52 protein-coding genes and 2 riboswitches (2 of these 54 only partly in view) are annotated in these 57,671 nt (G+C 51.0%); of the genes, 28 read left to right on the forward strand and 24 right to left on the reverse strand.

The genetic code is table 11. The features are described 5' to 3' along the window. Positions 1–634 carry the 3' portion of a GntR family transcriptional regulator gene (locus MHH48_RS02165; RefSeq protein WP_083659638.1) on the forward strand. The gene continues 527 nt to the left of window position 1, outside the view, so only the last 634 of its 1,161 coding nucleotides appear in the window; its start codon lies beyond the left edge, outside the window; the stop codon is at positions 632–634. A 526-nt stretch (positions 635–1,160) separates the two neighbouring features. On the opposite strand, the gene MHH48_RS02170 is transcribed toward MHH48_RS02165, so the two are convergent. Further along, complete coding sequence (locus MHH48_RS02170) at positions 1,161–2,408, reverse strand: glycosyltransferase family 2 protein (RefSeq protein ID WP_076322486.1); 1,248 nt, start codon at positions 2,406–2,408, stop codon at positions 1,161–1,163. Positions 2,409–2,528: 120 nt separating this feature from the next. Then, positions 2,529–3,884 (reverse strand): sodium-dependent transporter, encoded by a 1,356-nt coding sequence (locus MHH48_RS02175; RefSeq protein WP_076322485.1) that lies wholly within the window; start codon positions 3,882–3,884, stop codon positions 2,529–2,531. Positions 3,885–4,209: 325 nt separating this feature from the next. Between MHH48_RS02175 and MHH48_RS02180 the strand changes: the two genes are divergently transcribed. Continuing rightward, positions 4,210–4,437 (forward strand): DUF896 domain-containing protein, encoded by a 228-nt coding sequence (locus MHH48_RS02180; RefSeq protein ID WP_076322484.1) that lies wholly within the window; start codon positions 4,210–4,212, stop codon positions 4,435–4,437. A gap of 117 nt (positions 4,438–4,554) precedes the next feature. On the opposite strand, the gene MHH48_RS02185 is transcribed toward MHH48_RS02180, so the two are convergent. Genes MHH48_RS02185 through MHH48_RS02195 form a run of 3 tightly spaced genes read right to left on the reverse strand, consistent with a single transcriptional unit; the run spans position 4,555 to position 6,906 of the window. Continuing rightward, a complete protein-coding gene (locus MHH48_RS02185) occupies positions 4,555–5,850 on the reverse strand; it encodes a glycosyltransferase (protein ID WP_076322483.1) in 1,296 nt (431 codons plus the stop codon). After that, the gene (locus tag MHH48_RS02190; RefSeq protein WP_179090625.1) at positions 5,843–5,986 is read right to left on the reverse strand and encodes a hypothetical protein; all 144 of its coding nucleotides are present in this window, start codon (positions 5,984–5,986) and stop codon (positions 5,843–5,845) included. The genes MHH48_RS02185 and MHH48_RS02190 overlap by 8 nt, the downstream gene beginning before the upstream one ends. Positions 5,987–6,030: 44 nt before the next feature. After that, complete coding sequence (locus tag MHH48_RS02195) at positions 6,031–6,906, reverse strand: GGDEF domain-containing protein (protein ID WP_076322482.1); 876 nt, start codon at positions 6,904–6,906, stop codon at positions 6,031–6,033. A gap of 305 nt (positions 6,907–7,211) precedes the next feature. Here MHH48_RS02195 and MHH48_RS02200 point away from each other — a divergent pair, with 305 nt between their 5' ends. Next, positions 7,212–8,111 carry a sigma-70 family RNA polymerase sigma factor gene (locus tag MHH48_RS02200; RefSeq protein ID WP_076322481.1) on the forward strand — a complete coding sequence of 300 codons (900 nt, stop codon included), beginning with the start codon at positions 7,212–7,214 and terminating at the stop codon, positions 8,109–8,111. Here the strand turns inward: MHH48_RS02200 and MHH48_RS02205 are convergent. The 4 genes from MHH48_RS02205 to MHH48_RS02220 form a co-directional block, all read right to left on the reverse strand. Continuing rightward, on the reverse strand, positions 8,080–8,526 hold the full coding sequence (locus tag MHH48_RS02205; protein WP_076322687.1) for a carboxymuconolactone decarboxylase family protein: 447 nt from the start codon (positions 8,524–8,526) through the stop codon (positions 8,080–8,082). The genes MHH48_RS02200 and MHH48_RS02205 overlap by 32 nt on opposite strands. 214 nt (positions 8,527–8,740) lie before the next feature. Further along, the gene (locus MHH48_RS02210; protein ID WP_076322480.1) at positions 8,741–10,387 is read right to left on the reverse strand and encodes a DUF4179 domain-containing protein; all 1,647 of its coding nucleotides are present in this window, start codon (positions 10,385–10,387) and stop codon (positions 8,741–8,743) included. Then, a complete protein-coding gene (locus MHH48_RS02215; RefSeq protein WP_076322479.1) occupies positions 10,374–10,907 on the reverse strand; it encodes an RNA polymerase sigma factor in 534 nt (177 codons plus the stop codon). The genes MHH48_RS02210 and MHH48_RS02215 overlap by 14 nt, the downstream gene beginning before the upstream one ends. Positions 10,908–11,181: 274 nt before the next feature. Then, positions 11,182–13,986 (reverse strand): glycoside hydrolase family 3 protein, encoded by a 2,805-nt coding sequence (locus tag MHH48_RS02220; RefSeq protein WP_076322478.1) that lies wholly within the window; start codon positions 13,984–13,986, stop codon positions 11,182–11,184. A gap of 345 nt (positions 13,987–14,331) precedes the next feature. On the opposite strand from MHH48_RS02220, the gene MHH48_RS02225 reads away from it, so the two are divergent. Beyond that, complete coding sequence (locus tag MHH48_RS02225; protein WP_076322477.1) at positions 14,332–14,847, forward strand: hypothetical protein; 516 nt, start codon at positions 14,332–14,334, stop codon at positions 14,845–14,847. Between the two features lie 114 nt (positions 14,848–14,961). Here MHH48_RS02225 and MHH48_RS02230 read toward each other — a convergent pair whose 3' ends face one another. After that, a complete protein-coding gene (locus tag MHH48_RS02230; RefSeq protein ID WP_076322476.1) occupies positions 14,962–15,711 on the reverse strand; it encodes a Crp/Fnr family transcriptional regulator in 750 nt (249 codons plus the stop codon). 22 nt (positions 15,712–15,733) lie between these two features. Next, complete coding sequence (locus MHH48_RS02235; protein ID WP_076322475.1) at positions 15,734–16,798, reverse strand: FAD:protein FMN transferase; 1,065 nt, start codon at positions 16,796–16,798, stop codon at positions 15,734–15,736. A 159-nt stretch (positions 16,799–16,957) separates the two neighbouring features. Here MHH48_RS02235 and MHH48_RS02240 point away from each other — a divergent pair, with 159 nt between their 5' ends. From MHH48_RS02240 to MHH48_RS02260, 5 genes are read left to right on the forward strand one after another with little or no spacing between them, the layout of a single operon-like run. Then, the gene (locus tag MHH48_RS02240; protein ID WP_076322474.1) at positions 16,958–17,338 is read left to right on the forward strand and encodes a NusG domain II-containing protein; all 381 of its coding nucleotides are present in this window, start codon (positions 16,958–16,960) and stop codon (positions 17,336–17,338) included. Next, a complete protein-coding gene (locus MHH48_RS02245) occupies positions 17,322–17,867 on the forward strand; it encodes a Gx transporter family protein (protein WP_076322473.1) in 546 nt (181 codons plus the stop codon). The genes MHH48_RS02240 and MHH48_RS02245 overlap by 17 nt, the downstream gene beginning before the upstream one ends. Positions 17,868–17,883: 16 nt before the next feature. Then, the gene (locus tag MHH48_RS02250) at positions 17,884–18,759 is read left to right on the forward strand and encodes an energy-coupling factor transporter ATPase (RefSeq protein ID WP_076322472.1); all 876 of its coding nucleotides are present in this window, start codon (positions 17,884–17,886) and stop codon (positions 18,757–18,759) included. Next, entirely contained in the window at positions 18,708–19,565 is an 858-nt protein-coding gene (locus tag MHH48_RS02255; protein WP_076322471.1) for an ATP-binding cassette domain-containing protein, read from the forward strand. Before MHH48_RS02250 ends, MHH48_RS02255 begins: the two co-directional genes overlap by 52 nt. A gap of 36 nt (positions 19,566–19,601) precedes the next feature. Then, a complete protein-coding gene (locus MHH48_RS02260; RefSeq protein WP_076322470.1) occupies positions 19,602–20,393 on the forward strand; it encodes an energy-coupling factor transporter transmembrane protein EcfT in 792 nt (263 codons plus the stop codon). Positions 20,394–21,003: 610 nt separating this feature from the next. Here the strand turns inward: MHH48_RS02260 and MHH48_RS02265 are convergent. The 6 genes from MHH48_RS02265 to MHH48_RS02290 form a co-directional block, all read right to left on the reverse strand. After that, positions 21,004–22,008, reverse strand: a complete 1,005-nt coding sequence (locus MHH48_RS02265; protein WP_076322469.1) for a polyprenyl synthetase family protein — start codon at positions 22,006–22,008, stop codon at positions 21,004–21,006. A gap of 31 nt (positions 22,009–22,039) precedes the next feature. After that, positions 22,040–22,477 carry a hypothetical protein gene (locus tag MHH48_RS02270; protein WP_076322468.1) on the reverse strand — a complete coding sequence of 146 codons (438 nt, stop codon included), beginning with the start codon at positions 22,475–22,477 and terminating at the stop codon, positions 22,040–22,042. A 119-nt stretch (positions 22,478–22,596) separates the two neighbouring features. After that, positions 22,597–24,480, reverse strand: a complete 1,884-nt coding sequence (locus tag MHH48_RS02275; protein ID WP_076322467.1) for an FAD-dependent oxidoreductase — start codon at positions 24,478–24,480, stop codon at positions 22,597–22,599. Between the two features lie 49 nt (positions 24,481–24,529). Then, entirely contained in the window at positions 24,530–25,438 is a 909-nt protein-coding gene (locus MHH48_RS02280) for an FMN-binding protein (RefSeq protein WP_076322466.1), read from the reverse strand. 155 nt (positions 25,439–25,593) lie between these two features. Further along, entirely contained in the window at positions 25,594–26,526 is a 933-nt protein-coding gene (locus tag MHH48_RS02285; RefSeq protein WP_076322465.1) for a dihydroorotate dehydrogenase, read from the reverse strand. Further along, positions 26,507–27,208, reverse strand: a complete 702-nt coding sequence (locus tag MHH48_RS02290) for a dihydroorotate dehydrogenase electron transfer subunit (protein WP_076322464.1) — start codon at positions 27,206–27,208, stop codon at positions 26,507–26,509. The genes MHH48_RS02285 and MHH48_RS02290 overlap by 20 nt, the downstream gene beginning before the upstream one ends. A 163-nt stretch (positions 27,209–27,371) precedes the next feature. Here MHH48_RS02290 and MHH48_RS02295 point away from each other — a divergent pair, with 163 nt between their 5' ends. The 4 genes from MHH48_RS02295 (at position 27,372) to MHH48_RS02310 (ending at position 31,647) form a co-directional block, all read left to right on the forward strand. Beyond that, positions 27,372–27,908, forward strand: a complete 537-nt coding sequence (locus MHH48_RS02295; protein ID WP_076322463.1) for an NAD(P)H-dependent oxidoreductase — start codon at positions 27,372–27,374, stop codon at positions 27,906–27,908. Positions 27,909–28,356: 448 nt separating this feature from the next. Beyond that, complete coding sequence (locus MHH48_RS02300; protein WP_076322462.1) at positions 28,357–28,686, forward strand: helix-turn-helix transcriptional regulator; 330 nt, start codon at positions 28,357–28,359, stop codon at positions 28,684–28,686. Position 28,687: 1 nt separating this feature from the next. Then, positions 28,688–30,010, forward strand: coding sequence for an FtsW/RodA/SpoVE family cell cycle protein (locus MHH48_RS02305; RefSeq protein ID WP_076322461.1), 1,323 nt, complete (start codon positions 28,688–28,690; stop codon positions 30,008–30,010). Between the two features lie 317 nt (positions 30,011–30,327). Further along, complete coding sequence (locus MHH48_RS02310; protein WP_076322460.1) at positions 30,328–31,647, forward strand: FtsW/RodA/SpoVE family cell cycle protein; 1,320 nt, start codon at positions 30,328–30,330, stop codon at positions 31,645–31,647. 130 nt (positions 31,648–31,777) lie between these two features. Here MHH48_RS02310 and MHH48_RS02315 read toward each other — a convergent pair whose 3' ends face one another. The 4 genes from MHH48_RS02315 to nikC form a co-directional block, all read right to left on the reverse strand. After that, positions 31,778–32,782, reverse strand: a complete 1,005-nt coding sequence (locus tag MHH48_RS02315; protein ID WP_076322459.1) for a dipeptide ABC transporter ATP-binding protein — start codon at positions 32,780–32,782, stop codon at positions 31,778–31,780. Beyond that, the gene (locus tag MHH48_RS02320; RefSeq protein WP_076322686.1) at positions 32,779–33,792 is read right to left on the reverse strand and encodes an ABC transporter ATP-binding protein; all 1,014 of its coding nucleotides are present in this window, start codon (positions 33,790–33,792) and stop codon (positions 32,779–32,781) included. The genes MHH48_RS02315 and MHH48_RS02320 overlap by 4 nt, the downstream gene beginning before the upstream one ends. Positions 33,793–34,538: 746 nt before the next feature. Continuing rightward, a complete protein-coding gene (locus MHH48_RS02325) occupies positions 34,539–35,462 on the reverse strand; it encodes an ABC transporter permease (protein WP_076322458.1) in 924 nt (307 codons plus the stop codon). A gap of 19 nt (positions 35,463–35,481) precedes the next feature. Next, complete coding sequence (gene nikC, locus MHH48_RS02330; RefSeq protein WP_076322457.1) at positions 35,482–36,378, reverse strand: nickel transporter permease; 897 nt, start codon at positions 36,376–36,378, stop codon at positions 35,482–35,484. 160 nt (positions 36,379–36,538) lie between these two features. Here nikC and MHH48_RS02335 point away from each other — a divergent pair, with 160 nt between their 5' ends. The 4 genes from MHH48_RS02335 to MHH48_RS02350 all read left to right on the forward strand — a co-directional run bounded on the left by MHH48_RS02335 (position 36,539) and on the right by MHH48_RS02350 (position 40,228). After that, entirely contained in the window at positions 36,539–38,188 is a 1,650-nt protein-coding gene (locus MHH48_RS02335) for a glutathione ABC transporter substrate-binding protein (protein ID WP_076322456.1), read from the forward strand. 282 nt (positions 38,189–38,470) lie between these two features. Next, entirely contained in the window at positions 38,471–38,803 is a 333-nt protein-coding gene (locus MHH48_RS02340) for a metalloregulator ArsR/SmtB family transcription factor (RefSeq protein WP_076322685.1), read from the forward strand. Between the two features lie 76 nt (positions 38,804–38,879). Then, a complete protein-coding gene (locus MHH48_RS02345) occupies positions 38,880–39,386 on the forward strand; it encodes an SRPBCC domain-containing protein (RefSeq protein ID WP_076322455.1) in 507 nt (168 codons plus the stop codon). A gap of 17 nt (positions 39,387–39,403) precedes the next feature. After that, positions 39,404–40,228 carry an alpha/beta hydrolase gene (locus MHH48_RS02350; protein ID WP_076322454.1) on the forward strand — a complete coding sequence of 275 codons (825 nt, stop codon included), beginning with the start codon at positions 39,404–39,406 and terminating at the stop codon, positions 40,226–40,228. A gap of 72 nt (positions 40,229–40,300) precedes the next feature. Here MHH48_RS02350 and MHH48_RS02355 read toward each other — a convergent pair whose 3' ends face one another. After that, complete coding sequence (locus MHH48_RS02355; RefSeq protein ID WP_076322453.1) at positions 40,301–41,158, reverse strand: LysR family transcriptional regulator; 858 nt, start codon at positions 41,156–41,158, stop codon at positions 40,301–40,303. 124 nt (positions 41,159–41,282) lie between these two features. On the opposite strand from MHH48_RS02355, the gene MHH48_RS02360 reads away from it, so the two are divergent. The 7 genes from MHH48_RS02360 to MHH48_RS02390 all read left to right on the forward strand — a co-directional run bounded on the left by MHH48_RS02360 (position 41,283) and on the right by MHH48_RS02390 (position 48,923). Beyond that, positions 41,283–42,194, forward strand: coding sequence for an EamA family transporter (locus MHH48_RS02360; RefSeq protein ID WP_076322452.1), 912 nt, complete (start codon positions 41,283–41,285; stop codon positions 42,192–42,194). Between the two features lie 232 nt (positions 42,195–42,426). Beyond that, positions 42,427–43,386, forward strand: a complete 960-nt coding sequence (locus tag MHH48_RS02365) for a LacI family DNA-binding transcriptional regulator (protein ID WP_071219137.1) — start codon at positions 42,427–42,429, stop codon at positions 43,384–43,386. A 164-nt stretch (positions 43,387–43,550) separates the two neighbouring features. Continuing rightward, positions 43,551–44,804, forward strand: a complete 1,254-nt coding sequence (locus MHH48_RS02370; RefSeq protein WP_076322451.1) for an ABC transporter substrate-binding protein — start codon at positions 43,551–43,553, stop codon at positions 44,802–44,804. Between the two features lie 162 nt (positions 44,805–44,966). After that, positions 44,967–45,842 carry a sugar ABC transporter permease gene (locus tag MHH48_RS02375; RefSeq protein WP_076322449.1) on the forward strand — a complete coding sequence of 292 codons (876 nt, stop codon included), beginning with the start codon at positions 44,967–44,969 and terminating at the stop codon, positions 45,840–45,842. Continuing rightward, a complete protein-coding gene (locus MHH48_RS02380) occupies positions 45,842–46,678 on the forward strand; it encodes a carbohydrate ABC transporter permease (protein WP_076322448.1) in 837 nt (278 codons plus the stop codon). The genes MHH48_RS02375 and MHH48_RS02380 overlap by 1 nt, the downstream gene beginning before the upstream one ends. Beyond that, positions 46,675–47,436, forward strand: a complete 762-nt coding sequence (locus tag MHH48_RS02385) for a ChbG/HpnK family deacetylase (RefSeq protein WP_076322447.1) — start codon at positions 46,675–46,677, stop codon at positions 47,434–47,436. Before MHH48_RS02380 ends, MHH48_RS02385 begins: the two co-directional genes overlap by 4 nt. 59 nt (positions 47,437–47,495) lie before the next feature. Next, positions 47,496–48,923, forward strand: coding sequence for a serine hydrolase (locus tag MHH48_RS02390; RefSeq protein WP_256720512.1), 1,428 nt, complete (start codon positions 47,496–47,498; stop codon positions 48,921–48,923). Positions 48,924–48,995: 72 nt separating this feature from the next. Here MHH48_RS02390 and pruA read toward each other — a convergent pair whose 3' ends face one another. Beyond that, a complete protein-coding gene (pruA, locus tag MHH48_RS02395) occupies positions 48,996–50,543 on the reverse strand; it encodes an L-glutamate gamma-semialdehyde dehydrogenase (RefSeq protein WP_076322445.1) in 1,548 nt (515 codons plus the stop codon). 203 nt (positions 50,544–50,746) lie between these two features. Here pruA and MHH48_RS02400 point away from each other — a divergent pair, with 203 nt between their 5' ends. Continuing rightward, positions 50,747–51,667, forward strand: coding sequence for a proline dehydrogenase family protein (locus tag MHH48_RS02400; RefSeq protein ID WP_076322444.1), 921 nt, complete (start codon positions 50,747–50,749; stop codon positions 51,665–51,667). 58 nt (positions 51,668–51,725) lie between these two features. Here the strand turns inward: MHH48_RS02400 and MHH48_RS02405 are convergent, their stop codons facing one another. Beyond that, positions 51,726–52,190 (reverse strand): hypothetical protein, encoded by a 465-nt coding sequence (locus MHH48_RS02405; RefSeq protein WP_076322443.1) that lies wholly within the window; start codon positions 52,188–52,190, stop codon positions 51,726–51,728. A gap of 133 nt (positions 52,191–52,323) precedes the next feature. Further along, a riboswitch (cyclic di-AMP (ydaO/yuaA leader) is annotated at positions 52,324–52,499 on the reverse strand. A 542-nt stretch (positions 52,500–53,041) separates the two neighbouring features. Continuing rightward, a riboswitch (cyclic di-AMP (ydaO/yuaA leader) is annotated at positions 53,042–53,209 on the forward strand. 130 nt (positions 53,210–53,339) lie between these two features. Here MHH48_RS02405 and MHH48_RS02410 point away from each other — a divergent pair. From MHH48_RS02410 to kdpB, 3 genes are all read left to right on the forward strand, one after another. Next, positions 53,340–53,750, forward strand: a complete 411-nt coding sequence (locus tag MHH48_RS02410) for a hypothetical protein (protein ID WP_076322442.1) — start codon at positions 53,340–53,342, stop codon at positions 53,748–53,750. Between the two features lie 258 nt (positions 53,751–54,008). Continuing rightward, positions 54,009–55,688: a potassium-transporting ATPase subunit KdpA gene (gene kdpA, locus MHH48_RS02415; protein WP_076322441.1), complete on the forward strand. Its 1,680-nt coding sequence runs from the start codon at positions 54,009–54,011 to the stop codon at positions 55,686–55,688. A gap of 21 nt (positions 55,689–55,709) precedes the next feature. Beyond that, on the forward strand, positions 55,710–57,671 hold the 5' portion of the coding sequence (kdpB, locus tag MHH48_RS02420) for a potassium-transporting ATPase subunit KdpB (protein ID WP_076322440.1). The gene runs 72 nt beyond the window's last position; only the first 1,962 of its 2,034 coding nucleotides appear in the window; its start codon is at positions 55,710–55,712; its stop codon lies off the right edge, out of view.

Here is a 57,671-nt window from a genome sequence, read left to right on the forward strand (position 1 = left end):
GGTTATTGCCCGTTTCCCGCTTGTTCTGATTGATCGCAAGCTGAAGGGAGTCGCAGCGGCTTCCATCAGTACAGATAATCTTGGGGCAGCCGTGCAGGCGGTGGAGCATTTATTCGATTTGGGTCACCGTCATATTTCTCTGCTGTCTCCTCCACCGAGAGATACGACAGCGGTTGAAGAACGGATTGAAGGGTTCGTGCAGGCTCATGCCGCCCGGGGCATCGCGTTTGATAAGGAAATCTGGATTAGCGACGTGACGGCCACTTTGCCCAATGCCTTCCACGAGAGCAATATTGAACGCGAAATCCAGCGGATCGTGCAGCATTTGCAGGATCACCCGTCGATTACTGCCTTTTTTGCGATCGAATATAACATTGCTTTGCTAGCCAAGGTTGCGGCAGAGCGCCTCGGTCTGCGGGTGCCGGAGGACGTATCCATCATATGCTTCGACAGTCCGCAGCTAAATATCGGCGAGGGTTATTTGTTTACCCATATGCGGCAGAACGAGGAAGAGATGGGCAGGCTGGCGATCGAGACGGTATTGGGCATCATGAATCACGATGATGTAGCAGTTGAGAAGCAATTGCCGGCGGAATTGGTGGCTGGAGCATCTACCGGGCCTGTAAAGAAATAACCAGCAAACTTTGTCTAAACTTCTGTGCGGTGACGCGCAGCCACATATGCATGTATAGCACGATATAACGTAATTCACCTGATACCGCTATATCGCGGAATTGAATTTTGGTTTCGAAGACGGTGCGTAGCCGAACACGGAATCGAACCGGATATAGTAATAAAAGTATTCTTATGCTTATTCCACTATAGAAGAACAAATACAAACCATGCGCTCATGAATAGGTGAGTGCATGGTTTGTTTGAACTTCTGAATGAATGGATTAGACATGATGTGGAGACTGCAGGAATCCGATATAACATTTATAATTATTTTATATATTGACATATTAACTAGAGGGTTGGAAGGAATTAAACGACTGTAGGTTATACTATCCACTTAATTGCGCGTAAACAATTTTGTTTTGCAGAACTATCCATATAAATCTCAAGCTTTCGTCTAAATCATATGTCATTATTTCTCGGGAAATAGCAGCTGTTAGCGAAATAACCGAAATAAATCGTAGTCACATCTAAATAATTCCACTCTAATCTTCTACTTCAATATCGCTCAAATGTATAGCTCGTGTATGCTTTGTAGGATTCCAATTTACGTTCTTCATTGTAATGAGTGACCAAAGGAACAGTGGTACGTAAGTTAGATTGAAGAAGTACAGGTACACATAGTTCCGGAAGATGCTTACTTTATTTTTCGAATCAAGAAACTGTGCGTACCCTACGTAAATGAATTGGAATAACAAACATATCATCCAAACTTGCCAAGGAATCAAATGATGAGCCTCTAATAAGTCGGTAGCAATGGACATGAAAATAAGGAGACCTGTTGCAGCACTTAAAACAATCTTGCCAGGATTAATAAGGTACATAAAACCATCAAAAGCTTTGAAGTCTAGCTTGCTAATGAATCTCCAAATTAATCTGTGAGCGTATTTAAAGCAAACATCCCAATGCCCTCTTGCCCATCGGAGACGTTGAATGCAGGAAGACTTGAAACTTTCCGGCTTCTCATCGTACACGCGCGCAAAATGACACCATTTAGCTGGTACCCCTTCAAGCAAACACTGCATCGTAAACTCAAGGTCTTCTGTTAAGGAACGAGCGGTCCAACCGATGGTTTTGAACAGAGTCGTGTCTACGCAGAAACCAGTTCCACCGATCGCGTTACCTAAGCCTAATCTGGACTTAGCAAGCTGCCAAGAGCGGTTCATGAAAATGTAGCTTACGGAGTAACCTATTGTCACCCAGTTGTCATTGGGGTTCTTAGAATCCAGGTAACATTGTATTAATTGATCCCCGTTCAACAAGTGGTTATTCATTTCCCTTAAATAGTTCAATGAGACCAGGTTGTCGGCATCGAAGAAGGCGATACCGTCAAAATCATCGATTAACCTATCTCCATACTGCTCAATGGCGTATTTAATTCCATAAGGCTTTCCCTTTTGTTCTCCTGGCAGGTAGGTATGTTCAATAACGATAGCACCAAGTTTTCTAGCGATTTCACTAGTTTTATCTTTACATCCATCAGCAATAACGCACACTTCATAGAGCTCCCTCGGGTAGTCCATTTTATGAAGGTTCTCGACAAGGTGTCCGATAACCGCTTCTTCGTTGTGCGCAGGAATCATGAGAAGAAATCTTTTCAAAGGTTTATATTCCTTGAGTCTCTTTGGTTTTCCAAAGCCAAAGAGACTGATGAGCATCCAATATGCCCAGAAAAACAGTAGGAGGCATTGAATGAAGGTTAATCCAACACCAAATACATACTCAAAACTCATTACTTGCTCAACCCTTTTTACTGAAATTTTTCTAGATGGTGATGCGGGAGCGCAATTAAATCCGGATAAAAAAGGCAACCCCATTCGCCCTGTGTGACGATGAGATTGCCTCGGCTACAATTAATCGAACTTGATCACACCCGTGGTATGAAGCAGCACCAAAAATACGAGTACTGGCGCGATATAACGGAGCATGAATAGCCATACCCGGAACCAGCCGGCTTTCAGGCCAGCGGCATCTGCCGCCTTCTTCCAGAAGTATCCTGCAAAGAGAGTGGTGATCAGACCCCCGACCGGAAGCAGAATATTGGATGTGATGAAATCCAGCCAATCGAAGAAGTTTTTGCCACCGATATCGGAAAGCCCAGGTACGATGCCGAATGACAACGCGGAGGGTAGACCGATCAGCATAACCAGTACGCTAATGGCGATTACGGCTTTAGTCCGTCCCCAATGCCAGCGGTCCATGACATACGAGGTTGGGACCTCCAGCAATGAGACGGAAGATGTTAATGCGGCGATGGCTAGAAGAATAAAGAACAATCCCCCGAAAAAAGAACCCAGCGGCATGGCCGAGAAGGCAGCTGGCAAGGCAATGAAGACAAGAGAAGGTCCGGCATTCGGTTCAATCCCGAAAGAAGCGGTTGTCGGGAATATAATGAGCCCGGCAATAAACGCATAAATCAGGTCACCCGCGCCGATGGCAAGGGTTGCTGGACCTAGCGATTGTCGCTTATCCACATAAGCGCCGTAGGTCAACAGAATCCCCATCCCCAGCGAGAGGGAGAAGAAGGCATGACCCAGCGCGACCAGCGCTGCTTCCGGGCTCAGCTTCGAGAAGTCAGGATTCAAGAAGAAGGAAACGCCCGCGCCAGCTCCTGGCAAGGTTACCGCACGGATCATTAGTACGATCAACAGAATGATTAGGCCCGGAATCAGAACCTTGTTGAATTTCTCGATCCCTCCGGAAATTCCTTTAGCTACAACCCATCCGGTAATAATAATAGCGGCGAATTGCCATATAATCGGCATGTAGCCTTCCGTAAACGTAGTAAATTGACCACCGAAATCGGTATTGTTGTACAGATTGCCGCTAAACGACATGACCGCATAATGTAGCGTCCAGCCTGCCACAATAACATAGAAGGTCAGAATGAGAAACGGTGCAATGACCTGGAGCAATCCAAGATGACCGAAGACTTTCGGTCCGCCCGCTTTAACGAAGGAAGTTGCAGCACTCCCGCGGCCAGCTCGTCCGATGGCAAGCTCGGCCAACAGGACGGGCAGACCGATCACGATGAGACAGATAATAAAGAGCAGGAAGAAAGCTGCGCCGCCGTGTTCTCCCGTAATGTAAGGAAACTTCCACATGTTTCCGAGGCCGACAGAGCTCCCGATCGCGGCCAGAATAAATCCAGCAGAGGAAAAACGATCATTTTTCCCCGTTGAAGCTGGGTTGTTGAGCTGAGATTTCATAGATGTTCCCCCAGTTGATTAAAGTTAAGTTCCTCTATTATATTTCAAGTTCTGGCAGAAAGGCATAAGTAATTTTTCCTAAGGGATGAGGACCTGCTTTTTTTATTATGCTGCGAACACAAAGGTTTCAATACTAACAATAACCACGATTTGTAAATAAATAAACCTTAAACACCAAGTTTAAGGAAATGAAGAGGCTTTGGGTAGGGAAAAAATCACAAATTAAACCCTTCCGGAAGCGAAAGTTGGCGGGGTTGACAAACATCTTATATTGTTATATCTTTATATTAAGATAAATGAAAATCAAATGGAAAAGAGGGATATCATGATCAAAAGCTTAACCCGGATTAATGAATTGGCTAAAAAACAGCGGGAGGGGGTACTTACTGCCGCGGAAAAAGCCGAACAGCAAGTTTTGCGCACGGACTATCTGCGTGAAATTCGCGGACAGGTGCTAAGCACCTTTTCGGGATTAAGCATCGTGGATCCCGACGGAAATGACGTGACACCTGAAAAACTTCGTCATGAGCAGAAGAAGCTGAGAGAATATTAAATTGCCGTGACTGTGTAACGACTTTACACAGTATGGTGAGCATAATAATACAAAGAAGGGATCGTCATGTCATGGTGATCCCTTCTTTGTATTAAACACAGTTGCGTGAGGGGGCCTTTATCCAAACCGCTCCGTCTTGTACCACTTGGATTCCCTGCCCGTGATTTTATCCACGATCAAGGAGTAGAAGGCCTTAATAGATATGACGAGGAACAGCTGAGAGTAGGTGAAGTAGGACACGCAGGAGAGAATGAAGTTGCGCGTGTTGCTCTGGCCAATGTCCGTTGCGAGCGCCAGGTTAATCTGCAGGACGTAAATGTAATACATTAAGGCCCAAGCAATGATGAGATACATATATACATCGCCCTCAAACCGGAAAGGTGAGACGACGGCAGGATTAAACAGCGCGATGATCTGATACACGATGTTGGCGACAAAAATGATATCCGAGATGATGATGGCAATCATAAACCAGAAGTAACTGGCCGCGTAATACAGCACATGCAGCTTAATCCGCCAGCTGGTCCGGTCAAACAGATGATGAATATTGTCCGTGACAACGCTGTAGTTGCCTTTGGCCCAGCGTTCGCGCTGCTTCATGTACACCTTCAGATCCTCGGGCTCCTGCTGATAAGCTTCGGCTTGGGGAGCCAGCGCAATCAACTGCCCTTTCGTCAGGATCTCGAATGAAATTGCGGTATCTTCGGTGATGGCATGCTCATCCCATCCGCCGATGTCCTGAATGAGCGCGGTTTTCACGATAAAGTTCGTGCCCGGAATGGTCCCCAGTTTAAACAGCTGCCATAACCCGGTATGATGCACGCGCTGAATGGTCACCAGCTCCAGATTGATGCAGCGGGACAGGAAATTCTGTCCGCGGTTTCGGGCCTTGTTGCGTCCGAAGACGGCCCCGTAGCGTTCGGGCTGCTCCATCGCCTTCTGCGTCAGGAACAACAGGGCATTTTTCTCGGGTGCGGCATCCGCGTCGTAGACACAGATCCATTCTCCCGTTGCCTGCTTGAGCGCGTCGTTTAGGGCACCTGATTTGCCGCCGGTTCCGGTTCTCTCCAGAATAAGAAAGTCGCGGTCCCGGTAACGCTCATTCGCTTTGAGCGCTTTTAACCGCTCGGCCGTATGATCCTTGCAATTGTCGGCGATGACAATCAGTTGCATTTTGTGGTGAGGGTAATTCATCTGCAGAATGTGCTCGACCGTTGCCTGGATGACCAGTTCCTCGTTATGCGCGGGCACCATGACCGTCACGGTGGGGAAATCCTCCAGATTGCTCGGATTCACCAGCTTCTTCCGGTTTTGTTTATGAATGAACACGATGGCCCCCGCCATGATAATGATCGATTCCAGCACGGCAATCCATATACTGATAATGGAGATGACCAGGAAAAAGTCAGTCACTGAACCTCCCCCGATCATATTTTCGTTTGACTTTCGAACGGAAGCTTAAGGTGGCAATCGTCAGAATAACGATGGCGATGGAGAACACGATGCTGACCCCGATGCACAGAGGGATAAACCAGCTGGTATACGACATCGGCTGCAAGCCTCCTTTTGATTGATGATGGTAACTTAACTTCATTAAATATATTCCCCGATGAGGTCGGTTTCGGTATTCCGTTCTAATGCAGAGATGACGTCATCGATATTTTCGTATCGGCTAAATTGCTCCTTCTGAAATACGAGGCCGCCGGCGCGGACCACAAGCTTGAGGGACATGCCTTTCTTGTCACGGAAGGGGACGTTCATCATGGCGACTTTGATGCGCTCCATAAGGCTTTTGAGATATTCCGGCTTGGTGAGCGGGCACAGAATGATAAAGCGTCCTTCTCCAATGGAGAATTTATAGTCCTCATAACGAATCTGCTGCTGAATCGTGCTTGACAGTTCCATAATCAGCTTGGCAAAGCGGTGGGCTCCGACGTTTTCCCTGGTCAGGGGGAGGAAATCGAGCTTAAACATCATGATGCAGAAGCTGTACTGATCCGAATATCGATTGGCCAGATTGGCTTGTTTCACCAGCGTATCTTCGAAAGCATCCTTGCTGCCAAGAGAGGTGTCGATGTCGATATCCGGGTTGGTTTTCCTCAATTGCTCGAGACGCCTTATGAACCTTCGGCTTCGTACCAGAGCCAGCTTGATGAAGACAGCAATCGTGGTATTGGCGGGCAGCAGCAGAATCCAGGAGAGTGTGAGTGCATTGACCGGGGCCAGAGTGGACAACCATACGAAATAAGTGACCAAATACACAAACACCGTAACCGTCGAAACGCCTACCGGAAGAAAGAAGCCGATCAATAAGGCGCCCAGTGTACCGACGCTGAACAGGAATTCCGTGAAAGTAAAACTTTGGTTTACATAGATGTTCCAGAATATGAACAACTGCTGGACCATGGCGAGAGCAATCAGCAGAAAATAACCGAGTTCGACGCGACGTAAAGGGGTGGACTTTTTCATGTTTTACCTACTTTCTAATCTCTTAAACCTTTTATCGCAGTAGTTAGGCCATTCCATATGTTATTTAAAAATTACCCAAATGTCGATAGATATATCGAACGTTGACATAATCTACACATTGGATAACGAATTTAATGTCCACTGACCCTGGGATTCTTCTTTCAACTGACCCTTACGGAAATCTTGGCATATGGGGTAGAGTAGAGAATAACGTCTTCATGATGTCACAGGTGGTATATCCCGTTTGTCTTATAAGTGGTGTAGCTTTCATGCTAGAGAATATACAGAATAAGAAGGTGTGCCTGATGTTATTGGATCAAATCTATACCGAATACAAGCCGATGATGTTCAGCCTGGCCTATCGGATGCTGGGGAGTGTGGCGGATGCAGAGGACATTGTGCAGGATGTTTTCTCCCAATTCGTGCAGATGGATCGGGGAGAAGTACTGAACGAGAAGGCATATTTGGCCAAAATGACAACGAACCGCTGCATCAATCTGTTGAAATCGTCCAGACGCCAGCGCGAAACGTATACCGGTCCCTGGCTGCCGGAGCCGATGCCGGACTATGACATGCTGACGCGGTCCGATCCTGCGGAACGCCGCGAAACGATTGGTTATGCCTACCTGGTGCTGCTTCAACGGTTAACGCCGCTGGAACGTGCCATTTATATCGCCAAGGATACGCTGGGGCTTGAATATCCGATCATAGCGGAGATGCTTGGAAAGACGGAGATCAGCTGCCGCAAGACCTTCAGCCGTGCCAAGCAGAAAATGGGGCAGGCCACGGAGAGGCCAAAGGGAGTAAATGTCCGGACGGAAACGCAGGAACGCTTCGTTGAAGCATTCCTGCGGGCGTCCGATATGGGCAATTTTAAGCCACTGTTGTCTTTCCTGAAGGAGGAGGTTACGCTGCTATCGGATGGCGGCGGCAAAGCAAAGGCAGCCATCAATCCGATACTGGGCGTGGAACGGGTACGTGCTTTCTTCGAGGGGTTATCTGCCAAAGGCTCGTTTCGAGAAGGATTTGAACCCGTCACCGTAAACGGGGAGCCCGGTTTATTGCTGAAGCGGGACGGCAGGGTCTCCATGGTGCTGACGGTAGAATGGGAACCCGACTTATCCCGCATCAGTCGGATTTTTCTTGTGGTGAATCCGGATAAATTACAGCTGTTTAATCAAAACAGCCCGGGAACAGACCTGTAGCGACACCGATCCGGTTCCAGGCATTGATCGTTGTGATAGCCATGATCAGATCGACGAATTGCTTCTCGTCAAAATGCTTGCGCACGCGTTCGTATACCTCTGTAGGAACACCGGCCTCGGATAGCTTAGTCACGCACTCCGTCAATTCGATGACGGCCCGTTCCTCGTCGGAATATATCGGGACTTCCCGCCACATCGGCAGAAGGAGGAGGCGATCCACGCTTTCGCCCATGGATAGCAGATCCTTGGAATGCATATCCACGCAGTAGGAGCAGCCGTTGATCTGGGATGCCCGGAGCTTAATGATCTCGTACAGTTTGTGATCGAGTCCGCTTTGTTGGGCCGCTTGCTCCAGGGCAAGCAGGGTTTTGAAGGCTTCGGGATTGGCCGATCGGTAATTCATTCGCAGTTCCATATTCAGTTCCCCTTTTTGGTATGATTTTTGATGTTCACCCATATGACAGTTGGCCGTGCAGAATTGTGACATGTCCAACGGAAAAAGAAAGAAACCCTTCAAAGGTGGAGAACGAAAGACCGAAAAAGATGGGCGCTTCTTGGCAGAAGCGCCGTTCCGGGCAGCGTTCATGTTCATCCAGAGGGTTTCTTTGTCGTTTATAACGTTGTATATGTTATTTTCCGGCCTTAAGCTGGACGCGCAGGACATCGTCTCGCTTATGAGTGGCATACTTCGAAATATACACCTCAAGCTCGGTCTTGTCGAAATTCTCATACACGTCCATATGTTTATTGTTGTCATCGCCGAACAGGCTAGTCATGGCTGGCATTCCATAGTTCCGGTCGTTGCCGTCAAGATAATAGGTTTGGTTAACGCCTCCGAACGCCGGATCTGCGCTGGAGGATTCCACATAGAGGTTATTCTCCTTCATGTAATAGATCCATGTGATCTGATAACCCGCAATGCTGGTCGTTATGGTCTGATGCTTAGCCGAAATATCGGTCAAGCGGATCGGACTCTTGTCTCCATCATATGCATCGACGCGGTGCTTGGCGATCAGGGACACAGGCTGGTTCGCCAGGGAGGCCGCATTCAGTCCGGTCATTTCAAATCGCAGCTCCGTTTTATTGTGTTGTCCCTGAACAGACCATATATTTCCGTTCAATAGCGTTCCGCCTATATCCAGTTGGTATTCCATGTAAGGAACCTGCGTGTATTTTTCTTCATGGGTCAGGATCAACCGGACTTGGGTTGGCGTAACGATCATTTCATGGATCTTCGTTCCGCCAGGGACCTGATCTACAGGGATATTCAGCGTTTCCTTAAACGTTCCATTATCCATTTGTTTCTTGGACAGGGCCATATTTAAGCTCCAAGTACCCTCTGCGGACTCAAGTGTGCGATCATAAGCAAGCTGGAAAGCAGTACCTTCTGCAAGCAACTGGTCGGACTCGAATATTTGCTGATTTACAAATTCTCCAGCTGCACCCGGGGTTCCATTAAAGGAAGGCTCGGTTTCCTTGATAATCTCACTCTTGTCATTGATGGCCTCTACTCGCACCCAGCCTCTACTGCTCATCTCGGGATCCGTATACGTAATGGCCGTTCGAAGCAGGACATTTCCATCGGATTGATCGAATGACTGCAGGCTCACGCTGTCAATGCCATCTTTCTGGATAGGGAATACCTGTGTATTGGAGTTACTAGGGTCGTAGTTGATGGACTGTTTTCCATCGCCGGTAAAATGGATATTCTCCATGGCAAACTCAATATCCGCCATCTGGCCGTCAGCGACCCAATCGGTCTCAAAATAACCTTGGAATACGCCTAGCTCCTCATTCCATTGATGGGAGTAACGGCCCTCGATGGATTGGCCCTCCTTATCTTTAAGCCCAATATGATCAAAGGCTGATTGCTCACCAGCCCGTGAGCCGGGATTCAAACTATAGAGCAGGAATGTCCGGTTCTCATCGATAAACGCCGTGTGCACCGTTAAGGTGATGCCATCCTTTGTAACCGATTGCTCAATCGTCTGGCCAAGCTCCTGCTCTAGTGCGGTCTGGATACCGGCCCTGTAAGATAGAAGATTGGACCAATCATAGTTCAGGGCTGCATAGACTGGTGTAGCCATCAAGGCGACGGATAGCCCCGTGATGATTGCAATACGTTTTCGTTTTCGCGGACGAAGTGGAACCGATTCACCCCCGGCCACCTTCAATTCGTTCTGCTGGACGCTGCTCCACATCCGATCAAAATCCGGATAAGACACGTTATTCGCCTCTTTCATTTGGTTTTTCAGATTGTTCTCAAAACGATCCAAATTGGTTCTCTCCCTTCAGCCAAAAGCCGTTATGGTGTTCAAGCTTTTTGCGCATGATTTTCAATGCTTTGTGAAGCCTTGATTTAACCGTCCCGACTGGAATCTTCAACGTTTCAGCGATTTCTGCCATCGACAGCTCACCGATATAGCGGAGCGTGACAACGGCCATTAGCTTATCCGGAAGCTGCCGCAGCAATTTCTCCCATTCCGCCGCCGCTGCTTTTTCCAATATGATGGTGTCTACGGATTTAACCGATGCCGTGGTCTGCTCGTGGAGCCACTCGACCTGGCTTTGCTTGTCCCGCTGGGTCTGATTCCTTCTAAGCAGGTTCAAGCAATGGTTCATCGCGATGCGCATAATCCAGGCGCGTGTATGCTCAACACTTCTCCAATCCTGACGAAATACGGTGACAAAAACGTCGTGGCAGAGATCTTCCGCATCTTGCGCGTTACGCAGCATGTAGTAACAGGTGCGGTATACATCCTTGTTATAAGAATCGAACAACTCGCGTTCCGTCAATCCAAGGCACTCCTTTCTTCGCGTTATGTCTAATAAACAAATGACCCCTAGAAAGGGTTCATCTTTTTTTTGGCTGCCGTAATGCAGCGAAGGTTTGAGTCCGTCTCCGTAACTGTTAATTGATTTCATTCTAACAAAAAAGAACATCTGCCCCACGATATAAAAAGAAGGACAGATGTTCTATGGATATCTGTAAGTTTAGAAGCCGCTGACAGGCTCGTTAGAACCATCGATTAAGCATATTACAGAGGGTTATCACTGGATCGCTGGCGGTTTAAGCTATGCGGAACCAGCTGATTTGCACTTCGCCTTTAATGATAAGGAAGACGTCGGCTCGTCCAGTTAATCCTGTCAGTTGAGCTTGAACCGTAGTCCAGGCTTGGCGTCCGCCGGTCGGCAGAATCTTGCAGCTTCCAGCTGCAGGACCATCCGGGCTGCCGGTCGTAATGACGATTTCGCCGCCCTTGATATGCCCGCTCACCCTGGCCTCGAACATTGCCGGGGAATCACCGAGATCCGTTTCATGGAAAGCGATCCATCCCGTCTCGTCGGTTAAACGAATGCTTTCGCCGCCTTCACGGCATTCATCCAGGAAGACACCCTGGTAGTCGTCATAATTCACCGCTCGAACAGGCTCTCGCAGAGTGCGTGGAGGGATCGTCTCACCTTCGACTTGAAGGACTGCGGTTTCCGGCAATTGGCTGGAGGACGGTCCAGCCATGAGCGTGTAAGTCCCCTTTTCAACGCAGTAGCGATCCCGGGTGACATCCCAGAACGCCAGATCCTCCGCTTTGAGCTCAAAGCTTACCGTTTTCGAAGCTCCCGGGGCCAGATGGATGCGACGGAAGCCTTTCAACGTTTTGGAAGGGCGAATGATGCGGGAGGAATCAGCATTCACATACAGCTGAACCACCTCATCTCCGGCCAACGTGCCCTCATTCCTGACGGTAACGTTGACAGTTACGCTACCATCGGCGGTAATTTCCGACTGGCTTAGCGACAGACCACGGTAATGGAAGCGGGAATAGCTGAGACCATGACCGAACGGATACAGCACATCCCCGTCGAAATATTGATAGGTCCGTTTCCCTTTGATAATGTCGTAATCCATGAGGTCTGGAAGCTGTTCGATTGACTTATACCACGTCATATTTAAGCGACCGCCCGGATTGAAATCTCCGTACAGAACGTCGGCAACCGCATGACCCAGCTCCTGTCCGGCATGAGACGTAAAGAGGATGGATGGCACATGCTCCTGTTCCCAGTTCACGGCGAACGGATATCCGCCTACGATGACAACCACCGTATTGGGATTGGCTTCATAGACCGCCTGAATTAAGGCTTGCTGAGTAGGCGGGAGGGTGATGTCGGGACGGTCGATCGTTTCCTTGCCGTTAATGAACGGACTGTTTCCCACGAAGACTATGGCGGTTTCAGCCGATGCTGCTGCCGCGACGGCTTCAGCGATGCCGTCCTGAACCGTCTCGATGGCCATTGGCGTTCCCGCATCTTCGCTGCTGCCTACCACAAGCCGTCCGTGCTTATCCAGTAGGATCGGTTTGCCCTCCCAATTGTTCATTACAAAGCTTCCATCCGGTAACACCTCGAAGCTGAAAGCCTCTTTAACGAACCAGCCGCGAGCCTCGTCGGCCGTTGCTTGCAGTCCCGTCTCGGTTTCAGTTACGAATTTGCTGCTACTGGCGAGCCGAAGCGTCACGGAGCCCCACCCCCAGTCGTTCCGCTCGAACACCGCCGCTCCGGAGGGCTCAGCCGTGCTTGCAAACAGCCCGCCATTCTCTTCTGAAGATAAGGCGATATATTTGCCGCTAACAGCAGAAAGAAGACGTACCTGGTCCAATCCCGTATGAAAATGGACGCTGCGTTCCCCCATTTTCTCCTGCACGCCCTGAAGCGGCGTTATCCGGTATGGAGGCGTACCGCTGTACCAATCCGTAAATGCTTCGTTAGCCAGGGGACCGATGACAGCAGCGGACTTCAACTGATCACGCTTAAAGGGCAGTAATCCATCGTTTTTCAGGAGGACGATCGATTCCCGGGCGGCTCGAAGAGATAATTCGGCATGCTCGGGCGCGCAGAGCTTCGACTCCGGCACATGGCTGTAAGGATTCGGTTCTTCCGGATCGAATTCCCCTAGACGGAAGCGGACGCGGAAAGTATTGCGCAGGGCATGATCCAGATCCTGCTCCTCAAGCAATCCTTGCTCTAATGCGTCGCGAAGAGCACGGAAGGAGATGTCCTGATCATCGGTAATGCTGTCGATACCGGCTTTAACGGAGCCGGCAACGGCCTCTGCATAGGAGGATACATATTGATGGTCCATGACAGTGCCCAGAACGTCACCCGCGTCCCCTACCACGAATCCGTCCATGCCCCATTCCTGTTTGACGATGTCGTTCACTTCATGGTTCAGGTTGCACGGCGTGCCGTTGATGCCGTTATACGCGGTCATCATGGAACCGGCTTTCCCTTCCCGGAACGGTGCCTCGAAAGCCTTCAGATAATACTCGCGTTTGTTCCTCGGATCGATGCTTACCGAGGCGCTGCCGCGGTCAACTTCGTTGTTATTGCCGTAGAAGTGCTTCAGGGTAGCTACTGTTTTGTAGTAGAAGGGATGGTCTCCCTGCATGCCCTTCACAAGCCCGGTGGAGAGTTCCCCGGTCAGGTGCGGGTCTTCCCCGTAGGCTTCTTCCGTGCGTCCCCATCGTGGGTCGCGTTCCAGATCCACCGTGGGTGCCCAGATGGTCAGTCCGTTGATGGCCCGGTCGCGCTGGTAATAGACGCGGGCTTCGTCCGCGATGACCGATCCGATCTCCCGCATCAGCTCGGGATTCCAGGTACACGCAAGCCCGGTATTTTGCGGAAATACCGTCGCTTCGCCAAGCCATGCCACGCCGTGAGCACCTTCGGTGCCATGCTTATATTTTTGCACGCCGAGGCGGGGGATTTCCGCCTGGTATTGGCACATTAATTCAATTTTTTCGTCCAAGGTAAATCGGGATACAAGATCATTAACCCGTTCTTCCAGCGGAAGATCCGGATTCTGGAATGGATATTTCATGGAGCAAAACCTCATTTCTATGCAGTTGGAATGGAAACGCTCTCAGTTATACATGTGATAAGTTCATGCTTCTCTTAAGCCAATTAGACCAATTCCATCATAGCGTGCAAAGCGGAGCCGTAATACACCGAGAATTAGTGCAGTTTTCATGTGGGAATTTCGATTCCTTCAGGACAGCTGATTTGACGATCTCATCGCCTCCGCGCCTCATCTTGTAAACTGGTGGTGTTTGATGTTTTGTAAGGGCTCCAGGAAACTGGGGGAGGAATGGGCTGCCGGGGATCGTCCTGTCCTTTTGTAACCCAGTCATTAGATCAAGCGTTAGATTAATAATGAATGAAATAAATGGAGGAGACGAGAGAAAGGAGTGATTTTATTCCAAGAGCAAAGAAAATCATAATTGCAGTATTAGTGGTGCTCTTAGCAGCTACTATGGCGATTATTTATTATTCTGTTCGATTGCCTTCTACAAGCGTCATTGCCCATTCTACTAAAATAGAAAAGATCTCTTTTCTATACCTGAAAGGAACTAACGTGATACCTTACCTCATCGAATTCGAAGACCAAAATGAAGAGCTTAATCAATTGATGAGCATTTTAGACTCCGTTTCGTATACGAGATCGTCGAGATCGTTTTTTAGCAGAAACATAAGAAATGATGGGGGGCCAACGTTTGCATTCATTATTTTTTACCGTGATCGTGACGGAGAAATAGATGATTATTTTTTGGATATCAATCAAAAAGGTTATGTTCTAAGGGGAGGGAAGAAAATATATAAAATGGTTGATCGGGAAGAGGAGGTCTTTGATCAGCTTTCCAGATGGCTGTTTGAAAGAGCTGTTAGAATGCCAGTAACTTAAAAGCTGAAAGAAATGAACACGGAATAGAACGAAGGATTTATGAAACCTCTCCGATGAAAGGGATGCTTAAGCGCCTCCGTTTCTTCTTGAGAGGTTTCTGTTTTCTTTCGTCCGTTACATTCTGCAAATCTCTTTGGGGCAGTCCTCGCAGTGGCAGATATTCCGTAAATAGTCGGGATCATTCAGAACGATGCGTCCCCGTTCGGTAGAAATCACGCCTTGATCCTTAAGCTCGTTCAATATCCGGTTAACGCTTTCACGGGTGGAGCCAATCATCTCCGCCATTTCCAAATTCGTAATCCGCTTGCCAATGATAGATCGTCCATCCTTGATTGTCCCACTCGTTCCGTACATATTGTACAGTCGCAGCAGCAGTGAGCAAAGAGCCCCGGATTTACCATGCAGCAGCAGGTCGCGTAATTTGCTCTGCGCGGTGCGCTGCATGAGTGCCATCCAGCCCATATATTCCACGGCAAAGTCCCCGTTGGTGCGGATGACTTTATCCAGTTCGGCCTGCGGCACAATTCCGACCTCACTATCCTCCAAGGCTTTGGCTTCGAATTGATGAACGGCTCGTCCGAACGGATCGGGTTCACCGAACAGATCGCCGGGGACGTGAAGCGATAAGGTAGCAGACAATCCATCTTCCAGCAGCTTGGATACCTTCAAGCTTCCACGGTTTACAAAGTACAGCCGATCCGCAGGATCATTCTCCTGGTATAGATAATCGCCGGCAAACAAACGGACAGGCTCAGCCATCTCCCGGATCAGAGCGAGATGCGGTTGTGAATAGACAGAGGAAGTACCCGCTGGAAACAACCCTCCATTCCATGTTTCCGACCTTGCAGCTCGATTCTGTTTCATACGATCTTCTCCTTCCATAAGTTTATTCGGCAAGCTGATAATCGTCATTGGTCAGCTTAAATGCATGGGTCAGACCTGAGGTGAGATAGATTTGATGATCGGTGGTGACAAAAATGGCTTCGGCATCGTCGCGGCTCTCGACGAACTGCCGTCCTTCCGTTAGTCCAAGCGAGAAGACGGAAGTTGACATGGCGTCGGCGTCCATGGACGTGTCGGTCACAATCGTTACGCTGAGCAGGTCATTATCGACCGGATAACCAGTGAAGGGGCTCAGAATATGGTGATACACCTTCCCTTCTGCTTCGAAGAAGCGCTCGTACACGCCGGAGGTTACGATTGTCTTATTGACGACCTTCAGTGTTCCCAGATGCTGCCCACGCTTTTCTCCGGGATCCTGGATGCCGATATTCCACGGTGAACCGTTCGGTTTCGAGCCCATGGCAAGGATATTGCCCCCAAGATCGATGATGGCCGAATGAAAATCCTGCTGCTGCAAATAATCCGCGATGACGTCCGCTGCATATCCTTTGGCGATGGCCCCCAGATCCAGCGACATTCCTTCTTTCTTCAGCAGAATGGCATGGGATGCAGGATTCAAAATGACATCCTTGTAGTTCATTCGCTTCATGGCAGCATCCAGCTCATCCTCTTCCGGCACAGCGGGGTGTTCACCGCCAATGCCCCAGAGGTCTACAAGCGGGCCTACGGTCGGTTCGAAATGTCCGCCGGAAGCCGCCGCATAATCGATGGCGGTTTGGACAACCTTGAAGGTTTCCTCGGATACGCTCACTTCGGACTTGCCCGCCGCTTGATTGACCCGATCAATCTCGCTGTCCGCCAGCTGCCGGTTCATGCGTTGGTCGATCCGATCCAGCAGTGCGCCTACCTCATCGAAATGCTGGGACGTCATCCGTTCATCGTAAACGCGGAGACTTACAATGGTATCGAATATAAAGTAACGTTCGGTTGCCGGTTCGTTGCTGGCGGCTACCTTCTGATCTGCTGTGGTTGTGCAGCCAATCGATCCCGTCATCAACAGGGTGAGCATGATCAACAGGCTGCTGTAGGAAAGAAGCTTCCTATACATGACAGTGCCTCCTCTTTTCAGTTCTGGTGCTGTTCTCAATCGAGTTCCGATGATCCCAGCGTATCAGACCCTTCCCTTGCTGAATGTGAGAAAAATCATTTCTGGCACTTGGTGCAGCCCTGATAATGAAGATAAGCAAAGCGAAGTGGAGAGATGCTGATGAAACGCGGAGATATTGGAATAGCGCTCGTGCTGATAGTGGTTGTCGCCTGGTTTGGAATATCCAAGTTTATGGGAGAAGACGGAGCGGCGCAGGGAAACTATGCCATGATCGAGGTGAATGGAAAGCATTATGATACGGTGGCGCTTACGGAAGAGCCCCGAGATATAGAAATCCGGACAGAACGGGGTTATAACCTCTTGAGGGTCTCCCGCGAGGGGATCGAGATGGTGGAGTCGGATTGTCCGGATCAGCTCTGCATTGGGTTCGGTCACGTTCACGATGTTCATGGCACCATAGTATGTTTGCCCAATCGGGTGTTTGTAGAAGTGACTGGAGATCAAGTTGAAGGAAGTGAGCCGGATGCCGTTGTCTCCTGATCCCCATGCACTCCGCAAGCTGGTCGTAATCGCCATCTGCGCTTCCTTATCGGTGGTGCTTGGCATTGTGGAAGCCCTGATTCCATTTGCGGTCACGATACCCGGTGCCAAGCTGGGACTTGGCAATATTTTGGTGCTGACCTGTCTAGTCTGCCTAGGGGGCAGGGATGCCCTGTGGCTTATTGTTTTAAAGACATTGCTGACTGCCTTTATACTGGGAAGCTTTTCGACCTTTCTGTTCAGTATGTTCGGCGCGCTGGCGAGTTTTTTGGTGATGTATGTCATGCTTAGGCTCGGGGGCCATAATTTCAGTTTAACCGGCGTGAGCATCGCAGGTGGCATTGCTCATAATATTGGCCAATTAACGGTAGCTTCGCTGGTATTGGGAACAACCAAAATTTATTATTACTTGCCATTTTTGCTCGGGGCGGGTGTCGTGACGGGGATCTTTGTGGGATGGGCTGCAAAACATCTGATCGAATCCCTGCGACGTATCGATCCGTTTGGCATGTTTCACACGGAAAGTTAAGGAGGAGGCGTTAGGCATGGTGGACATAACCGATAAGTCAGAGCACGCGGTCCAACTCAAGCATGTATATTACGGACAGGGCTGTACGAACGTGCTCAAAGACGTCTCGCTGGCGATCCCCCATGGGCAATGGGTATGCATCGCCGGAAGGAACGGGGCAGGCAAGTCCACGCTGATTCGCCTGTTAAACGGACTTCTCCTCATGAGTCGGGGACGGATTCTTATTGATGGTCTGGAATTGAACGGCCGTACGCTGGGTGAAATTCGCCGTCATATTGGCATGGTGTTTGCCAATCCTGACGATCAGTTTGTTGGCCTCACCGTAGAGGATGATATTGCGTTTGGCCTGGAAAATCTGTGTCTGAGCCGGGAAGAGATGCTGCAGCGGATTCGGACCTATGCGGAGCGGCTGGATATCGTCCATCTGCTCCACCGCCATCCGGCTACTTTGTCCGGTGGACAGAAGCAGCGCGCTGCCATTGCTGCCGTGCTGGCGATGGAGCCTTCTATCATTGTCTTGGACGAGGCAGCTTCCATGCTTGATGAGAAGGCTAAGAATGAGCTGCTGGGTTTCATGCGAACCATGCATGCCGAAGGCCGATATACCATCATCTCCATCACCCATGACGTAGAGGAGATGGCCGAAGCAGACCGGATGATCGTGTTGGATGGCGGAATGGTCACGGCAGACGGAAGTCCAAGGGAGCTGCTGCTGCAGGAAGAGCTGCTCCAGCGTTGCAGGCTAAAGGTTCCTTTTGCCCTCCAGCTATGCAGGGAGCTGAAGGCGCGGGGGATTGATATCGGTGAGCTGGTTAGGGAGAAGGAGGTGCTGGAGGCGTTATGGTCATATCATTCGAAGAGGTTTCTTACCGCTACCGGGACCGGGGGATGAGCCCTATTCTTGGACTCGACGGTCTTAATCTGGAGCTGGAGGAAGGCGGAATGATTGCCGTCCTCGGTGCGCCGGGTTCGGGAAAATCAACGCTTCTCCAGCATATGAACGGATTGATACGGGCAGATGAGGGCTTGATTCGCATATTGGATTTCCGCCTTGAATCGGGTGACAGCAAGAAAGTCCCTGCCGGTCTGCGGCAGCGCGTCGGCCTGGTGTTCCAATACCCGGAGCAGCAGCTGTTTGAAGAGACGGTGGAGAAAGATCTGCTGTTCGGGCCGCTTAACTTCGGGCGGAGTCCAGCCGAAGCTGCCGAGGCGGTCCTCAGAGCGGCTTCCTTCGTCGGATTAGACGAGGAGCTGCTGGCGCAGAGTCCATTCAAGTTAAGCTCGGGCCAGATGCGAAAAGCGGCCGTGGCTGCCGTATTGGCGGCTGACCCCGACATTTTGGCTTTGGATGAGCCTACGGCCTCCCTCGACCCTGCCAGCCGTGAGGATTTGATGGGGCGGCTGCATGGATTAACGAGGACCCAAGGCAAGACGGTTCTCATCGTCACCCACCGGCTGGAAGAAGTCGTGGCCTACGCGGACGAGTTCGTTGTAATTAGAGATGGCAGCGTCGTATTTCAAGGAACTGCCAAAGAGTTGGTACACCGGCAGGAGGTGCTGGAGCAGGCGGGACTGATGGCTCCGTCGTCCGTGCGGATGGCGGGCAAGCTGGCAGCTCAGCTTGGAGTACAGCCTCCGGAGATGCCACCGGATGCGGCGGCGCTGGCGGATTGGTACGCAAGCCAGCTTGAAATATAGGGCAGGGCGAAGCAGAGGCGAAAGGAGGAAGCATGGATGAAGCGAAAAATCATCCTGGGCCGATATATGGAAGGTGATTCATGGGTTCACCGTCTGGATCCGCGTGCCAAGACGGCTGCCATGCCGCTCTTTATGGTAGCCGTGTTCCTGGTAGACGGATATATGGGGGTGCTAGCGCTGCTGCTGTTCACTGCGGCGGTGATCCGGGCTACGAGAATCCCGTACCGTTATTTCATTAGAGCCATGAAGCCGCTGATGTTCCTAATATTGTTCATCCTGGTATTTCATCTTCTCTATGACGCGGGAGGCGGGAAACTGCTGGATGTGGGCGCGTTCAAGGTGTATACCGGCGGATTGGAAAAAGGCATCGTGTCCGCATCACGGATGGCGCTCTTCATCATGTTGGCGGCGGTGCTGACCTTCACGACCCAGCCGGAGCAGCTGGCCCAGGGGCTCGGCAGCCTTCTGCGGCCCCTGACCTATATCGGCGTGCCGACCGATCGACTGGTGCTGATGCTCGGCATTGCCCTCCGGTTCATTCCGACCATCTTCGAGGAAGCGGAGCGGCTGTGGAAGGCACAGCAGTCCAGGGGACTGGACCTGTCGTCGCGGTCGCTGAAGGAGAAGGCGCGGCTGATTATTGCCCTGCTGGTGCCTGTTACGACAGGCGCGTTCCGGCGCGCCATCGGACTTGCCGATTCCATGGAAGCCAGAGGCTACCGGCTGGGTGCGCCGCGAAGCAGATTCAGGGCATCTGTATGGAAGCGGGCGGACACGCTGTTTGTTGCATTGTTCCTGCTGCCTGTGGCCGCAGCCGCGCTGCTGTAGTTTGGGGCTTGAAGGAAATGAAAACCGCAGTCAATCCTTAAGGACTGAATGCGGTTATTTTACTTGAATTTTATAGGGAAGGCTTCACAAACACTCGTGGACGAGTTGCTGCAGCTTGTTGGCTCTGATTCGTTTCCAATGTCTGTTAATAGTTTTGAGAATTCACCCAGATAGGGCTGCAAGACATGTTTATTGTTATTGATTTTCCCTTGAACGATCCCAGCAAACCGTCCATTCTCCGTCACGTCTTTTGCGGTAACGAGTTTCCCATTCTTGTAATTCTCTACTCTATAGTATTCTTCATCCTCGAAACGTTGATCCACTCCGGTATAGAGCTCCATCACCTCATCCGCATTAATGCATCGGCATCGGCGTATTCGTCGGCTCGATCCCTTGGTAGGCCTGATCCACGGACTGCCGGATTCCCTTCATGCTGGACATATGCGAAAGAGGCGTATCGGGATTCAGCAGGTAGTCGCTTTTTCCGTCGGATCGGTCTGCAAGCTTTTCCGCATACAGGACATGTTCTGCAATATCCTTTCATAATCGAACAGGGATGCATCCATCATGGATGCATCCCTGTTCATTTTGAGTATATGGATTCATGTCTTTAGGGCAGAAAATAATGGAGCAGGACCTGCAAATCATGCTGGGCCGGATGATCCGTAAAGTCGCCGATCATTCGCTGAGCCTGTTCCGCATACGATCGGGCAAGCGCCTCGCTTTGCTCAATGGCACTGCTTGCGGCAATGCGATAGATGACTTCATTCATGTCAGCCGCCGCAGAGTGGGGGCCAAGCTGTCTGATTCCAGGTGCAAGGGCTGGATCGTTGAGGGCGTAAATCACCGGCAGCGTAATGTTGCCATTTCGCAGGTCTGCGCCAGCCGGCTTGCCGATGGCCTCCTTGGGCTTCGTGAAATCGAGCAGGTCATCCCGGATTTGAAATGCCATGCCGAGCGACTCCCCGAATTGAAACAGCCGTTCAGCGGTTCTCGCATCCGCTTTGGCTGCTTCCGCGCCCGCTTTCAGGCAGTGGGCCATCAGCAGGGCGGTTTTGCAGCGCGTTTTCTCCAAATACTGCTCCAGCGTCAGTTCATAGTTAAAGCGGTGGTGCAGCTGATCGTATTCTCCCATACAGAGCTCGGTTACCAGAGCCGCAAGTTCGGCTAACCGGTAAGCATCCTCCTCGGAGACGCCATCACTACTCCTGTCTGACTCGTCATTCGGATTACCTGCGGCCCATTCGATGGCACGGGCAATCATGTAATTGCCGATATGCACGGCCGTCTGGACATCCGTGGTTTCATGCAGGGTCGGTAGCCCTCGCCGCATATCGGATTGATCGATGATGTCATCGTGTACCAGCGAGGCCATGTGTAAATATTCAAGCAGCACGGCGGTTTTCATTACGGCTGGATCATGCCCGCTTTCCCCGAAACGGCTGCCGAGCACGACCATGAGCGGACGCAGCCGCTTGCCGCCGGCGTCAATGAGATCTATGACGCTGCTCAGCACAACAGAGGGAGGAGTGAGGTCACGGTCTGAGGTGACCACCTCCCGGAGCAGATTGTCGAAGGAAGCGAGATCCACTCCCATTTGGTTATGAATGTTCATTTGCATCATCGCTCCTTTCCCAGATGGCTCCTTACGCGCTCCGTTGTTCCAGATAGCTGCGGATTTCGCGCTTTAGCTCTTTAAGCAGGGTTTCGGGTGAAACGTTCTTCATTAGATTCAGCTGCATGCGTTTATGAAAGGGGAGAAGCCGGGACAGCAGCTTCCATTCCTTCCGTTTGACGGCAATCCGGTACATAAGCCCGGTTAAATAATCGCCGTCCAGCAGCATGCGCGTCAATCTCTCGTTGTCCTGTGCCTGCAGCTTGCCGTGCTTACTTAGAGCGGAATGAATCAGGATGCAGCATGCCAGCACCGTCATTTTCCGGGAATAGGCCAGTTCATAAGCGTTGAGCATATCGGCAATGTCCCTCACCGGCCTGTTATCCATCTCCATCCAATCGATATCCGTTCCGGAATCGATATGCGACCGAAGCAGGTCGATCGTATCCTGTAATAGCTTCATATCCATCGTTATTGACTCCTTCCGGAAGGCTCGTGTTGATTAAGAGTGTGAATGACGGCAGAACGGCCTATGAACCGAATCGGCAAGCATGATAAGACAAGCCGATTCTCTCGAATGGTGAAGGATTAGTCCGTATACACGTACCATCGCCTTACGATCGGAATTCGTTTCCATACCTTCTTCAGCCAAGGATATACATAGTAGTCAAGTCCGAACGTGCTGCCCGATCCGCCGATTAAGGCGATCCCAGCTGCCAGATACCACAGCATTTCGTTAGGTGCCATACCTGATACCCAAACCATCGCGCCCATGGCAACGCTAGCTACGGCTGCAGGTGCCGTGAACAATCCGACGATCAGCAGGATGCCGACGATCAGCTCAGCCAGGACCATCGAGGTCTGAAACACATAGGCGAGCGAAGTATAGCCGCCGTCGCCGGTGTAAAACATCAGGTCCATCGACCAATCGACAATGGATTTCATGAAACCCGGAACCGGCAGGGCGGATACCGCTTCTGCGGTATAAGCGGAGGCGGCGGAGACCGCGTCAGCCGCTCCAGCTCCGGCTGCTCCGGCAGCATCGGCGCCGGCAGCAGACGCTGCGCTTACGCCATCGGCTGCTTTGGCAGGAATAAGGAACACCTTATTCGGATCCTCAATAATCTTGTGGATTTTATCCCATCCCTGAGAGAGCCACATCCATCCGGCAAAAATCCGCAGCGGAACGAGCCAGAAATTCGGAGACCGTTTGGCAAAATGTCCCCCCACGAAGCTGCGATTGTTCCGAACATGGAAGAATTCATGCAGCAGGTAATGGTATACCTTGTTGAAGCCGCAAACCTGAAACAGATAGAGCATATTGATCATATGTTTGACCAGCATAGCCATGAAGCCGCTGAGCCTGAACATGTGGCCAGGAACACCCACGTTAGCTACTCCGTAGCGGCTGCCGATACAGACCATCGTTCCGTGGAACGTCGGTTTGTAGGATTTCATCGGTTTGTTCAATAGTTCAGCCACAATGTTATGTGCGATGACTGGGGCTGCGAGTTCCGCATTTTCTACCATTTGAGGTACGGGTGCAGCCGCGCCCTCAGGAATGTAGAAAATATTGTCCCCGACGACATAAACGTTCGGATGGGCAGGAACTTGAAGCTTGTCGTTGGTCAAAATACGCTTGCGGCCTTTTTGCTCGACATCCATATTGCCAACTACGTCGGAACCCTCAACCCCCGCGGTCCAGATAACCGTACGGGATTTGATGTCATTGCCGCCGACGGTAACGCCGTCCGGTTTAACTTCTGTAATCTTCGAGCCTGTGATGATATTGACATCCATTTTGCGCAGCCGTTTCTCGGCTTTGCGGATTAACGGTTCGGGCAGGATCGGCAGGATCTTGTCGACCATGTCGGCGACATGAAGTGTAACCTCGCTTGGATCGACGTAGAACTCTTTGCATAATTGTTGAGTGAATTCGGCCAGCTCGCCGATCATTTCGACCCCGGTGAATCCACCGCCGACCACGACAAAGGTCAGCATTTCTTTGCGGACCTGCGGGTCGCGCTCCAGTACTGCTTTTCGGAACATATTCAGGGTATGTTCCTTCAAGCGGACCGCATCATCATACGACCATAAGGTAAAGGCGTGTTGATCTGCGCCCGGTATGCCGAAGAAGGTTGGCTTGCTGCCTGTTCCGATGACCAGATAATCATAGTTATAGGTTTGTTTCTCTCCACGGAGTGTTTGACCGTCAAAGTCAATGCCGCCGATTTCATCCAGCACCACGTCTACATTGCGGAATCCGGAGAACACTTTTTTCAGATCGATTTTGATGGAATCTTCTTCGACCCGATTCGCGGCCACTTCATGCAGCTCGGTCAGCAGTGTATGATACGGCTTGCGGTCGATGAGTGTTATCCGCAAATCTTTCTGTTTGCGCAGTCGTTTAGCCAGCTTCTTGGCGGTAAGTATACCGCCATATCCGCCGCCCAGCACGATAATCTGTTTCATGCGAATCTCCCCTCAAGGAATAGTTGTCTTATATCTATCGCTCTTGTGCTTATTTGGCGCCTTCGAGTGCTTTCGTTGCCAGCTCTACAAATCCGCTGACGTGGATCGACACACCGGAAATGGCATCGGTTTTGCCGTCTTCAGCCGTTACGATTGCTTGCGGATCTTGCTTTTCAATCAAATACTGCTCGGCTTGATACGCCTGTTCATGCCATTCGGATTGAGCTCCGCCGTTCTTCATGCCGTATTCACCGGATTTGGAACGGGTAACTTTATCGGTACCGCCGTCTTTATGAACGCCGTTCCAGCTAACCGTGGCAATCTTGCCGTTAATAACGGTAACGTCGACGGTTTCTTTCCAGCCGGAATTAGCGTCGAAATCTGCCGCTTCTGCGTGATAGCTGCCGTCTTTGTATGGTCCTGCTTCAACAGGTCCCGCCGCCAGCGCTTTTGCTGCCAGTTCCGTAAATCCGTTGACATGGATCGATACTCCGGACACGGCATCCGTGCGGCCTTCATCGTTCAAGGTCAAACCTTCAACCGACTGCTGAGCCACCAGGTATTCCTCCATTTTAGCTGCCTGCTCATGCCATTCTGCTTGAGCGCCGCCTTTTTCCTTCATACCGTAGAAGCCTTTTTCGGAAAATGTCTTTTTGTCCAAGCCGCCGTCCTTATGAAGCCCGTTCCAGTTGGCGCTGACGATCTTGCCGCCTTCGACCTTAATCGCAACGAGTTCTTTCCAGCCGGAGTCTTCGGCAAACTCGCCTTCAGCGTAATATAAGCCGTCCTGCAGGGTTCCTTCTTGTGCAGGCTGTTCCGCATTACTTGTGTTATCCGTGTTTTGGCTCTCTGCTGGTTTGTCCGTATTAACCGGCTCATTGTCACCGTTGCCTCCGCAGCCGACAAGCAGCGCAAACATCAACATGACGGAGAGGGATAGAGAGAGTGTCCTTTTCATTCTGGTTTCCTCCTAATTTTGTGAATTACTTCACAAATATTGTTCTTGAGTTCATTTTATTCTTAAAAAGAATAGTTATCGGTGAAAAAAATCACAAATAGTGTCGGTGCTTCATGTTCGAGGTGATCCTGTTGATTTATATGAAGGATCATAGGTCAGATAATGCCTCGAATGTCATCCAGCGAATGGATGCCTTCGCTTTCCATCAATTCAATCAATTCTTCGGCCAGGGTATCACCGGCCCGCAAGTTGATGAAATTGTAGGTCCCGATCTGTACAGCAGCGGCGCCTGCCATGATGAATTCGAGGATATCCTCGGCGCTGCTGATGCCGCCGATTCCAACGACCGGGATGGATACCGACCGTGCCACCTGATGGACCATGCGGAGCGCGATCGGTTTAATTGCCGGCCCGGACAGCCCGGCGTAGGCTCTGTCAAATACGCTTCGTCGCTCCCGTATATCAATCGCCATCGCTTGGATCGTATTGATGAGCGAAAGACCATCAGCGCCTTCAGCTTCACACATGCGGGCCATTTCCTTTAAATCCCTTGCACCGGGAGAGAGTTTAACAAGCAGAGGCAGCGTGGTCGCTTTCCGGACTGCGCGAACCACCTCTTGAGCCTGCTCATTCTCAACGCCGAAGGCCAGCCCGCCTTCCTTGATGTTGGGGCAGGAGATGTTGAGCTCAATCATGTCGACAGCTCGTTTGCCGGATGACCGTAACTTGAGGCTGGCTTCGGTAAGCAGCTCGGCGCCCTCCGTATATTCCCGTATGGTGCCGCCGCCAAGATTGACAATGACTGCAGCCCCGTGTGAGGTCATCTCGGATAATTCATGCTCCAGAAAAGCGTGGATGCCCGGATTCTCAAGGCCAATGCTGTTCATGATGCCGGATGGCGTTTCATAAAGCCTTGTTCCAGAATTGCCGATTCGTGGAGTCAGGGTCAGTCCTTTGGAGACAATGCCTCCAAGCTTGCGAAGCGGATACAGATCCGCATACGGTTTGCCGAATCCGAACGTGCCCGATGCCGCCAAAATCGGATTCGCCAGCGGGACGCCCGCCAGTTCACAATCGATGGAGATCATTCCAGTTCACCTCCTTCGCCGGAAATACGGGGCCGTCGGTGCATACCTTGCGGCTTGCGCCAGCGGAGGTTAACGTGCAGCTGTTGCATGCCCCGATGCCGCAGCCCATTCGCTTCTCGATGGCGACGTGAAGCTTGGCGTTAGTACTCTCCGTTTTTTGGGCCAGACTGTGCATCATGCCAACCGGTCCGCATGCGAATATCGTGTCATAGCGGCTTGGGTCCACTGCATCTACAATGGTTCCGCCGGATTTGACGGTGACATTGCGGCTGATCTCGTGGAATCCGGTGACTCCGAAAGGTACGCTGGTGTATCCCAGATATACGTTGGCCTCGGGTATTTCCTTAGCTGCCAGCAGCAGCGGGGCTACACCAATGCCGCCTCCTACCAGTGCCGTCCGGCCTTGGGGCTTGGGGAATCCTTGCCCGAAAGGTCCTTCCAGCTGAATCTTGTCACCCGCTTGAAGCGCCGACAGCAGCCATGTACCGGTTCCCTGCACGCGATACAAGAAGGAAACGGAGTCCTCCGTCAGGTTATGAACGCTGATCGGTCGTGACAGCACGGGATAGGTATCCCAGCAGCGAAGCATGAAGAACTGTCCCATTCGTGCCGAATAACTGCCTTGAACGGTAAGTCGATATATGTGATGGGCCAGTCTGACATTTTGAATAACAAGGGCCACGTTCTCATTCTCCTCCCTTGGCGTACTTTTTCCGCCCGCTATGTTCCTTGATACAGTATCATAGACCGATAACGCTACCTGTGACATTTCTCATATTCGGGCGTTGTCAGGGCTTGATACCTTTTGTATACATACACGAGACAAAAAAGGATGGGGATCATACATGAGAACACTGGTCATCGTTGCACATCCGGGTCTGCATGAGGGATCACGGATCAATCGCGAACTAACCGAGACGGTGAGACATAATCATGAGGTGACGGTGCATGACCTCTATCAGCGTTATCCGGATGGACATATCGATATCGAGGCCGAGCATCAATTGCTGCTCCAGCATGAACGCATCGTGTTTCAATTCCCTTTCTGGTGGTACAGTTCACCGCCCCTTTTGAAGCATTGGTTCGACGAGGTGCTAACTTTCGGATGGGCGTATGGTCCGGGCGGAGACAAGCTCCAGGGAAAAGAGTGGGGCGTAGCCGTTACGACCGGCGGAGCCGCGGAGGCCTACGGCAGCGAAGGATACAACCGCTACACGGTGGAAGAGCTGACCCGGCCCTATGAAGTGACGGCCAGCCTGGTAGGCGCGATTTATTTACCGATATTTACTGTTCATAATGCCATGCAGCTGACGGATGAAGAGCTGCGGCGTCATGCGGAGGATTTTGCGTTGCACGTTACAGGAGTGGTGAGATCCAGGTAAGGGTTGCTATTGAAAGCGTGCAGCTGCTGAAGTGATGGTTCGAATTAATATTCACGAATTCGGCCGTTTTCCAGAGGCATGTTGTTCCACGCGAAATCATGAACGATTCAAGCGTGTTTATCCATTCGTGAAAAGGAAAAACTGAATCGCTGTTAAATTAGCCTGGCGGTAGTAGCTGCCGGGCTTTTCGGTGTACTGGAAAATTTCTGTGGATTCCGAGCGATCAGGGGAAATTCCTCTGGGACTGCTGTGCTTCTGTTTATAGGCTACGCTGCTGTTCTCATAGAAAGGTAGGTGCGACGAGCGCTACGATTTGTTGATTAGAAGGTAGATGCATGAATCGCTATATAATCCGAAAACATTCGTTGCATTGTGGAGACGCATATTTTATACTCATATACATAGATTTACGATACATAGATTATCTAGGTATTGGAGTGATAGAGGAATGGGCATTAACAAAGAGCTGCTGAAAGGCAGCACCGTCATATTATTGCTTACCGTGTTGAACAAGCGGGAAATGTACGGGTACGAGCTGATCAAGGAGATTGAGCAAAGCTCGGATGGGGTGTTCCTGATGAAGGAAGGCACGTTATACCCGATTCTGCACACGCTGGAGGCGGAAGGTTGGCTGGATTCCTCCTGGAGCCAGCATGATGGACGCAAACGGAAATATTACCGGATTACCGAGCGCGGCAGGGAGCAGCTCCAAGAGAAGACCAAGGAGTGGGTCAAATTCCGTACGGCGGTGGATACGGTCATCGGGGAGGGAAGCTAGCGTGCGACCGGTTGAAGAATACAAGGTTGTTCAAGACTTCCTGACCCGGGTGTGCAGGCAGGTACGCGCAAGAGCCATGCATCCGGAAATCCGCGAAGAGCTGCTCGGCCATATCGAGGAGCGGACGGAGCTTCTGATGCTGGAGGGCAATGCGGAGGAGCCGGCGGTACAGGAAGCGGTGAAACAAATGGGGGATCCGGGGGATATCGGAAAAAGCTTGCATATGGCTCATCGGCCTCAGTTGGATTGGAAGCTGCTCGTTCTGCTGGCCTTGCTCTCGCTCATTGGATTGTTCGGGGCACTGAGTGTGGATTATGCAGGGACAGAAAAGATCACAGATATGTTTGGGAGAAAAGTTGTGTTCTTCGGTATAGGCTTGATTCTTCTCATCGCTTTCTATTTCCTGGACTACAGAAAGCTTAAGAAATACTCTGGGGTTTTGTTTTTTATCACGCTTTGCCTGATGGCACTTACGTTGATTCGGGGTGTTGACTTCAATGGACTAACGATATTCCTGGATTTCGGTCCAATCATGATCCCAATGCTCGGTGTAGCATCTGTTTTTCTTCTCCTGATTTCCTTGGCAGGCATGAAGCCTGCGACTCAGTGGGGGGTGTGGGAAAGTGTATTCCACATCCTGTATCGGGGTGTGCTGCCGATCGTACTATACAGTATGAGCGGTTCGATGGTATATATGTTCATCTATTTGCTAGGATTCCTGATACTGACCTGGACGAAAAAAAAGAATATTAAACAATTTGCGATGCTAACGCTGCTGCCGTTCATTGGATTGGCCTATATCTTGTTTACAAAAAGAATATACCTCATGTGGAGATTTGAGGGGCTCGCAGACCGTGAGGGGGACGGTGGTTATTTCATGCGGGTCATCGCGGATGCCGTTTCTTCTGCCGGTTGGTTCGGTCAAGGCTTTGCTGCAGCGAATCCGGGAATCCCGTACGTTTATAGCGACTCCATATACCCCTATCTGATATATTGCTTCGGCTGGATGTTTGGCATTGTGGTTGGAATGGTCGTTCTTTTGTTCCTAGCCAGAGTGTGGAGTATATCCAATGTACTTCACGATTCCTACGGGAAAAATATCGTGACAGGTGTCATCGTTGTGTTGGGCCTGCGCCTGCTCATGCCGATCATTATGGGATTGGGTATGGTCCCCGTTATCAGCCTGGACTTTCCTTTTATCTCGTATGGCGGCGTCAACAACATGCTGGATTTTGCCATGGTCGGCCTACTCCTCTCCATCTACAGACGCAAAAACATGATCCCAAGCGATGTGGGGCAGGCGGCCCCGATGAAGGTGGCTTAGCGGAATGGCCGACCTAGGCAGCTTATTTTTTTATCGAACAGACTTATCGTACAACACCTACTGTTTTTAACTCTCATAGATGACCAGATAACTCTCTTCGGATTGGCTCGGGTGGAACGGGATTCAATAAATCACGGATGTTCATCCGAGGTATGATTGAGCACCAGCACCCATCTTGAGGGGAGTTATCTTTTTTATCGTAATTTACTGTAAAAAGATTCATGTTTTAACTAAAAACCCCTATCTATATTCGAGGCTATGCCATCAAATTCATGAAATTCAAACGATAATTTATATCCTTGTCAAGGAGGAACCACATGCGGCAAATGGAGGAGTATATGGTTGTCCGGAAATTTCTGGACCGTGTGTGCAAGCAAGTGCGCACGAGGCAAATGCATCCCGAGATTCGAGAGGAACTGCTGGGTCATATTGAGGATCGGGCCAAACTGTTGATGCTGGAGGGCAATGCGGAGGAGCCAGCCGTGCAGGAAGCGGTGAAACAAATGGGGGATCCAGGGGATATCGGCAAAAGCCTGCATTTGGCTCATCGGCCTCAGTTGGATTGGAAGCTGCTCGTTATGCTGGCCCTGTTCCTAATCATTGGACTGGTTGGCATGGTGAGTGTTTATTACGCGGATGAAAGGTATTCCGTTAGCCTAGTCGAGAGGAAGTTGTTTTACTTCGGAATCGGAGTATTATTCCTGATAGGTTTTTATTTTCTGGATTATCGAAAGCTAAAGAAATACTCGGCCCCTGTGTTTTTCCTTATTGTTATTCTAATGGTCATTTCATTGGTATATGGACAACTGCACGATAGGAGAACTGCCTATATCAACATAGGTCCCATTGGAGTCAATATGATCACTTTCTCCTTGATACCGCTTCTGCTCGCTTTGGCAGGGATGAAGCCTGCCAGCCAGTGGGGACGGTGGGAGACGGTATTGAACATCCTCTATCGAGGAGTACTGCCTGTGGTTCTCTATAGCATAAGTAGCTCTATTATATACACCTACATCTATGTGATCGGGTTCCTGGTTTTGACATGGAGAACAAGTAAAAGCTTGAAACAATTTGCTATGATTTCCACGCTGCCATTTGCAGGATTAGCTATTTTCCTCTGCACCCGGACGGATCATTTACTGTTACGGTGGAGAGAATTTATGAACCCTTCAGCCAAAGAAATGTGGTATATGGGGAATAACGCAGATGCCATCCAAGCAGCAGGCTGGTTTGGGCAAGGTTTTGGTCAAGCTACACCGAAGATCCCATATGTCCTTTATGATAACGTGTTTCCATACCTCATCTATTGCTTCGGCTGGTTGTTCGGGATCGTAGTTGGCGTACTGATTCTGCTGTTTCTCGTTAGAATATGGAATATTTCTACGGTCCACAGGGATTCTTATGCAAAGTATATCGCTGCATTACTCATCGTTGTTTTTGGATTTCGGCTGCTATGGCCGCTACTCATGGGGCTCGGCATTCTTCCAAGGGTTACATTGGATCCACCCTTCTTCTCTTACAGCGGGATGAACCAAATCCTGGACATGGCAGCAGTCGGCCTGCTCCTCTCCATTTACAGACGTAAAAACATGATTCCAAGCGAGGTGGGAGAAGCGGCTCCTATGAAGGTGGCCTAGTTGAGGCTGAAGATCATCTTTCAATTCCGGTTAGCAGGATAAAGTTTTGCAAAAGAAAAAGCGAGAGCTTGATTCTCGCTTTTTTCTCGTTTATAGAGAGGTGTCGTTATCCGGTTCGGTGGCGTATAAGTTACACCTTCTCCAGCGCACCGGATGCGATTTCTTCGATATAGTGGCAGGCCGCCTGATGGCCTCTGCGCTCATCGACTTCCCGAAGCAACGGGGCCTCGGACCGGCAGAAATCCGTGGCATACATGCAGCGGGTATGAAACCGGCAGCCGGAAGGCGGGTTGATCGGGGACGGAACATCTCCCTTGAGAATGATGCGTTCCTTCTTGCGCTCGGGATCCAGCGTCGGGATGGCCGACAGCAGAGCGCGGGTGTAAGGATGCTGTGGGTGCCGGAAGAGGGAATGTTTATCCGCGATTTCCACGATCGTTCCCAGATACATCACGATAATCCGGTCGGAAATATGCCGGACGACCCCAAGGTCATGGGAAATAAACAGATAGGTCAGCTTGAATTCGGTTTGCAGTGATTTCATCAGATTGAGCACCTGTGCCTGGATAGATACGTCAAGCGCAGAGACCGCTTCATCGCTGATGATCAGCTTGGGATTCACGGACAAGGCGCGAGCAATTCCGATCCGCTGCCGCTGTCCGCCACTGAATTCATGCGGGTACCGATTGGCTTGATAGGCGGCCAAGCCCACCGTTTCCAGAAGTTCGATGGCCCGGCCCCGCCGATCCTTCTTGAGAACGACGTTTTGAATGTCCATCGCTTCTTCTAGGACTTGCAGCGCTGTTTTTCTAGGATTCAGCGAAGCATAGGGGTCCTGAAAAATCATCTGCAGGTCTTTACGCCTTCGGTTCATCTGCGCTTTATTTAGGGAAAGCAGATCGGTGCCTTCGAACACCACCTCTCCAGCGGTTGGTTCGTCCAACCTCAGGATAGCCCGGCCCGTGGTTGATTTGCCGCAGCCGGATTCGCCCACGATACTGACAGTTTCTCCCTCATGTACGGAGAATGAAATATCATCCACAGCTTTTACGAAGTTGACGGCACGGCCCAGGATGCCGCCCTTGATCGGGAAATACTGCTTGAGGTTTTTGACGGTTAACAACTCTTTGCTCATGACAGAACGTTCACCTCGCTTTCCAGCTCCCATTGATCGGTGTATTTCCAGCACCTGACTTGTTGGTTATCATCCAGCACATGAAGCTCCGGCAGTTTGTCATAGCACAGCTTGGCTGCATGGGGACAGCGGGGGGCGAAGCGACAGCCGTCCTGTGGGTCATATGGGCTTGGAACAGAGCCTTTAATCGGCTCTAGCGTTTCCTTATCGATATCATGCCGCGGCAGCGAGTTCATCAGGCCGATGGTGTAGGGGTGCTTCGGATGCTTGAAGAGGGTGCGCACATCGGTATACTCCACCACTTTTCCGCAGTACATGACCGCTACCTCATCGCAGGTTTCCGCAACGATGCCCAGATCATGGGTGATAAAAATAATCGACATCTGCAGCTTCCGCTGCAGCTCCTTCATCAGCTCCAAAATTTGAGCCTGAATGGTCACGTCAAGCGCTGTGGTCGGCTCGTCTGCAATGAGCAGATCCGGATTGCACGCCAGCGCCATGGCAATCATGACACGTTGGCGCATACCGCCGGACAGCTGGAAAGGGTACTGTCGGACTCTTTTTTCCGGGGAAGGAATGCCGACCAGTTTCAACATCTCGACGGCTTTGTCCATCGCTTGTTTTTTGCTCAGATTCTCATGGATTTGGTAGGCCTCCGCGATCTGATCGCCGACGGTGAAGACCGGATTGAGCGATGTCATCGGCTCCTGGAAGATCATCGAGATCTGATTGCCCCTTATTTTGCGCATCTGCCGGTCCGATTGTTCGAGCAGATTCACACCGTTATATAGGATTTGGCCACCGACGATTCGTCCCGGATGAAAGATCAGCCGCAGGATGGAGAGGGACAGTATGCTTTTGCCTGAACCGGATTCGCCCACGATGCCGAGCGTCTTCCCCTTGCGTACGGTAAGGCTGATATCATCCACAGCTTTCACTTCGCCCAGTTCGGTGAAAAAAGAGGTTTGCAGGTTCTTGATCGTAAGCAAACTTGATGTGTGCTGTTCCATCTTGTCTAAGCTCCCTTCGCTTTCAATTGGTCTTGGAATCATGCGTCCGTATGGACTCCAAAATGGATCGATTTTCGGTAAATAGCTTATCGTGTGTCCGCGTGACTCCCAAACAGCTAGATTCGTCTGGATTAGCATGTATGAGGACTGTAGTTCCGCTATTACTTTATTTTTTTCGTATTAGTGGAAGTACGAGGACATGAGAGCCGCTATTGCGAGAAATAGTTGGCTAAAATCGTGATTTTGGGTACATTAACGGATCGTGTGTCCGGATTGGCTCCCAAATAGCTCGATTTTCGGTAAATAGCGGATCGTGTGTCCGCATGACTCCCAAACAGCTCGTTTTTGCAGCAAAGTAGCAGATCTGTGTCCGCGGGGACTTTAAAAAGGAATGATTTGAAGCAAATAGTAGATCGTATGTCCACATGGACTCAAAATCAGCTAGATTCGTCTGGATTAGCGATATTTGAGGACTGTAGTTCCGCTATTACTTTATTTTCTGCATGTTAGTGGAAGTACGAGGACATGAGATACGTTATTGCGAGAAATAGTTGGCTACATTCGTGATTTTGGGTACATTAACGGATCATGTGTCCGGATTGGCTCCCAAATAGCTCGATTTTCGGTGAATAGCGGATCGTATGTCCACTTGAACCAAACTGTAGATCATACTAATCCATACGCTTGCCACACAATGTAGAGTTCACACTAAATCCCACACTAATCCCACAGCTAAAACTCACCAATCAATCGAAATCAATGCGCTTGTTGAAGTATCGGTAGGAGATGTCCACAAGCAGGTTCACAAGCACGAACATGATCGAGAGCACAAGCACGGTTGCCTGTACGACCGGGAAATCCCGCGCCCGGATCGAGTCGATGACGTACCGTCCCATGCCGTTGACGGCGAATACGGACTCGGTCAGCACCGCCCCGCCTAGCAGGCCGCCGAATTCTAGACCGATGACGGTAATGACGGGAATCATGGCATTTTTCAGGGCATGCCGGTAGATGATGACACGCTCTCGGACGCCTTTGGCTTGAGCGGTGCGGATGTAATCCTGGCCGATGACCTCCAGCATGCTGGAACGGGTCATTCTGGCAATGATCGCGGCGCCGCCTGTCCCGAGCGTGATCACGGGAAGGACGGTTTGCGACCACGTGCCCCAGCCGGAGGGACGGAACCAGCCTAGATCCACGGCAAAATATTGGATCAGCATGAGCCCAAGCCAGAAATTCGGCATCGATAGTCCGAACAGGGCAACGAACATGACGCCGATATCGGCGGGCGAGCTTTTTTTGACGGCGGAGATGATGCCGGCCAGAATGCCGAGAAATACAGCCAGGATCGTAGAGTATATGGCAAGCTCGACGGTGATCCAGAATCGGCTTTTGAATATTTCATCGGCGATGGGGCGGCTGCTGCGGATCGAATCTCCCAAATCTCCCTGCAGTAAACCGCTGACGTAATTCCAATACTGAAGCGGCAGCGGATCGTTTAATCCCAGGTTCTCACGGATCTTCTCCACCTGCTCCTTGGGCGCCCCTTCCCCGATAATGACCTGCGCCGCATCTCCCGGAATGAGGTGCATCAGCAGGAAGACGACAATGGTAACGCCAATGACAACAGGTAACGTCTGAATTAGCCTTCGAATGGAATAGATGAGCATGGCCCGGCAGCTCCCTTCATTATTTTTTCATTTTCGGGTCAAGGACATCCCGCAAGCCGTCACCCAGCAGATTAAATGCGATAACAACGAACACGATCGACAAGCCGGGGAACAGGGCAACATGGGGGTGATCCATAATATAGTTGCGCCCATCATTCAGCATGGCTCCCCACTCCGGCGTCGGCGGCTGTGCGCCAAGACCGAGGAAAGACAAGCCGCTGGCGGTCAGGATAGCAACAGCGATCCGCAGTGTAGCCTGCACGATGATAGGGGATGTGATATTCGGCAAAATATGCCCGAAGATGATTCGTCCATCGCTCGCGCCCAGCGAACGCATGGCATCAATATACTCGAGCTTGCGGACGGCCAGCGTCGAGCCGCGCACGACTCTGGCAAAGGTGGGGATCGAGAAGATGCTGACGGCGATAATCACGTTGAACAGATTTTTTCCAAGAACGCTGACAACCGCCAATGCCAGCAAAATGCCGGGAAACGCCAGCATGACATCGGTCATTCTCATAATGAGTGCATCCCATTTACCTCCGTAATATCCGGATATGATTCCGAGTACGACACCAAAGGCTGCCCCGATGATGACCGAGATAAAACCGACCGAGAGCGTAAGACGCATGCCGTGGATAATCCTGGTGAAAATATCTCGCCCGTTGTGGTCCGTACCAAACCAATGGTCAGCGGACGGCTTCAGCAGTTTCGTAGAATAATCCACTTTGGTCGGATCATACTGGGTGAGCAGGGGGCCGAAAATTGCGACAAGAATCATCAGCAGGAGAAAATACCCCCCGAATAAGGCCGCTTTGTTCTTCTTCAGACGGTGGTAGAAAGATTTCCATTGAACGAGACGGGTACCACTAGGTAGCGATTCATGTGTTCTGGCATCAGCGGTCATGTTAGGCACGTGAAATCATCCTTTCTCCAAGTTTGGATGTCAGCATTGGTGTCGTAGAAACGTGAGGTAAATCTGGCTTCTACTGGTATAAATATCAAATAGTAAAATATATGTTAACTGTGCATAAAATATTTTCCTATTTTGATTGAGAAGGGGGAGTTTGTTTCACATGACAGGTAATAGAAGATTAAAGTGGCTTGTCTGCATCCTGGTCATGCTTACCGTAATAGTCTCGGCGTGCGGCAGTCCAAGCAAGAGCAGTAACCCTGAAACCCCGCCAAACGGCAGTAATACGCCAGCTCCGGAGCCGGGGGCCAAGGATCCTCCCAAAGGAACGGACGATACCGGTGCAAATGAGCTTGTGATTGCCTGGCTTTCTGATCCGCCATCCATGGACCCTCATATGTCGACGGACCAGCAAACGAGCGTAATGACAACGCATATTTATGACACATTGGTGATTCATGATAAGGATCTGAATATTCAGCCGGGGCTCGCCGAGAGCTGGAAAGCGATCGATGAATTGACCTGGGAGTTCAAGCTGAGACAAGGCGTGAAGTTTACGGACGGCACTCCATTCAATGCAGAGGTGGTCAAAGCCAACATTGATCGTATGCAGGATCCGGAGGTTGCTTCTCCACGCGCGTCGCTTGTTGGCATGATTAAAGAGGTTAAAGTCGTTGACGAATACACGGTGCAGCTTGTGACCGAGTATGCTTTCTCGCCGCTGCTTGCCCATCTGGCCCATTCTGCGGTGGGCATGATTAGTGCCGAAGCCATCAAGCTGGATTACGAGAAGGTGAAGGCAGGCGAGAAGGGAGGCGCATATCTGGCACAGAACCCTGTAGGCACGGGCGTGTTCAAATTAGAGAGCTGGAACCCCGGACAGGAAGTGAAGCTGGTTGCGAATGCCGATTATTGGGGGGATAAAGCGAAGGTTGAACGGGTCACGTTCAAAGTCGTAAGCGAAGAGGGAACGCGGATCGCGGAGCTGGAAACCGGCTATGCGCATATTATCGATCCGGTGTCGCCGAGCAGCATCAGCCGCATTGAGAGCACTGACGGCATGTCTCTGAACCGTCAGGCTTCGCTGAGCTTGTCTTATATCGGGTTTAACAACGACAAAAAGCCGTTTAACGATGTGCGAGTACGGCAGGCCTTGTCGATGGCCATCAATAAGGATGAAATCATCTCGGGCATCTACGAAGGCACCGGAATTCCTGCTGTTGGTCCGCTGGCACCGGACGTGAACGGCTATGATGCTACCGTTAAGCCGATCGAACATAACATCGACAAAGCCAAAGAGCTGTTGAAGGAGGCCGGATACGAGGGTGGCTTCTCAACGACCATCTGGACCAATGATAATCCGGAACGGATTAAGGTCGCCGAGTACGTACAATCCAAGCTGAAGGAATTGAATGTTGAAGTCAAAATCGAAGTGGTCGAATGGGGCGCATACCTGGCTCAAACCGCAGAAGGCAAGCATGATATGTTTATCCTCGGCTGGTCCACGGTAACGGCTGATGCCGACTATGGCATGTATGAGTTATTCCATTCCAAGAATGTAGGGGAGCCGGGTAACCGTACCTTCACGAAGGATCCGGAACTGGATAAACTGCTGGATGCCGGGCGTAAAGAGAACGATCCTGAACAACGCAAGCTTATCTATAAACAGGCGCAAGAGAAGCTGGTTGAGTTAGCGCCGATGCTGTATATCCATCATCAGGAGTATTTAAACGGTGTCAGCAGCAAGGTCGAGGGCTTCTGGCGGCATCCGAACGGCATCATGCAGCTGCATCAAGTGTCCATTCAGCCATAAGGATGTCTGAAAGCTTTATAGCTTTGAATCGTCATGATATAAGAGATATGCATCAAGAGGCCCCTATGAGGGGGTCTCTTTTTTTGATGTTGTTCGAGTGCTGGGACAGGAGATAGGGTTGACAGCAATGGTTCATTATCTTTGCTCGTTGGCATCAAGATGATCATACAGCTTGCGAGCGGAAGGAATTGAGGTGATGTCACATTTATCACGTCAAAAGAATCAAAAAACAGATCCTTATATACGTTGACATGTATATATGAATTGATGTATATTAAAACCATGAATACTTCAGCTATGCAATTAACCCTGTTCACGATCTCGGAGCCGAACCGCTTCAACATCATTGAACTTTTAAAGCAAGGGTCGAGATCGGTCAGCGACATCGTAGAGATTCTGGGAATCGGCCAGCCCCAAGTATCCCGCCATCTGCGGATACTGAGCGAGGCCGGGCTGGTGAAAGTCCGTAAGAACGCACAGCAGCGCATTTATAGTCTTGAAGCCCAGCCGTTTCAGGAGCTGGACGTCTGGTTCGATTCGTTCAGTCGATTGTGGGAAGAGCGACTCGACAAGTTCGAGGACTATATGAGCGACTTCAACGGAAAGGAGAGTTGATTCAACTTTTTTGCTAGATCCACAGGAAGATACGGCTCTGCATGCAGAGCCGATTTCACAAACAGGAGGAAGTCACATGGGCAGGACGACCATTGTCAAGAAAGACCGGGAGCAGCGGAAGCTAACCGTGGAACGTATCGTAACCATCCCTCTGAAGCTGTCCTGGCAGGGATGGACTAAGCCGGAACACATCGAACGCTGGTGGGGGCCGAGGAACTGGAATGCCACGGTATATGAGATGGATGTCAGACCGGGTGGCGTATGGCGCTACAGGCTGGCTCCTGATAAGGCAGGAGAAGGGGAAGAAGTCTTTTGCAAGGCGACCTACTCCGAAGTGACGGAGTTATCAAGGCTCGTATATACGGACACATTCACGGATCCGAACTGGAACCCCGTAGCAGGCAGCGACATGTTGACTTCGGTTACGTTTGAAGAGGCCGGGGAAGGGACCAGGCTATGCATCATTACCCATTTTGCGAGTGCAGAGGAACTGGAAGCTGCGGAAGGCATGGGAATGGTAGAAGGATACACGGATACGCTGGAACGGTTTGAGAATGAAATTAGCTTGTACATAACAGGATAATAAAAGGAGTGATGACCATGAGTTATGCAATGTCGAATGACGGTACCCGAATTTTTTATGAAAAGAAAGGGACTGGTCCAGCTATTATTCTTGTAGCTGCTGCAGCTTCGGATCACAACGATACAACGCGTCTTGGGGAGTTTCTGTCTGAACAATTCACCGTCTACAATCATGACCGGCGGGGACGGGGCAGTAGCGCGGATACGGCTCCGTATGCCGTTGAACGTGAGGTCGAAGATATCGATGCCCTTATCCAGGAGGCGGGCGGGAGCGCGTATGTATTCGGAAGTTCTTCGGGCGCTGTTCTGGCTCTGGATGCGGCGAGCAGACTCGGAAGCAGCAAAGTTAGAAAACTGTTTTTATATGAGCCGCCGTTTATCATTGACGATAGCCGCGAACCCGTACCGACAGAATACGTGCAGCATTTGAATGCACTGATGGCCGAGAATCGACGCAGCGAAGCCGTAGAATATTTCATGACAGCAGCGCTGGGGATCCCCGCGGAATATATCGAATTCATGAAGGCAGATCCTTCTTGGCAAGTCATGGAGGGCATGGCGCATACATTGGCCTATGACGGCATGATTATGGGGAGCACGCAATCCGGTCAACCGCTGCCAACGGATCGCTGGGATGTCGATGTCCCGGTCATGGTGATGACGGGCGAGAACAGCGGGTCCATGTTCCATGGGGCCGCTAGCGCATTGGTCGACTTGCTCCCTCAGTGCGAGCACCGGATGCTGCCTGGTCAGGACCATTCTGCCGTCGTGATGGCGCCGGAAGTGCTGGCTCCTGAGGTGTCGGGTTTTCTGCAGCCTTCGGCAGACCAAATACCGAGATAAGTGTTCCTTTCTCATCAAGAAACCGTGACCCTTAGGGCCACGGTTTCTTTGTTCCCGTTCCGGTCGAAGTATTTATTCGGTCTTCTTAAACGGCTCAATAAAATGATTAAAGGCGCTGGTGCGAAACAGGTCGCGCCGGAATACAAAATGGACCTTGGAGCTGCGATATCGCTCGGGGATTTGGAAAGCCTGCAATCTCCCGGCATCCACCCAGTCCTTAACGGAAGACCGCGTTAGCAGCGAGATACCCAGCCCGGCGGCCACACCGCCCATGATGGCTTCCAACGTACCAAACTCCATAATATTCATGGGTCCCACGTTCTCTTCATGAAGCCATTGCTCCAACCGTTCACGATGGTAGCAGCCCTTGCCAAAGAACAGCAGCGGTTTGGTGAGCAAATCGCGAAGCGCAGCCTCAGTCGGTTCCGAGATGAGAACAAGCTCCTCGTCAAAGGCCCGGATTTCGTCAAAGTCCGGGTAATCCAGAGGCCCGCTGATAAACGCCCCGTCCAGTTCATACTCGTTCAGGGCTCGAATCAAGTCAGCTCTATGGCCTGTAATTAATGACAATTTCACGTCAGGATACCGTCTATGATAATCCAGCATGATACCGGGTAGATGTACCGCGGCTGTGGTTTCCGATGATCCGATCCGCAGCGGACCCGACGGTTCTTCCGAGAATTGCGTCGATTTCACGGCTTCGTCAAGCAAACGCGTAATCTGATCGGCATATTTGAGCAGATTACAGCCGGCCGAAGTTAAGGCAACGCCGCGGCTGAGCCGATAGAACAGAGGCGTGTTCAGCTCGGATTCAAGCTGCCGGATTCTAGCGGTCACGTTCGATTGCACGTAACCTAGGCTGGCGGCAGCCTTGGTTATATTTCCTTCACGGGCAACAGCCTGGAATATTTTCAGATCCCCACTCTCCACCTTAGGAACCTCCTTATATCCATCATTCACAGTGATGGTTCGAATCTTATTTAATTATTTTACATGATATGAAGGTCGGAATAAACTGAGGATACACTTGGTTAAGGAGAGGGGAATTCATGGCATGAGCAAACCGCGTATGCTGTTTCTGACGATATTTACGATGCTGGTCGCTGGACTTAACTTCCCGATCGGCAAAATTGCGCTCTCCTTCGGTTCCCCATTCGTGCTGCTGGCGATCCGGTTTGTGGGAGCGGGACTTCTGATGCTGCCCTTCATTGTAAGACGGCCCCATCCCAAGAGCGGCGCTGCCTGGCTGAAGCTGGCAACGATCGGGCTGTTTCAATCGGCACTCGTGATGAGTGGCATCTACCTGAGCATGCAGACGATATCCTCTGGCAGCTCCTCGGTTCTGTCCTCCAGCAACCCAATCTGGTTCATCGTGTTCAGCTTCCTGATCTTCGGTATAAGGTACCGTCTTCTTCAGTGGGCGGGTGTGATCATCGGTTTTATCGGCGTGTGCATTACGCAAGGCTTGGAGATGCAAATGCAGAGCGGATTTTGGTTTGCGCTGGGCGCAGGGATGGCTTGGGGCATGGCGACGCTGCTAAGTTCCCGTTGGGGCAAGGAGTTTGACGCTTGGGTCATGGCTGCCTATCAGATGCTGATCGGAGGCATCCTTCTGCTCATCGCAAGTCCGCTGCTGGAACAGCCGCATTTTGTATTGGATTCGTCCCAGATCGTGAAGGAACTCTTTGTTCTGGGCTGGATGATTCTGATGAGCTCGATTGCCCAGTTCGTCACCTGGTATTATGTGCTGCGCAATAGCGATCCCAATAAAGCCAACGTGTATCTGTTTCTTATTCCCGTGTTCGGTGTATTATCCGGATGGCTTATATTAGGCGAGCAGTTGCATTGGTATACCTTGGCCGGCACAGTGTGTATCGGGCTTGGCATTTATCTGGTGAATCGGCCTAGACGAGTAGACAAAACAAAAGATCCATTCGCGATCAGGGAACGGTGCGGTACCGTATAAAGGGCAAGAAATCTAATAAATTTGGATTTAGCAGGTCACAGCGAATGGATTCGTGTGGCCTGTTTTTTGCTATGGCGAACAAAGGTTTTCTCGTCTGAACAGGTATCATGAGAAGCAATAACAAGGATGATGTTCCTAGGAAAACCTCGTCCAAACAAAATAAGTAAATTTTATTAAAAATAAATCCATGTTATATTAAATTTACTAACGCCTTGGAGAGGGGATAGGATTCATGAGTGGTTTGAAGGAAATTGCAAAGCTCGCGGATGTCTCGGTGTCTACAGTGTCCAACGTGCTGAACGGGCGTAAGAACGTGGGGCGGGAGACGAGGGAGCGGGTGCTGAGATTATGCTCGGAGCACGGCTATTTTCCGCATAAGTCAACCAAATCCGATAAAAGCAACACGATTATATTTGTCTTCAGCGACTTTGATCGCGATTATTATTTAAAGATCATCAAGGGGATCAGCCATTGCCTGACGGAGAATGGATACGATCTTATCATCTGTACGAATAAATCCAGCACCAATTTTATGCGCAGTAAATTTGCAAGCGGTACCATAAGCCTCGATCGGAACATGACGGACGAATATTTAGTCTCGGTAGCCACGCCGCAGTTCCCTGTCGTTCTCATGGATCGGATTATTGATAATGAGTACGCCAACACCAAAAGCGTGATCGTGGACAACTACCCCGTGATGTGTGAAATGGTCCAGGCCTTAGTGGATAAACAGTTTACGAATTTTGGATACATTGGCGGCTTGGAGTTTACCCTGGATCACAAGGAGCGGTTCGCCGGATTTATGGATACGCTCGCGAAGAATGGCATCGTGTTTGACCGCCGTAATTACTTTCATGGCGATTACAGCGAGGAAAGCGGATATCAGGCGGCCAAAATTCTGATCCTGAGCAACGCCTTGCCGGAAGTGCTGGTCTGTGCGAATGACAATATGGCTCTCGGCGCGATCAAAGCTTTGGAAGAGAACGGAATACGGGTCCCGGAGGATATCTCGATCACCGGATTCGATAATTCGGATGCGGCGGCGATGGCCGGTTTGACCACGATTGCAATCCCGCGTTATGAAAGCGGTTATTTGGCGGCGAAGGAGCTGCTCGAGATGATCAAGGGCACAACGGGCAGGGAGCCTTTTAAGCTGAATGCCACCATTCAGTGGAGAAAAACGGTGAGATAAACTTTATGAGTTCAACTAGTAAAATATCAAGAATTTTACTAGTTTTTTTACTTAGTATTTTTATGAAAACGCGTACAATTTTTATTGACATTCTAGGTAAACCGCCCTATGATTGGTTTGTAAACGTTTTACTTTATAGAGTCCTTAAGGGGGAGGCGTGTCACTTGAAAAAAGTAAAAAAGGTATTAAGCATACTAACAGCAACGGCTTTGGTTGCGACACTTGCAGCCTGTGGTGGTACATCTGACAAAGATTCTGGGGCAGCATCCGGGGGAGATAAGCTGAAGAAAATTACGCTCTTCCAATCGAAAGTTGAAATTACAGAACCTCTTGAAGCTTTGGTTAAAACCTATAAAGAAGAAACCGGCAATGAGGTTGAGGTATGGGGTGCCGCAGGTGACGCTTATTCGCAGCAGTTGGTAGCGAAGCTCAGCAGCAACCAGGGACCGACTATATTTAGCGTAGCTCCGGGGCCCGAGTCCGAGAAGCTGAAATCCTATTTCTCCGATTTGAGCGGTGAAGAGTATGTTAAGAACATTGCGCCTGATATGGAATTGAAGGTCGAAGATAAAACCGTTGGCGTTCCATACGGCGTAGAAGGTTTCGGTCTTGTGTATAACAAGGATATGGTAGATCCGGCTAACATGAAAGATCTGGATTCCTTCACCAAGACGCTGGAGCAGCTGAAAGCCGACGGCAAGAACGGTTTGAGTTTGTCCCAGGAGGCTTACTTCTTGATCGGACACATCATCAACACGCCGTTTGCTCTACAATCCGATCCGCTGGCCTTTATCGAGCAGCTGAACAAAGGCGAAGTGAAGATGGCGGATACGAAGGAGTTCCAAGAGTGGGCAAAATTCATGGACGTGATCAAGGCGAATTCCAAGAATCCGCTGGAAGTGAAATATGATAGCCAGATGGGTGACTTTGCAACGGAAAAAACGGCTATGGTGCATCAAGGCAACTGGAGTTATTCCATGCTTGCGGACTTCGGTGATTTCGGCTCCAAAGTCGGCATGATGCCATTCCCGCTCGCCGGCAATGACAAAATCGCCGTCGGCGTGGCCAGCTACTGGGTCGTAAACAATCAGGCGGATGCTGAGGAAGTCAAAGCTGCGAACGCTTTCCTGAACTGGCTCTTTACTAGCGACAGCGGCAAGAAAGCTATCGTGGACGATTTCAAATTCATCCCGGCTTTAACGAATATTGAAGCAGGCGATCTGGATCCTTTGTCTCAAGCGGTGCACGAAGCAACAACGAAGGGTGAGACGATCACTTGGGCGTTGAACTACTTCCCATCGGGAATCATCACCAATGACCTGGCTCCGGCTACGCAGGAGTACTTTATGAATCCGAGCATGACAGGAGAACAGTTCCTGCAGAAGCTGGATGAAGTGTGGGCGAAAGCATCGAAATAATCGAGGCGGGCGACCATCATCTGATATTACAATTCCATGAAAACGAAAGCCTAGCCTCAGACGTTCTGATGATGAGCGTTAGGCTTTTGTTTTTTCTAACACGACTTCAAGGTTTGATGCCGCCTTGCGGGAATCATCCGGAACGGAAAGAAGGTATGGATTATGAGCAAAAGAAAGGATAAAGCCTGGTTTGCCCTGTTTACGGTGCCGCTTCTGTTTATTTTCACGACCGTGGTCATCATCCCGTTCATTATCGGGATTGTGTACTCCTTCGTCAATTGGGACGGCATTCCGGCGAATCCTAAAGTATTCGTAGGGTTCGACAATTACGTTCAGCTGTTCCAGGACGACCGATTCCTGACATCGGCTTGGCATACGGTTCAATTCACGCTGCTCGCGCTGGTATGCGTCAACGTTCTGGGACTGGGCTTTGCGCTGCTGGTGACGACAAAGCTCCGCTCGAGAAATGCGGCACGGACGATGTTTTTCATGCCGAACCTGATCGGCGGCCTGATTCTGGGTTACATCTGGCAGTTTATTTTTACGGATGCCTTCAGCTTCCTGGGTGAGAAAACCGGGTTTGACAGCGTGTTCTTTAACTGGCTGCTGCATCCGCAGTTTGCACTGTACGCCATCGTCGCCGTATTCACCTGGCAGTTGGCGGGTTATACGATGATCATCTACATCGCGGGCATCCAGGGGATTCCGGATGAATTGATGGAAGCGGCCAAGGTCGATGGCGCCAACATATGGCAGCGACTGAAGAGCATTGTGTTCCCGCTGTTAATGCCTTCGTTCACGATCTGTCTGTTCCTGACACTGTCCGGGGCGTTCAAAATCTATGACGTGAACCTGTCGTTGACCAAGGGCGGACCGAGCAATGCGACGGAGATGTTTGCGATGAATATTTTCAACGAGATTTTTGCTTACGGTAATTATGGTTTAGGTCAGGCGAAAGCGATCATCTTCTTCCTGATTGTTGCCGGACTTACGCTGACGCAAGTTATCATCACGAAGAGAAGAGAGGTGCAGATGTAATGAAGAAATCAGGGAAATGGCTGCTTGACATCCTGCTGTTCCTCGTTGCACTGGTCTTCTTGTCTCCGGTCTTCATCATGCTGATTAACTCGTTCAAGGATCGTGCGGAGCTATACGAGAATGCGCTCGCGCTGCCTTCTTCCTTCAGCTTTGAGTATTATAAATTGGCCATGGAGAAGATGAATTTCTTCACCGCTCTGGGTAACTCGCTCTATGTCACCGTCATCTCGGTGATCATTGTCATCGTGCTCGCCTCCATGACGGCATGGATGCTGGTGCGGACGGATAATAAGCTGAGCAAAATCATTTTCTTCACGTTTGTAGCGACCATGCTGATTCCATTCCAGACGCTCATGATGCCGCTGATGCAGGTGATGGACTGGATTCGAAGCAATCTGCACATTCCGATGCTCAATACCCATGAGGGCTTGATCTATATGAACGTCGGCTTTACATCAAGTATGGCGGTTTTCCTGTACCACGGGTTCATCAAATCCGTGCCGGTTGCGCTGGAGGAGGCGGCAACGCTAGATGGCTGCTCCAAGCTGGGCGTGTTCTGGAGAATCGTGTTCCCGCTGCTGAAGAACATCAGTGTGACCATCGCGATTCTGAACGTCATTGCGTTGTGGAACGACTACCTGCTCCCATCGCTGACGCTGTCGGATAAAGGGCTGCGGACGATTCCGCTCTCGACCTTCTATTTCTTCGGGGAGTTCACGATTGTGTGGAACCAGGCGATGGCCGGTCTGACGCTGACGATCATCCCGGTTGTCATTTTCTATATTTTCGCTCAGAAATACATCATCAAGGGGATTGCGGCAGGTGCGGTAAAATGAGGGGAATCATTACGAGAGCCGACGATTATGCTTCCAGCCGTTCCGCCAATCTAGCGATTACCCGGACGGTAGAGGCTAGGTTCATCAAAAATGTGTCCATCATGGCGCCCGGCCCTTATCTTACCGAGGCCGCGCAGCTGTTGGCGCATCGCAAGGACATCTGCTTCGGTTTCCATATGACGCTGAACGCGGAATGGGATAACGTACGCTGGGGACCTGTTGCCGCGAAGGAACAGGTTCCTTCGCTTGTCGATCGGGCCGGATATTTCTATCAGGACCCGATCCTGTTTCAGGATCATCCGCCTTCGCTGCAGGAGATCCTTGTAGAGTGCGAAGCGCAGCTTAATAAACTGACCGCAGCAGGCTTCAATATTTCTTATGTCGATTCTCATATGCTGCCGGAGCGCTTCATCCCCGGGCTGCAAGAAGAGCTGGACCGCTGGATTGAAGCGAAGGGGCTAATCAACCATCGCGATTACTATAACTTTTTCCCGGGCGGCGTTCCGGACGGGGTCGAGTCGTTTGAAAGGGTGCTTGGCGGCCTGACGGAAGACCAGTACTTCTTTCTGTCCCATCCAGCCCTATATTCGAAGGAAATGGTGCAGTGCGGCAATGCTCAAGTGGATGGGGAAGAGCTGGCGCGCGGACGCGATCAGGAGGCTTCTTTTCTTGCACGGGAGGACTTAAATGAGATTAGTGAGCGACTGGGTTTCCGCGCTATACGTTATGATGAAGCGGTACCATTACCTGGTGTATAATGGAAGGGCCATAATGAATTTATCTTATGGATACAGGGAGAGGCGAAAGGAAGATGAACATGAAAATGGTTCAATTATTGCCAAGAAGCACCCCCGAAAATCAAGGAATCTCATCGCAGTCTATCGAACGCTTTATCCGATCGATTCAGGAAAAGGAGCTGGAACTCCACAGCTTCATGCTGGTACGGCATGGACATGTCGTAGCGGAAAGCTGGTGGAAGCCGTATGATGCGGACAAACCGCATATGCTGTTCTCGCTAAGCAAGAGCTTTACCTCTACCGCGATTGGACTTTTGGTCCAGGAAGGCCGGATTACGCTGGAGGATCGGGTGATCGGCTTCTTTCCGGAATACGCTCCTGAAGATCCCTCGCCGAATCTGTCCGCGATGACGATTCGCGATTTGTTGATTATGGGAACGGGGCACGACCAGGAGCCTGCCATGCAGTCCGATATTTGGGTGGCCGATTTTCTTAAACAAGCGGTTGAGCATGAACCCGGGACCCACTTTGTATATAACAGCGCAGCGACTTACATGCTCTCGGCCATTCTGCAGAAGGTCACTGGCATCACGCTGCTGGATTATTTGCAGCCCCGTCTGTTTGAGCCACTCGGCATTTATGGAGCCACCTGGGAAAGCTGTCCGCAGGGGATCAACACTGGCGGATGGGGACTTAAGCTGAAGACTGAGGACATTGCCAAATTCGGTCAGCTTTATCTTCAGAAGGGGGTATGGGAAGGCCAGCGTCTGATCCCGGAAGCGTGGATTGAAGACGCAACCTCCAAGCAGATATCCAACGGACCTGCGGATTCCTCTTCGGATTGGACCGAAGGGTACGGATATCAATTCTGGATGTGCCGCCACGGTGCCTACCGCGGCGACGGTGCCTTTGGACAATTCTGCGTCGTGTTCCCGGAACAGGATGCGGTGATTGCGATTACCTCCGGCCTTGGGGACATGCAGGCCGTGCTGAATGAGATATGGGAGCATCTGCAGCCAGCGATGGGATTGGATGCACTGCCGGTCGACACCGGAGCGGAGGCTTCTCTTATTAGAACGCTGCAAGAGCTTAAGCTGGATCCGCCAATCGAAGAGGCGGTATCCCCAATCGAGAAGGACGTCTCCGGGATCGTCTATGATCTCGAGGAGAATGAGGAGAAGCTGCGTTCATTCTCCGTTCGATTTGAAGAAGATGGCGCGGTCATGGAGCTTGAAGGGGAACACGGCATCAATTTGGTTGTCTGTGGTCGTAACGAGTGGAAGTCGGGAACCACGAAGCTGATGATGACGGCGGATAACGAATATGCTGCCTCCATGACCTGGAAGGATGACCGGACGTTAAAGTTGACCATCCGACTGACAGAGACGCCATTCTACTTAACTACGGAATGCACCTTCGGTGAGGAAAGCATTCATCTTGCATACTGGATGAATCAATCATTCGAGGGCAAGGTGGTCCGGGAGATTAAGGGCAAGGTTAAGGCGTAGAGCCTGTAAAATAAGCAGCGGCACATAAAAAGCCTCTCCATCGTCATGGAGAGGCTTTTTTGCATGCCGTAATCAGAATCGCTCTGATACCGTCTTCGCCTGCGTGAACAGGAGCAGGTAATCAAGCCCGCCGGCTTTGGAATCGGTCCCGGACATATTGAAGCCTCCGAATGGGTGGGTGCCCACCAAGGCACCGGTGCATTTCCGGTTCAAATACAGGTTGCCGACATGGAAATCGCGCCGCGCCTGCTCTAGATGAGCGCGGTTGTTCGAGATCACCGCGCCAGTCAGCCCGTAGTCGGTGTTGTTGGCGATTTGGATCGCTTCGTCGAAGGAGGCGGCCTTCGTGAAGGCCACCACCGGGCCGAAGATCTCCTCTTGGGAAATACGGGCGGTGCTGGCCACGTCCGCGAAGATCGTCGGCTGGATGAAATACCCCTCCGGATCGCCCGGAAATCCACCGAGTACCAGCGTGCCTTCGCCTTTCCCGATTTCGATATAGTCCAGAATTTTACGGTAGGCCTTATCGTCGATGACAGGCCCTACCTGCACCGCGGTGTGTAACGGACTGCCGATAACCAGCTTCTTGGAGCGGTCGATAACCTTCTGCAGCACGGTATCATAGACGTCCTCATGCACGATGGCCCTGGAGCAGGCGGAGCATTTCTGGCCGGAGAAACCGAATGCGGAGGCGGTGATCGCGTCTGCCGCGAGGTCCAGATCGGCCTCACTGTCTACAATAATGGCGTCTTTTCCGCCCATTTCAGCGATGACGCGTTTGATCCATTGTTGCCCCGGCTGTGTCTTGGCCGCGCGTTCCTGAATCCGCAGTCCAACGTCGCGGGATCCCGTAAAGCTGATGAACCTGGTCAGCGGATGATCCACCAGATAGTCGCCTACTTCCTGGCCCGGTCCCGGCAGGAAGTTAACAACGCCCGGAGGCAGGCTGACTTCTTCCAGTAGCTCCACGAATTTGGCGGCAATGACCGGCGTGGTGCTCGCCGGTTTCAGCACAACGGTGTTGCCCGAGACGATGGCCGCCGTGGTCATGCCTGCCATAATCGCGAGCGGAAAGTTCCACGGCGGAATGACGATGCCGACGCCGAGTGGAATGTAATAGAGATGATTTTCTTCCTCCTCATGAACCGTTAGCGGCTGGGGCGCGCTCAGGCGCTGCATTTCGCGTGCATAGAATTCCATGAAATCGATGGCTTCGGCCGTATCCGCATCCGCTTCGGCACGCGTTTTGCCAGCTTCCAGCGTCATCAGTGCGGAGAATTCAAACTTACGTCGCCGCATGATTGCTGCAGCCTTGTACAAATATCGTGCCCGTTCGCTCGGCGCGGTGTGTTTCCACGTCTCAAAAGTCCGTGCGGCTGTCTGAATGGCTTGTTCCGCAAGTTCGGTATCGGCTTGGGATACAATGCCGATGACCTGACGTTTACGGGACGGATTGGCCGACTTTAGAGTACGCTCCGTATGGATTTGGGCACCGCCGATAACCAGAGGGTACGTCTTGCCGAGTTCGGCTTCGACCGCGGATAGCGCAGCATCGTATAACTTGTTGTTCAACTCGTTCTTGAAGTCCAGAAATGGTTCATTCCGAAAAGGTACTCGCATGGAAGGCCCCTCCTTAACATGATATGATTCGGAGCTTTAGGTTTATGGTCCAGCTGCTGAATGCGTCATGGTGGGGTGTTTAGAATCTCTTGGTGAAAAGCTCGATGTTAGATATGTATGTCTTTCTGCATGCCGTCATGATTTTTGCATATGAGTTAAGATAGAGTGCATTTTGGTTTGCCTTTTGCAAAGGGGGAGCTCGCATGGACGGAACCGAACTTTACCGTAAAGTGATCCTGACGGTGTCCGGTAATAAATTCGTGAAGTGGTTGTCGATCAAGTACGGCCGAAAACTGGCGGGCAGATTCATAGCCGGCGATACCTTGGACGAGGCGCTGGATGAAATTGAGAGGCTGAATGAGAAGGGCATTCTCGTCACGCTCGATCATTTGGGGGAGGGTATCACGACGCTGGACGAAGCGGCCGGGTACCGGGAGGAGTATTTGAAGCTTGTAGAAGGGATTGCCAAGCGGGGAGTGAAATCGAACGTTTCGCTGAAGCCGACGCAGATGGGCATGGCACTGGACCCCGAGAAGGCTTACGAGAATATCAAGCTGGTGGCGAAAAAGGCGAAAGAGCACCGCAACTTCGTTCGTCTGGATATGGAGGATTCGCCGTATACCCAGGCGACGATAGACATGACGCTGCGGCTCCATAAGGAGGGGCTGACCAATGTGGGGACCGTGATGCAGGCCTACTTGTTCCGTACCGAGGAGGACGTCAAGAATTTAATCAATGCCGGTGTTAATCTGCGGCTCGTGAAGGGGGCGTACAAAGAGCCGGGAACGATCGCTTTTCAGCAGAAGCGGGAGGTCATTGACAACTATAAGAAATTGATCAAAATGCATTTTGATCAGGGTGCCTACGTTGCGATTGCTTCGCATGATGACAACATCATCGACTGGGTGAAGGTGTTTGCCGAGCAGAGTCACATAGACAAACAGGAATTTGAGTTTCAGATGCTGTACGGGCTGCGGATGAACGATCAGGCAGCGCTTGCACAGGACGGCTACCGCATTCGGTGTTATATGCCCTACGGAACGATGTGGTACCCGTATTTTACGCGGCGGCTGGCGGAGAAGCCGGCCAACCTGATGATGGTGCTCAAAAATATGTTCAAGTGAGCGGGGGAAAACAATCAATTGAAAGTGAAGCGAGGACGGTAGCTCTCTAGCTACTGTCCTAGAAGAAATAATACGCCTCCGAGCAGTCCATCAGGAAGGAACGCTCCAGCGGCAAGCTGCCTAACCGCTTACGGGTGATGTGCTGTTGCCGATTGGTCTCCAGATCGGCGAGCGCCGATACGGCGAGCTGCATCCGGGCGGATCCCCACTGGTGCTGCTTCTGGGCATAGCGAACGGCCTCGGTCACGGACATGCCTTTCAGCCTCGTAAAGACGGCTGCCCAGCGGACTAGATCCGTGAATTCCCTGTTGCTTGGCAGCGCATATTCGGCATAACCGGCCGCGTCTTTGCAGCTGATTTTGAACAAACCGCAGTTCCAATCTCGTTTGCTCCAGGGGATAAAGCGTTCAGCCGAGCCCTGGTCGAAACGAAATATCTCCATATGGCGGATGGGCTCTACACTTAATGCGGGAACTTCGGTTTCGATAACGGATGTCAGTGCAGCCTCGATGAATTTCGTCATGATCTACGCTCCTTTATAGGAATGTTATATGCGCGGCAAATAGGCCTGGTGAGCAGAGATCCCCCGCTCTCCAGGCCTATTTATCGTTAGAGGCCCTGTTCCAGTGGCCGCTTCCGCTTAAGGCTCGGGTGGTGTTCTCTCTCAAAACGCGCCTACGAGGTTAGCTGACGGATTCGGGCTTGAGAGCACCCTACCGCAGTGCCTGACCATCTAGGCACTTCGGATTCACCCCATTCACCAATAGAAGCTCCATTGGCGATTTTGGTTCCCCCGTCTCCCCATCAGTCGAGAGCTCAGCGTATAACGAATGTTTCGAATAGATGGATGAATCATACGCCGGAGGAAACTAAAAGTAAATGATCATATGGGACGGATACATTCCGAAAATCGATGAAAACCGTATAAGAAAACGTGTACATTCAGTCGTGTCATCGATTATCATGGCAAAATCTCGGTATCTCGATAGATTGCGATAAATACAAGAAAACAAGAGAAATACATAGTATAGAGTAGTATTCGGGAGATAATGAAGCGATACTGGTCAGTTCCTGTTCGACATAACGCCACATGTGTTTTTGCTCACATTTACTTCCTGCAGGGCCAGACGTATGATACGAACTATGAATTGACGGACATCAGCGACAGGCAAACGGGCAGCCGTTCCATGAAGGCCTACAGACAGTGTGAGAGCTCAGTTGGGCTCTTTTATGGATCGAATCTCGGGCGAAGGCGCCATGGGCCTTCGCTGAAATTGCAGGATGATGCGACTCTCACCGCTCGAACCTGATGCTGTGTTGTTTTGCCGGACCTGGATGTTTAGTCAATGGCTAATAGAATAACATGCTACTCGTTTTCAATTTTCGCTGAGTCCTTGAATGGAAAAGGAACGGGGGAACCAGTCGGGAGATGAATCTATCTCTCAGGGGTGAATCCCATGGACAAGATAACGGTCTATGGGTAGGGCGACTCTCACGCCCGAATCCGTCAGCTAACCTCGTAAGCGTATCGAGAGAGGCAACGATTGTCGTGGACTTGGGCCACGGTGTATTTCACCGTGTCCTATTAAGGAGCCTGCGGGAAGAGTTCTTCTCTTTCCACAGGCTTCTTTGTTGTTGTCTTCTCTTTCCGAACTTAGGAGGAGAACAAAAGATGGAGAAATCGCAGGAGTTTATCCTGGTATCCGCACCGAACAAGGCCGGGGAAGAATTTATCCGCCAGCTGATCTTTAAGCGCATTTCGTTTGTGGCCATAGCCAACAACCGGGTTGAACAGGAGAGGCTGCATGAGCTGGGCTGCACCAACATGATACTAATCGATACAAGGGACGAGCAAACCTGGATCATTCCCGAGTTTCCCGTCAGCAAGGTGTTTCTGTTCGAGAGCAGCTTGAATCTATGCTGCCGCTATTTACGGATTTGCCGGACCTGGACCACAGAGTCGATTTATGTGATTACCCATTCCAGCAATCCGCGATTGATATACAAAGGGCTGGGTGCCGATGTGGTGCTTCATACGAACCATCACCAGGTATCCTTCCTGATTTCGTCCATTGTCAGCTAAGGTCTTGGCTGATATCACAACGAGGTTTTAGGAGGTTATATTCATGCAGGATTTATATATGGTGCTCATATTGGGAGGAACCTACGGACTGTTCATGCTGTTCATGTCTTGGTGTGGGCGCGTGGTTTCTGAACCGGAGGCGGATTAACCATGATGATCATTTTGGTATGCACGCTCTTTATTTTTCTGTACTTGATTTATGCGCTGATTCACCCTGAAAAATTCTAGGGAGAAAGCTGAAGGAGGAAGGCATTCGCCATGGGCATTTTACAAATTGCCATCGTTATACTCGTTCTGGTGCTGCTGGTAAAGCCGCTTGGAACTTATCTATATCAGGTGTTTCGCAATGAAGGCAATGGAACGGACAGATGGTTCTCCTGGGCGGAGAAACCGATCTTCGCACTGATTGGCTTGAAAGAACGCAAGGGAATGACGTGGAAAGGTTATGCCATCAGCTTTGTGATGACGAATATCGTGCTGGTCGCGGCTGGGTATTTGATTCTGCGGTTGCAGAGAGTACTGCCCTTCAACCCGAATGGCATCGATAATATGGAATCGACCTTGTCGTTCTCTACGATCATCAGCTTTATGACCAATACGAATCTTCAGCATTACAGCGGGGAGTCGGGGTTATCCTATATGGCCCAGATGGCTGTCATTACGATGATGATGTTCACGTCTGCGGCAACCGGGCTCTGCGTGGCGATTGCTTTTATCCGGGCGGTGACTAGCAAGGGCTCAACCGTCGGTAATTTTTTTGAGGACTTCGTCAAAGCTCACACCCGGGTGTTCATCCCGGCTGCGTTCATCATTGCAATGGTACTGGTTGCACTGCAGGTGCCGCAGACCTTGAAGCCTACGCTCAGCGTCACGACGCTGGAAGGTAGCGAGCAGCAAATAGCTGTAGGGCCAGTAGCTGCGCTTGAATCGATCAAGCATCTGGGCACCAACGGCGGCGGGTTTATGGGAGTGAACTCGGCACATCCGTTCGAGAACCCGTCCCCGCTGACCAATGTCATCGAAATCCTGTCCATGTGGAGTCTCGGGGCGGCACTTCCGTATACGTTCGGTTTATTCGCCAAGAGCCGCAAACAGGGCTGGATTATTTTCTCGGTGATGATGACCTTGTTTATCGCTTTCCTGTCGCTGAACTATGCCGCTGAAACCAATGGCAATCCGGCGCTGAACCGCTTGGGCATCGATGCCTCGCAAGGCAGCATGGAGGGCAAGGAGGTCCGGTTCGGGGTTGCTCAATCTTCTCTGTTCACCACGGTGACGACCGCGGCCACGACCGGGTCGGTCAACAACATGCATGATACACTCACGCCGCTTGGAGGGATTACGCCGCTGTCCCTGATGATGCTGAACTCTGTTTTTGGCGGAAAGGGCGTTGGGCTGATGAATATGCTCATGTACGCGATATTGGCGGTGTTCCTGGCCGGTCTTATGGTTGGTCGAACCCCCGAATTTCTAGGCAGAAAAATCGAGGCGCGGGAGATGAAGCTGATTGCGATTGTTATCCTGGTGCATCCATTTATCATCCTGGCTCCGACCGCCCTTGCGCTGATGACGGATGCAGGGCAGGCAGGCATTACCAATGCGGGCTTTCATGGCATCTCACAAGTATTGTACGAATACACGTCTTCCGCTGCCAATAACGGTTCCGGATTTGAGGGTCTGTCAGATAACACGCCGTTCTGGAACATTACAACAGGACTGGTCATGCTCTTCGGCCGTTACATTTCGATGATTGCCCTGTTGGCGGTGGGCGGCTCGCTGATGCGGAAGCAATGGGTTCCCGAGACGCTTGGGACGTTCCGGACAGATAATAAGCTGTTTGCCGGCATTCTCATTGCAGTGGTTCTGATTATCGGTGCATTGACCTTCCTGCCTGTACTTGTGCTTGGTCCGATTGCTGAGCATCTGACGATCCGTTAATAGAAAAGGTGGCCTATTACCATGAATAATACGAGAAAAAAAGTGATGTCCAAAGAGATGGTTCGTCAGGCGCTCAAGGAGAGCTTCACGAAGCTGAACCCCGTCCTGATGATGAGAAATCCGGTCATGTTTGTGGTGGAGGCCGGCACCCTGGTTGTTTTGCTGATGACGTTATTTCCGTCCTATTTCGGGACAGAGGGCAGTATCGGATTTAATCTGACGGTGTTTGTGATTTTGCTGTTGACGCTGCTGTTCGCTAACTTCGCAGAGGCGCTTGCCGAAGGACGAGGGAAGGCGCAGGCCGACTCCCTTAAGCAATCCAAGCAGGAAATGACGGCTCATAAAGTGATGGAGAACGGAGGGGTACAATCCGTACCATCCACGGATCTTCGCAAAGGAGATATCGTGATCGTTACGCAGGGCGAGATGATTCCCGGGGACGGGGAGGTCATTGCGGGCCTTGCGTCCGTTGACGAATCGGCGATTACCGGCGAGTCCGCGCCCGTCATTAAAGAAGCCGGCGGCGATTTCAGTTCGGTTACCGGGGGTACCCGGGTTGTCAGCGATACGATCAAAATCCGGATTACGAGCGATCCGGGGGAATCGTTTATCGACCGAATGATTTCGCTTGTTGAAGGAGCCGCCCGCCAGAAGACGCCGAATGAAATTGCTCTGAACACGTTGTTGATCGTCTTAACGCTGATTTTCCTGATCGTTGTCGTTACGCTCGCACCGATTTCGAAGTATCTTGGCATCGAGCTGTCCGTTCCGGTGCTGATCTCGCTGCTGGTGTGTCTCATCCCGACCACGATCGGGGGCTTGCTGTCGGCGATCGGGATTGCCGGCATGGACCGGGTGACGCAGTTCAATGTGCTGGCGATGTCGGGCAAGGCGGTGGAGGCAGCCGGTGACATCAATACAATGATTCTGGATAAGACGGGTACGATTACGTTTGGTAACCGGATGGCCAGCCAGTTGATTCCCGTCGGCGGTGAATCGCTTGCCTCGGTTTCCCAGTGGGCAGCCGTGAGCTCGCTGCAAGACGAGACGCCGGAAGGACGCTCGGTATTGGAGCTGCTGAAGAAGGAAGGACTTGAAGTGGATGAAAGCATGGCGGCTCGGGCGGAATTCATCGAATTTAAGGCTGAGACCCGGATGAGCGGCATGGATCTGCAGGATGGACGGAAAGTCCGCAAGGGTGCGGTGGATGCCGTCAAGGCGTGGGTGCAGTCGCAAGGAGGTTCCATCCCTTCGGATTTGACGCCAAACAGTGACGCCATCGCGACAGAGGGCGGAACTCCGCTCGCTGTCGCCGTGGATAACCGCATCTATGGTCTGATCTACCTTAAGGATACCGTGAAGCCGGGCATGAAGGAACGGTTTGAGCAGCTGCGCCGGATGGGCATCAAGACGATTATGTGCACGGGCGACAATCCGCTCACCGCGGCGACGATTGCCCGTGAAGCAGGTGTCGATGATTATATCGCCGAGAGCAAGCCCGAGGATAAGATTGCCGTCATCCGCCGAGAACAAGCCGAAGGGAAGTTAGTAGCGATGACCGGTGACGGTACGAACGACGCCCCGGCGCTGGCCCAGGCCGATGTGGGGCTGGCGATGAACAGCGGTACCACCGCAGCCAAGGAAGCGGCTAATATGGTGGATCTGGATTCAGATCCATCGAAGATTATCGAGGTGGTTGCCATCGGCAAGCAGCTGCTAATGACGAGGGGCGCGCTGACCACGTTCAGCGTCGCGAACGATGTCGCCAAATATTTTGCCATCATACCGGCGATGTTTGCAGCCGCCATACCAAGCATGAATGTTCTGAACGTCATGGGACTGGGTTCTCCCATGTCGGCGATTCTGTCTGCGCTGATCTTTAATGCCGTCATTATCCCACTGCTGATACCGCTTGCGATGAAGGGCGTAGCCTATAAGCCAATGAGTTCGTCGAAGCTGCTTCAGCGCAATGTGCTGATCTAT

The sequence above is a fragment of the Paenibacillus sp. FSL F4-0100 genome (assembly GCF_037993005.1).
GTDB lineage: Bacteria > Bacillota > Bacilli > Paenibacillales > Paenibacillaceae > Paenibacillus_AQ.

Bases quoted from the DNA above. Each gene is read 5' to 3' on its own strand.
- MHH48_RS02170 (WP_076322486.1), bottom strand. From the start codon at position 2,408: ATGAGTTTTGAGTATGTATTTGGTGTTGGATTAACCTTCATTCAATGC.
- MHH48_RS02175 (WP_076322485.1), bottom strand. From the start codon at position 3,884: ATGAAATCTCAGCTCAACAACCCAGCTTCAACGGGGAAAAATGATCGT.
- MHH48_RS02180 (WP_076322484.1), top strand. From the start codon at position 4,210: ATGATCAAAAGCTTAACCCGGATTAATGAATTGGCTAAAAAACAGCGG.
- MHH48_RS02190 (WP_179090625.1), bottom strand. From the start codon at position 5,986: ATGTCGTATACCAGCTGGTTTATCCCTCTGTGCATCGGGGTCAGCATC.
- MHH48_RS02195 (WP_076322482.1), bottom strand. From the start codon at position 6,906: ATGAAAAAGTCCACCCCTTTACGTCGCGTCGAACTCGGTTATTTTCTG.
- MHH48_RS02200 (WP_076322481.1), top strand. From the start codon at position 7,212: ATGTTATTGGATCAAATCTATACCGAATACAAGCCGATGATGTTCAGC.
- MHH48_RS02205 (WP_076322687.1), bottom strand. From the start codon at position 8,526: ATGGAACTGCGAATGAATTACCGATCGGCCAATCCCGAAGCCTTCAAA.
- MHH48_RS02220 (WP_076322478.1), bottom strand. From the start codon at position 13,986: ATGAAATATCCATTCCAGAATCCGGATCTTCCGCTGGAAGAACGGGTT.
- MHH48_RS02225 (WP_076322477.1), top strand. From the start codon at position 14,332: ATGGAGGAGACGAGAGAAAGGAGTGATTTTATTCCAAGAGCAAAGAAA.
- MHH48_RS02230 (WP_076322476.1), bottom strand. From the start codon at position 15,711: ATGAAACAGAATCGAGCTGCAAGGTCGGAAACATGGAATGGAGGGTTG.
- MHH48_RS02235 (WP_076322475.1), bottom strand. From the start codon at position 16,798: ATGTATAGGAAGCTTCTTTCCTACAGCAGCCTGTTGATCATGCTCACC.
- MHH48_RS02240 (WP_076322474.1), top strand. From the start codon at position 16,958: ATGAAACGCGGAGATATTGGAATAGCGCTCGTGCTGATAGTGGTTGTC.
- MHH48_RS02245 (WP_076322473.1), top strand. From the start codon at position 17,322: ATGCCGTTGTCTCCTGATCCCCATGCACTCCGCAAGCTGGTCGTAATC.
- MHH48_RS02250 (WP_076322472.1), top strand. From the start codon at position 17,884: ATGGTGGACATAACCGATAAGTCAGAGCACGCGGTCCAACTCAAGCAT.
- MHH48_RS02255 (WP_076322471.1), top strand. From the start codon at position 18,708: ATGGTCATATCATTCGAAGAGGTTTCTTACCGCTACCGGGACCGGGGG.
- MHH48_RS02260 (WP_076322470.1), top strand. From the start codon at position 19,602: ATGAAGCGAAAAATCATCCTGGGCCGATATATGGAAGGTGATTCATGG.
- MHH48_RS02265 (WP_076322469.1), bottom strand. From the start codon at position 22,008: ATGAACATTCATAACCAAATGGGAGTGGATCTCGCTTCCTTCGACAAT.
- MHH48_RS02270 (WP_076322468.1), bottom strand. From the start codon at position 22,477: ATGGATATGAAGCTATTACAGGATACGATCGACCTGCTTCGGTCGCAT.
- MHH48_RS02275 (WP_076322467.1), bottom strand. From the start codon at position 24,480: ATGAAACAGATTATCGTGCTGGGCGGCGGATATGGCGGTATACTTACC.
- MHH48_RS02280 (WP_076322466.1), bottom strand. From the start codon at position 25,438: ATGAAAAGGACACTCTCTCTATCCCTCTCCGTCATGTTGATGTTTGCG.
- MHH48_RS02285 (WP_076322465.1), bottom strand. From the start codon at position 26,526: ATGATCTCCATCGATTGTGAACTGGCGGGCGTCCCGCTGGCGAATCCG.
- MHH48_RS02295 (WP_076322463.1), top strand. From the start codon at position 27,372: ATGAGAACACTGGTCATCGTTGCACATCCGGGTCTGCATGAGGGATCA.
- MHH48_RS02300 (WP_076322462.1), top strand. From the start codon at position 28,357: ATGGGCATTAACAAAGAGCTGCTGAAAGGCAGCACCGTCATATTATTG.
- MHH48_RS02310 (WP_076322460.1), top strand. From the start codon at position 30,328: ATGCGGCAAATGGAGGAGTATATGGTTGTCCGGAAATTTCTGGACCGT.
- MHH48_RS02315 (WP_076322459.1), bottom strand. From the start codon at position 32,782: ATGAGCAAAGAGTTGTTAACCGTCAAAAACCTCAAGCAGTATTTCCCG.
- MHH48_RS02320 (WP_076322686.1), bottom strand. From the start codon at position 33,792: ATGGAACAGCACACATCAAGTTTGCTTACGATCAAGAACCTGCAAACC.
- MHH48_RS02325 (WP_076322458.1), bottom strand. From the start codon at position 35,462: ATGCTCATCTATTCCATTCGAAGGCTAATTCAGACGTTACCTGTTGTC.
- MHH48_RS02335 (WP_076322456.1), top strand. From the start codon at position 36,539: ATGACAGGTAATAGAAGATTAAAGTGGCTTGTCTGCATCCTGGTCATG.
- MHH48_RS02340 (WP_076322685.1), top strand. From the start codon at position 38,471: ATGAATACTTCAGCTATGCAATTAACCCTGTTCACGATCTCGGAGCCG.
- MHH48_RS02345 (WP_076322455.1), top strand. From the start codon at position 38,880: ATGGGCAGGACGACCATTGTCAAGAAAGACCGGGAGCAGCGGAAGCTA.
- MHH48_RS02350 (WP_076322454.1), top strand. From the start codon at position 39,404: ATGAGTTATGCAATGTCGAATGACGGTACCCGAATTTTTTATGAAAAG.
- MHH48_RS02360 (WP_076322452.1), top strand. From the start codon at position 41,283: ATGAGCAAACCGCGTATGCTGTTTCTGACGATATTTACGATGCTGGTC.
- MHH48_RS02365 (WP_071219137.1), top strand. From the start codon at position 42,427: ATGAGTGGTTTGAAGGAAATTGCAAAGCTCGCGGATGTCTCGGTGTCT.
- MHH48_RS02375 (WP_076322449.1), top strand. From the start codon at position 44,967: ATGAGCAAAAGAAAGGATAAAGCCTGGTTTGCCCTGTTTACGGTGCCG.
- MHH48_RS02380 (WP_076322448.1), top strand. From the start codon at position 45,842: ATGAAGAAATCAGGGAAATGGCTGCTTGACATCCTGCTGTTCCTCGTT.
- MHH48_RS02385 (WP_076322447.1), top strand. From the start codon at position 46,675: ATGAGGGGAATCATTACGAGAGCCGACGATTATGCTTCCAGCCGTTCC.
- MHH48_RS02390 (WP_256720512.1), top strand. From the start codon at position 47,496: ATGAAAATGGTTCAATTATTGCCAAGAAGCACCCCCGAAAATCAAGGA.
- pruA (WP_076322445.1), bottom strand. From the start codon at position 50,543: ATGCGAGTACCTTTTCGGAATGAACCATTTCTGGACTTCAAGAACGAG.
- MHH48_RS02400 (WP_076322444.1), top strand. From the start codon at position 50,747: ATGGACGGAACCGAACTTTACCGTAAAGTGATCCTGACGGTGTCCGGT.
- MHH48_RS02405 (WP_076322443.1), bottom strand. From the start codon at position 52,190: ATGACGAAATTCATCGAGGCTGCACTGACATCCGTTATCGAAACCGAA.
- MHH48_RS02410 (WP_076322442.1), top strand. From the start codon at position 53,340: ATGGAGAAATCGCAGGAGTTTATCCTGGTATCCGCACCGAACAAGGCC.
- kdpA (WP_076322441.1), top strand. From the start codon at position 54,009: ATGGGCATTTTACAAATTGCCATCGTTATACTCGTTCTGGTGCTGCTG.